Annotated in this window: 43 protein-coding genes and 1 pseudogene (1 of these 44 running past the window's edge); 29 read left to right on the forward strand and 15 right to left on the reverse strand. The window is 36.7% G+C overall.

The annotated features are described in order from the left end of the window. The first annotated feature begins 176 nt into the window (after window positions 1-176). From ACFSAH_RS01020 to lpdA, 6 genes are all read left to right on the forward strand, one after another. Window positions 177-2,408, forward strand: coding sequence for an Ig-like domain-containing protein (locus ACFSAH_RS01020; protein ID WP_379660823.1), 2,232 nt, complete (start codon window positions 177-179; stop codon window positions 2,406-2,408). Between the two features lie 191 nt (window positions 2,409-2,599). Then, the gene (gene gnd / locus ACFSAH_RS01025; protein ID WP_379660824.1) at window positions 2,600-4,057 is read left to right on the forward strand and encodes a decarboxylating NADP(+)-dependent phosphogluconate dehydrogenase; all 1,458 of its coding nucleotides are present in this window, start codon (window positions 2,600-2,602) and stop codon (window positions 4,055-4,057) included. A gap of 170 nt (window positions 4,058-4,227) precedes the next feature. After that, on the forward strand, window positions 4,228-6,687 hold the full coding sequence (locus ACFSAH_RS01030; RefSeq protein ID WP_379660825.1) for a helix-turn-helix domain-containing protein: 2,460 nt from the start codon (window positions 4,228-4,230) through the stop codon (window positions 6,685-6,687). Between the two features lie 147 nt (window positions 6,688-6,834). Next, the gene (locus tag ACFSAH_RS01035; protein ID WP_379660826.1) at window positions 6,835-7,131 is read left to right on the forward strand and encodes an ORF6N domain-containing protein; all 297 of its coding nucleotides are present in this window, start codon (window positions 6,835-6,837) and stop codon (window positions 7,129-7,131) included. A 71-nt stretch (window positions 7,132-7,202) separates the two neighbouring features. Next, on the forward strand, window positions 7,203-7,376 hold the full coding sequence (locus tag ACFSAH_RS01040) for a hypothetical protein (protein ID WP_379660827.1): 174 nt from the start codon (window positions 7,203-7,205) through the stop codon (window positions 7,374-7,376). A 90-nt stretch (window positions 7,377-7,466) separates the two neighbouring features. After that, on the forward strand, window positions 7,467-8,873 hold the full coding sequence (lpdA, locus tag ACFSAH_RS01045; protein WP_379660828.1) for a dihydrolipoyl dehydrogenase: 1,407 nt from the start codon (window positions 7,467-7,469) through the stop codon (window positions 8,871-8,873). 64 nt (window positions 8,874-8,937) lie between these two features. Here lpdA and ACFSAH_RS01050 read toward each other — a convergent pair whose 3' ends face one another. From ACFSAH_RS01050 to ACFSAH_RS01070, 5 genes are read right to left on the reverse strand one after another with little or no spacing between them, the layout of a single operon-like run. Then, window positions 8,938-9,753, reverse strand: coding sequence for a universal stress protein (locus tag ACFSAH_RS01050; RefSeq protein ID WP_379660829.1), 816 nt, complete (start codon window positions 9,751-9,753; stop codon window positions 8,938-8,940). Window positions 9,754-9,812: 59 nt separating this feature from the next. After that, window positions 9,813-12,971, reverse strand: a complete 3,159-nt coding sequence (locus ACFSAH_RS01055; protein WP_379660830.1) for an efflux RND transporter permease subunit — start codon at window positions 12,969-12,971, stop codon at window positions 9,813-9,815. A gap of 45 nt (window positions 12,972-13,016) precedes the next feature. Then, window positions 13,017-14,075 (reverse strand): efflux RND transporter periplasmic adaptor subunit, encoded by a 1,059-nt coding sequence (locus ACFSAH_RS01060; protein ID WP_379660831.1) that lies wholly within the window; start codon window positions 14,073-14,075, stop codon window positions 13,017-13,019. A gap of 2 nt (window positions 14,076-14,077) precedes the next feature. Continuing rightward, the gene (locus tag ACFSAH_RS01065) at window positions 14,078-15,403 is read right to left on the reverse strand and encodes a TolC family protein (RefSeq protein WP_379660832.1); all 1,326 of its coding nucleotides are present in this window, start codon (window positions 15,401-15,403) and stop codon (window positions 14,078-14,080) included. 15 nt (window positions 15,404-15,418) lie between these two features. After that, window positions 15,419-16,036 (reverse strand): TetR/AcrR family transcriptional regulator, encoded by a 618-nt coding sequence (locus tag ACFSAH_RS01070; RefSeq protein ID WP_379660833.1) that lies wholly within the window; start codon window positions 16,034-16,036, stop codon window positions 15,419-15,421. Between the two features lie 225 nt (window positions 16,037-16,261). Between ACFSAH_RS01070 and murB the strand changes: the two genes are divergently transcribed. From murB to ACFSAH_RS01085, 3 genes are all read left to right on the forward strand, one after another. After that, on the forward strand, window positions 16,262-17,281 hold the full coding sequence (murB, locus tag ACFSAH_RS01075; protein WP_379660834.1) for a UDP-N-acetylmuramate dehydrogenase: 1,020 nt from the start codon (window positions 16,262-16,264) through the stop codon (window positions 17,279-17,281). 174 nt (window positions 17,282-17,455) lie between these two features. Then, window positions 17,456-17,983, forward strand: a complete 528-nt coding sequence (locus tag ACFSAH_RS01080) for an RNA polymerase sigma factor (protein ID WP_379660835.1) — start codon at window positions 17,456-17,458, stop codon at window positions 17,981-17,983. Between the two features lie 222 nt (window positions 17,984-18,205). Then, window positions 18,206-18,457, forward strand: a complete 252-nt coding sequence (locus ACFSAH_RS01085) for a cytochrome b5 domain-containing protein (protein ID WP_379660836.1) — start codon at window positions 18,206-18,208, stop codon at window positions 18,455-18,457. Window positions 18,458-18,463: 6 nt separating this feature from the next. On the opposite strand, the gene ACFSAH_RS01090 is transcribed toward ACFSAH_RS01085, so the two are convergent. Next, on the reverse strand, window positions 18,464-21,565 hold the full coding sequence (locus tag ACFSAH_RS01090; RefSeq protein ID WP_379660837.1) for an AsmA family protein: 3,102 nt from the start codon (window positions 21,563-21,565) through the stop codon (window positions 18,464-18,466). 167 nt (window positions 21,566-21,732) lie between these two features. Continuing rightward, complete coding sequence (gene rlmH, locus ACFSAH_RS01095; protein ID WP_379660838.1) at window positions 21,733-22,206, reverse strand: 23S rRNA (pseudouridine(1915)-N(3))-methyltransferase RlmH; 474 nt, start codon at window positions 22,204-22,206, stop codon at window positions 21,733-21,735. 92 nt (window positions 22,207-22,298) lie between these two features. Between rlmH and ACFSAH_RS01100 the strand changes: the two genes are divergently transcribed. Next, on the forward strand, window positions 22,299-24,107 hold the full coding sequence (locus ACFSAH_RS01100) for a MutS-related protein (protein ID WP_379660839.1): 1,809 nt from the start codon (window positions 22,299-22,301) through the stop codon (window positions 24,105-24,107). Window positions 24,108-24,199: 92 nt separating this feature from the next. On the opposite strand, the gene ACFSAH_RS01105 is transcribed toward ACFSAH_RS01100, so the two are convergent. Together ACFSAH_RS01105 and ACFSAH_RS01110 are read right to left on the reverse strand one after the other, a co-directional pair. Beyond that, window positions 24,200-25,096, reverse strand: a complete 897-nt coding sequence (locus ACFSAH_RS01105) for a hypothetical protein (RefSeq protein ID WP_379660840.1) — start codon at window positions 25,094-25,096, stop codon at window positions 24,200-24,202. An 85-nt stretch (window positions 25,097-25,181) separates the two neighbouring features. Beyond that, window positions 25,182-27,452: an aconitate hydratase gene (locus ACFSAH_RS01110; protein WP_379660841.1), complete on the reverse strand. Its 2,271-nt coding sequence runs from the start codon at window positions 27,450-27,452 to the stop codon at window positions 25,182-25,184. A gap of 227 nt (window positions 27,453-27,679) precedes the next feature. Here ACFSAH_RS01110 and ACFSAH_RS01115 point away from each other — a divergent pair, with 227 nt between their 5' ends. Then, window positions 27,680-29,461 (forward strand): OmpA family protein, encoded by a 1,782-nt coding sequence (locus ACFSAH_RS01115; RefSeq protein WP_379660842.1) that lies wholly within the window; start codon window positions 27,680-27,682, stop codon window positions 29,459-29,461. A gap of 104 nt (window positions 29,462-29,565) precedes the next feature. Here the strand turns inward: ACFSAH_RS01115 and ACFSAH_RS01120 are convergent, their stop codons facing one another. Continuing rightward, window positions 29,566-30,192, reverse strand: a complete 627-nt coding sequence (locus ACFSAH_RS01120; protein WP_379660843.1) for a polysaccharide deacetylase family protein — start codon at window positions 30,190-30,192, stop codon at window positions 29,566-29,568. Window positions 30,193-30,206: 14 nt separating this feature from the next. On the opposite strand from ACFSAH_RS01120, the gene ACFSAH_RS01125 reads away from it, so the two are divergent. The 6 genes from ACFSAH_RS01125 (at window position 30,207) to ACFSAH_RS01150 (ending at window position 36,235) form a co-directional block, all read left to right on the forward strand. After that, the gene (locus ACFSAH_RS01125; RefSeq protein ID WP_379660844.1) at window positions 30,207-31,592 is read left to right on the forward strand and encodes a TolC family protein; all 1,386 of its coding nucleotides are present in this window, start codon (window positions 30,207-30,209) and stop codon (window positions 31,590-31,592) included. 7 nt (window positions 31,593-31,599) lie between these two features. Further along, complete coding sequence (locus ACFSAH_RS01130; RefSeq protein WP_379660845.1) at window positions 31,600-32,925, forward strand: efflux RND transporter periplasmic adaptor subunit; 1,326 nt, start codon at window positions 31,600-31,602, stop codon at window positions 32,923-32,925. A 202-nt stretch (window positions 32,926-33,127) separates the two neighbouring features. Continuing rightward, complete coding sequence (locus tag ACFSAH_RS01135; RefSeq protein ID WP_379660846.1) at window positions 33,128-34,135, forward strand: NAD(P)H-dependent glycerol-3-phosphate dehydrogenase; 1,008 nt, start codon at window positions 33,128-33,130, stop codon at window positions 34,133-34,135. Between the two features lie 83 nt (window positions 34,136-34,218). After that, window positions 34,219-34,422, forward strand: coding sequence for a DUF2683 family protein (locus tag ACFSAH_RS01140; RefSeq protein ID WP_379660847.1), 204 nt, complete (start codon window positions 34,219-34,221; stop codon window positions 34,420-34,422). Between the two features lie 92 nt (window positions 34,423-34,514). Next, window positions 34,515-34,595, forward strand: a complete 81-nt coding sequence (locus tag ACFSAH_RS01145; protein WP_379661034.1) for a type II toxin-antitoxin system YoeB family toxin — start codon at window positions 34,515-34,517, stop codon at window positions 34,593-34,595. Window positions 34,596-34,843: 248 nt separating this feature from the next. After that, entirely contained in the window at window positions 34,844-36,235 is a 1,392-nt protein-coding gene (locus ACFSAH_RS01150; protein WP_379660848.1) for a sialate O-acetylesterase, read from the forward strand. Window positions 36,236-36,426: 191 nt separating this feature from the next. Here the strand turns inward: ACFSAH_RS01150 and ACFSAH_RS01155 are convergent, their stop codons facing one another. Together ACFSAH_RS01155 and ACFSAH_RS01160 are read right to left on the reverse strand one after the other, a co-directional pair. Next, the gene (locus ACFSAH_RS01155; RefSeq protein WP_379661035.1) at window positions 36,427-36,978 is read right to left on the reverse strand and encodes a PDDEXK nuclease domain-containing protein; all 552 of its coding nucleotides are present in this window, start codon (window positions 36,976-36,978) and stop codon (window positions 36,427-36,429) included. Between the two features lie 18 nt (window positions 36,979-36,996). Beyond that, a pseudogene (locus tag ACFSAH_RS01160) lies at window positions 36,997-37,467 on the reverse strand (DUF1016 N-terminal domain-containing protein); the annotation flags it as partial. Window positions 37,468-37,704: 237 nt separating this feature from the next. Between ACFSAH_RS01160 and ACFSAH_RS01165 the strand changes: the two are divergent. The 12 genes from ACFSAH_RS01165 (at window position 37,705) to ACFSAH_RS01220 (ending at window position 56,376) form a co-directional block, all read left to right on the forward strand. After that, the gene (locus tag ACFSAH_RS01165) at window positions 37,705-38,271 is read left to right on the forward strand and encodes an RNA polymerase sigma-70 factor (protein ID WP_379660849.1); all 567 of its coding nucleotides are present in this window, start codon (window positions 37,705-37,707) and stop codon (window positions 38,269-38,271) included. A gap of 72 nt (window positions 38,272-38,343) precedes the next feature. Continuing rightward, window positions 38,344-39,471 carry a FecR family protein gene (locus tag ACFSAH_RS01170; protein WP_379660850.1) on the forward strand — a complete coding sequence of 376 codons (1,128 nt, stop codon included), beginning with the start codon at window positions 38,344-38,346 and terminating at the stop codon, window positions 39,469-39,471. Window positions 39,472-39,677: 206 nt separating this feature from the next. Next, window positions 39,678-43,046 (forward strand): TonB-dependent receptor, encoded by a 3,369-nt coding sequence (locus ACFSAH_RS01175; RefSeq protein ID WP_379660851.1) that lies wholly within the window; start codon window positions 39,678-39,680, stop codon window positions 43,044-43,046. 4 nt (window positions 43,047-43,050) lie between these two features. Next, window positions 43,051-44,883 (forward strand): RagB/SusD family nutrient uptake outer membrane protein, encoded by a 1,833-nt coding sequence (locus ACFSAH_RS01180; protein WP_379660852.1) that lies wholly within the window; start codon window positions 43,051-43,053, stop codon window positions 44,881-44,883. A gap of 15 nt (window positions 44,884-44,898) precedes the next feature. Beyond that, window positions 44,899-45,855: a DUF5017 domain-containing protein gene (locus ACFSAH_RS01185; protein WP_379660853.1), complete on the forward strand. Its 957-nt coding sequence runs from the start codon at window positions 44,899-44,901 to the stop codon at window positions 45,853-45,855. 26 nt (window positions 45,856-45,881) lie between these two features. Beyond that, a complete protein-coding gene (locus tag ACFSAH_RS01190; protein WP_379660854.1) occupies window positions 45,882-47,069 on the forward strand; it encodes an exo-alpha-sialidase in 1,188 nt (395 codons plus the stop codon). Between the two features lie 9 nt (window positions 47,070-47,078). Then, a complete protein-coding gene (locus tag ACFSAH_RS01195) occupies window positions 47,079-49,484 on the forward strand; it encodes a hypothetical protein (protein WP_379660855.1) in 2,406 nt (801 codons plus the stop codon). Between the two features lie 12 nt (window positions 49,485-49,496). Next, window positions 49,497-51,560: a beta-N-acetylhexosaminidase gene (locus ACFSAH_RS01200; protein WP_379660856.1), complete on the forward strand. Its 2,064-nt coding sequence runs from the start codon at window positions 49,497-49,499 to the stop codon at window positions 51,558-51,560. Beyond that, a complete protein-coding gene (locus ACFSAH_RS01205) occupies window positions 51,547-52,776 on the forward strand; it encodes a sialidase family protein (RefSeq protein ID WP_379660857.1) in 1,230 nt (409 codons plus the stop codon). Before ACFSAH_RS01200 ends, ACFSAH_RS01205 begins: the two co-directional genes overlap by 14 nt. A 1-nt stretch (window position 52,777) precedes the next feature. Further along, window positions 52,778-53,581 (forward strand): fibrobacter succinogenes major paralogous domain-containing protein, encoded by an 804-nt coding sequence (locus tag ACFSAH_RS01210; RefSeq protein WP_379660858.1) that lies wholly within the window; start codon window positions 52,778-52,780, stop codon window positions 53,579-53,581. A 7-nt stretch (window positions 53,582-53,588) separates the two neighbouring features. Further along, a complete protein-coding gene (locus ACFSAH_RS01215) occupies window positions 53,589-54,986 on the forward strand; it encodes a sialate O-acetylesterase (RefSeq protein ID WP_379660859.1) in 1,398 nt (465 codons plus the stop codon). Window positions 54,987-55,062: 76 nt separating this feature from the next. Further along, a complete protein-coding gene (locus ACFSAH_RS01220; protein ID WP_379660860.1) occupies window positions 55,063-56,376 on the forward strand; it encodes a T9SS type A sorting domain-containing protein in 1,314 nt (437 codons plus the stop codon). A 115-nt stretch (window positions 56,377-56,491) separates the two neighbouring features. Here ACFSAH_RS01220 and ACFSAH_RS01225 read toward each other — a convergent pair whose 3' ends face one another. The 3 genes from ACFSAH_RS01225 to ACFSAH_RS01235 form a co-directional block, all read right to left on the reverse strand. Then, entirely contained in the window at window positions 56,492-56,914 is a 423-nt protein-coding gene (locus tag ACFSAH_RS01225) for a septal ring lytic transglycosylase RlpA family protein (protein ID WP_379660861.1), read from the reverse strand. 76 nt (window positions 56,915-56,990) lie between these two features. Next, the gene (locus ACFSAH_RS01230) at window positions 56,991-57,356 is read right to left on the reverse strand and encodes a methionine-R-sulfoxide reductase (protein ID WP_379660862.1); all 366 of its coding nucleotides are present in this window, start codon (window positions 57,354-57,356) and stop codon (window positions 56,991-56,993) included. Between the two features lie 115 nt (window positions 57,357-57,471). Beyond that, window positions 57,472-57,671: the 3' portion of a cysteine-rich CWC family protein gene (locus ACFSAH_RS01235; RefSeq protein WP_379660863.1), read on the reverse strand. The gene runs 16 nt beyond the window's last position; 200 of the gene's 216 nt are visible here — the last part of the coding sequence; its start codon lies off the right edge, out of view — the gene reads right to left on this strand; it ends in the stop codon at window positions 57,472-57,474.

Raw genomic sequence — 57,671 nt, forward strand, 5'->3', positions numbered from 1 at the left:
AGGTATGAGACCTCTGCTCAAAACTGGATGTCAATGCATTGGATGGCTTTTTGTGCCTTGTTCCTCAGAAAAATTAAGAAAATCAATAAAGTTTAAACAAGTTCATTAAGTATAACTTTTAGGTGAAAAAATACGTATAAAAATTGTTTGGATTGTTATTGAGCATAAGGTTTTATATGAGATTTTTTTTTACGTTTATTATTCTTGTTTCTGTATTTAGGGTAGGATTTTCCCAAACAAAATTGGTAGCAGCTTACTACGGAGAAAATATACCATTTTTAACCAGTTTAAGCAAACCTGAAGATGCAACGTCACTCGACAATAATTATGCAACTATTGGAAGTGGAGCCACTTTACAACTTAAATTCTCTGTCGTTATTCCTGCCAATCAATCCGTATATGTAAAAGCAGATGGAAATGGTAACACTACGGTTGCGCTGTATAAAAATGCAAATACAGGAACAACAGATGTAGACGGTACCTCAATAGGAGGGACGGTTAATTTTTCCTCTGATATTTTTAGTATAAAAGCGGGACAGGAATCAAATGCAGTAGCTATTAAGCAGGGTGGAACATTGCAATATAGAAAGGTTTATTATGCTTATATCTTACCTATAGAGTCCCCGCTGGAGTTTAAGGAGAATACTATTGTAGCCTGCGGTAGTTATAATCTCATAGAAAATTTAAAATATTCCTACCCACAGCTAAAGTATGAAGTATTAAAAAATGGAGAGAAAATTTCTTCAAGTCCTAATATAGTACAAAGCGGTACTTATAGCATTCGGGCCATAGATCCGGATAACAATCAACAGGTTGTTGCAACATCCACGGTAAATGTTACCATTAATCCTGAACCTAATTATACTTTGTCTACTACTTATCTGATTGTGGGTAAGGGGAACTCCGTTGCTTTACCTCAGGTGCAAGCAGGTGCAGACGCAGGTAGTCTTACCAGTGTGTTTAGAGATAATAACGGTAATGTTATTCATTCAATAGTTATTCCGGCAACTACACCAACAGGTTTTTATACCTATACTGTAACAGTTAATAATACTTATAGCTGTTCAGATACAAGAAGTTTTATTGTATATGTCTCAGACTCGTCCAATCCCTGTCCCTTAGAAGAGCGGGTTTATGCTTCCACCCAGTCCTCATCTGTGCCACTTTTATTGGTTTTGCCGGTAGGAAGTGTGCTGGATGCAAATAATGCGGTGGATGCCAATCTGAAAACCCGAAGTAATATGTTTAGCCTGTTGAATTTGTTAGGGATAACTACTTTTTACCAGGAATTAAAGTGGTCTGCTAAAATACCTAAGGGAAGTACGGTAACTGTAAAATTGAGTTCAAGTTCATCCATAGCAAATGTTTTGGGAGGTATTTCTATCAGGCAGCGTAAAAATGGCGCCGATGTAGGGAGTTTAATTCCTGTCAGAGGTGGACTTATTGATTTGCTTGCTGCAGATAACGAAACGTATTTTTCTTTTACAGCTACTGATGATATAGATGCAGTACGTTTAATTTATGGAGGTGTTTTAGGTGTAGGTACCAGTGTTTATATTTATGATGCGTGGTATACCCGAACAAAAGCGAACGGACTTTTGGATAATTGTAACGGAAATGATGTGATAGATGTGCTATCTGGAGCAGGCGAGTATTTGAAAGGTGTTCTCAATGCGGCTTCTTTAACCTCATTTGTTTCTAATCAATGGGACATTGCAGATGATGATATCAATACATTTGCAACAATGAATTCTATTGCTCAGGTAGGTACTTATATACAAACTACTGCGGTGTTTAAGACTTTAACCATGCCTTTAGATACAACCCTGATTGTTCTGGAAACAAATTATAATACACTTAATCTTTTAGGAGATTTTTTATATATCCAACGATTTTTGGGCGATGTAAAAGTTGGAGCTCCTATTTATTTGAATAATCCGACTCTAATAACATTGCTCAACAACTTTCAGGGAACTAAGCAGGCGATATTGTTGCATACCAACGATATGCCTTATGATAAAGTTGCGATAACACTTGGAGGTGCAGTAAGTGTGCTTAATGTGAATACAAAATTGTATGAGATTTACAGGAAACCTTATATTCCACCTATGTTGGCCAATAATGAAAAAGATCTGATTGGCTATTGCTCGGGAGATTTGGGTAATTTAACGCTGCAAAATGTTCCTTGTACCACATTCAAATGGTATGAGCAAGAAAAAGGAGGAATAGAACTTAATCCGGTAAATATTGTAAGCACAATTAAAAATACTCCAGGCAAATACACCTACTATATACAGGGAATACGGTATGGGTGTACTTTTGGAAAGAGGGTGAAACTTACAATAGATGTTTATCAGAAACCCGATTCTCCCCATCTAAATATTCAGCAGGGAGTTACTTCTTTTTAACTTAATAAATAGGTGGTATGAGGCCAAATAATGATAACAAATTTGCTTTTGTAGTCAAAAATTGAAATAAATTAACTTTTTGTCTGTTTGGCGTGTGAAATTTGTAATAACAAATTGGTTTTAAGAGTTGGTCGTACTATATTTGAAAACTTTTAGAGATAAAAATTAATCTATATACTAATCACTTAATTATGAAAGAAGTATCCGATATAGGGGTAATTGGCTTGGCGGTAATGGGCGAAAACTTAATCCTTAACATGGAAAGCAAAGGTTTTCACGTTACAGCCTATAACCGTTCGGTAGACAAAGTAGAAAACTTTGTAAATGGCAGGGCAAAAGGTAAAAATATTTACGGAGCAAAATCTATAGAAGATTTAGTAGGTTCTCTTAAATCACCTAGAAAAATCATGTTAATGGTTAAAGCAGGTAAGCCTGTTGATGATTTTATCGATTTGTTAATTCCACATTTAGATAAAGGAGATATCATTATTGATGGTGGTAACTCTCATTTTCCAGATACAGAGCGTCGTGTAAAATACGTAGAAAGTAAAGGTCTGTATTTTATTGGTTCTGGTGTTTCTGGTGGTGAAGAGGGAGCTTTATTAGGCCCTTCAATCATGCCGGGAGGATCTAAAGCAGCATGGACAGCGGTGAAACCTATTTTTCAGGGTATAGCAGCAAAAGTAGATGATGGTTCTCCTTGTTGCGACTGGGTAGGTGACGGCGGTGCTGGTCACTTCGTAAAAATGGTACACAATGGTATTGAATACGGTGATATGCAATTAATCAATGAAGTATACCACATCATGAAAGATGTTTTAGGTATGACTACAGATGAAATGCATGAAGTTTTTAAAGAGTGGAATGAAGGTGAGTTAGATAGCTACTTAGTAGAAATTACCCGTGATATCCTAGCATATAAAGAGGAAGACGGTACACCTATTATCGATAAAATTTTAGATACAGCAGGTCAAAAGGGTACTGGTAAATGGACAGGTACAGTAGCATTGGAGTTAGGTATTCCTTTAACTTTAATTACAGAGTCTGTATTCTCCAGATGTTTGTCAGCAATGAAAGACGAGCGTGTTATTGCATCTAAAGTATTAACAGCTGGCCCTAAAGCTTCTTTCAATGGCGATAAGCAAGAAATGATCAATAACTTAAGAGATGCATTATATGCTGCAAAAGTAATTTCTTATGCGCAAGGTTATCAAATGATGAGAGCCGCAGCTAAAGAATACGGTTGGGAATTAAGTTACGGAAATATCGCATTAATGTGGAGAGGTGGCTGTATCATTCGTTCTCGTTTCTTAGGAAACATCAAAGAAGCTTTTGATAAAAATCCAGAATTGTCTAACTTACTATTAGATGATTATTTTGCTGAAAAAATTCAGGCTTGTCAAAATGGATTGAGACAAGTTGTAGCTACAGCAACTTTAAATGGTATCCCAACACCTTGTTTAGGTGCAGGTCTTAACTATTACGATGGTTACAGATGCGAAAGATTACCAGCAAACTTGTTGCAAGCACAACGTGACTATTTCGGAGCACATACTTACGAAAGAATAGACAAACCAAGAGGTCAGTTCTTCCATACAAACTGGACTGGTAGAGGTGGAGACACTGCTTCTACTACTTATGATGTATAAGGAGAATTCTTATTGAAATAGCAGAGCCCTTCCAGTTTGGAGGGGCTTTTTTATTTTGATGGGGTTTGTTGTTTGAGTTTGAATAGGTGATTTGATAGAAGTCCCCTGTTATGATGAAGTTTTAACCTTACAACACTTCAAATTTTGTTATGTATATTTGAAGTTGACTTATGGCAGAAAATGTACAACTTAAATTAGCAAACGAATTTGTTCAGTTCACCAATAGGAATGTTTTTCTTACAGGAAAAGCCGGGACTGGTAAAACAACTTTTTTGCATAATTTAAGACGTAATTGCCCTAAAAGAATAGTAGTTGTGGCACCAACAGGTGTGGCCGCTATTAATGCAGGGGGAGCAACTATTCATTCATTTTTTCAGCTTCCGTTTGGACCATATGTCCCCAATGAGGAGAAAACAAGTCGGGCCTCATCTTTTAGGATAAGAGGAGAGAAAATTAACCTGATCAAAAGTATAGATCTTCTGGTTATCGATGAGATCAGTATGGTGCGTTCAGATACCTTAGATCATATTGATGAGGTGTTAAAGCGTTATAGAGACAGAACCAAACCTTTTGGAGGTGTACAGTTATTGATGATAGGGGACTTGCATCAATTATCGCCCGTGGTAAAAGAAAATGAATGGACATTATTAAAAGACCATTACGCCAATCCTTACTTTTTTAGCAGTAAAGCATTACAGGAAAGTTATCCCATTTGTATCGAGCTAAAGCATATTTATCGGCAATCCGATGATTTCTTTATAGGCCTCCTCAATAAAGTAAGAGAAAATAACATAGACCTGGAGGTTTTGGAAGCGCTGAACCAGCGGCATATCAAAAACTTTAATCCTTCAGAAGAAGAAGGTTATATCACGTTAACCTCTCATAATCATACTGCCAATAAAATTAACGATGAAAAGTTAGGGCAGTTAGCTGAGAAATCTTATAAGTTTAAGGCAAGTATCTCTGGAGAGTTCCCCGAGATGTCATATCCTAATGCGGAAGAGTTGGAGCTGAAAGTAGGTGCTCAGGTGATGTTTGTGAAAAACGATTCGTCTCGTGATAAACTCTATTATAATGGGAAAATCGGGAAGATTACAAAAATTGACGATGATGTTATCTTTGTGAAATGCCCGCAGGATAATAATGAGATTTTTGTGAGGCAAGCAGAGTGGCAAAACCTGAAATACGAGCTTAATACTGAAAGTAAGGAGATAGAAGAAAAGCAAATTGGTAGTTTTGTTCAGTTTCCGTTACGTACCGCATGGGCTATAACTATCCATAAAAGTCAGGGACTAACCTTTGAAAAAGCCATCATAGATGCTAACGCCGCTTTTGCACACGGTCAAGTTTATGTAGCACTAAGTCGGTGTAAAACTTTTGAGGGAATGGTTCTACGTTCGCCCATTACATTTAACAGTATAAAAACGGATGGTGTAGTAGCACATTATACCAGAGAGGCAGAGGATAATGCACCGAGTGGAGAACATTTACAGCAGGCAAAAGCAACATTTCAGCAAGGATTACTATTTGAATTATTCGACTTTAAAGATGTTAAAGGCAGTCTTTTTAACTGTAAACGGATAGCAGAAGATTATCATCAGGTCATTTCCATTGGTTTTTTGGATGCTCTAAATGTTATTAGAGAAGATGCAGAAAAGAATATTTACAGTGTTTCAGAGTCTTTTAAGAAACACCTGAACCTACAGCTGCAACAAGTGCAATTGCCGGAAGAAAACAACGATTTACAGGAACGAGTTAAAAAGGCATGTCGGTATTTTTTAGATCAGCTGCATGAAGTTATTGTTTCAGGAATGGATAAAGTAAGCTTTGATGCTGATAATAAATCAGTCAAAGAAAACATGAACGAGGCATTAAATAAGTTGAGAAAGGATCTTTTTATAAAAATTTCTGTGCTAAAAGATAGTCTGGAAGGATTTGAAACATTGAGTTATATCAAATGCCGCGCAAACGCCGAGATAGACTTCACAAACAAAGAAAAAGAACAGACAGTAGTTAAGAAAGAAACTAAAGTATCGGCAGCTATTAAAAATCCTGACCTTTATAAACTATTAAAATCATGGCGTGATGATTTGGCAGCAGATAACGATGTTCCCGTTTATATGATTTTACCTCAAAAAGCATTGACTGAAATATGTAGTAAGTTACCGTCTAACTTTGCTGAACTGGAAAGTGTGAAAGGAATAGGGAAAACAAAAATAAAACAGTTTGGTGCAGAAATTCTGGGAATGGTGGCAGAATATTGTGAGAAGAGAAATATCTCTCAGACACCTTTACAACTTCTGGTGAAAGTTAATAAACCTGAAAAAGTGGATACTAAAAAACTTTCTTTGGATGCTTTTAAAGACGGTAAAACAGTAGAAGAGATAGCGTCGGAAAGAGGGCTGACTACAGGTACTGTGGAAAATCATTTGATTCATTTTGTTGGTACCGGAGAGTTGGACATACATCATCTTGTAGAAAAGGACAAAGTTAATCAGATACAGGCCTACGTTGAAGAGTATAAACCTATATCTACCACACAAACAAAAGAAGCCCTGGGTGATGAAATTTCTTACAATGAAATAAGAGCTGTAATGAAATATTTAACGTACCAGGAGTATTTGAGTTAAAATAGAATGTAACCCAGATATAAGGGGGGATTTAACTTAATGAGGATATTTTGTATATATCGTTTCAGATGGAAAAGAAAAGTCATAGAGTTCTACGAATCATATAAATTATTACTTATATTAAATAATATATTTTAGTGTTATAATATGAGTAAAAAGAGCTCAGAAAAAACTATTGTTCCCGATGAGGTAGTATTAAGTAAGATATATCAAATGAGGGGACAAAAAATTATGTTAGATCGTGATCTCTCTGAATTATATGGTGTCAAAGCAATTAGGTTAAGAGAACAGGTAAGGAGGAACAAAAATAGATTCCCTGAAAATTTCATGTTTCAGCTTACAGAAACTGAAGTGGAGAATATGGTATCGCAAAATGCGATACCATCCAAACAAGTATTAGGAGGAGCTTTGCCATATGCGCATTTACAGAACACGGAATATTAATGCTGTCTAATGTTTTAAAAAGCGAGAAAGCTATACATATGAGTATACGTATAATAGAACTTTTTGTAAAATTGAGAGAAGTATTATTATTACATAAAGATGTATCACTATTAGTTGAACAAATTGAAAAACGACTAGGTAAGCAGGATGAAAAAATAGAATTATTATTTGCTTATCTAAGTAAATTTATAGAGAAAGAAGATAGCCCTCGTAATACTATTGGTTATAAGAAATGGGAAGAATAATAACTCATTTCATTTTTACAATAAAAACATAATAAATCTTGGCTTCTCGTTAAGTTAATCCTTATTTTTATAGCAAATTAAACTACTATTATGCAATACGACGTTATCGTTATTGGTTCTGGTCCTGGTGGTTATGTTGCGGCAATTCGTTCGGCACAACTGGGGCTTAAAACTGCCATGATTGAAAAATACGCTACCTTTGGAGGAACTTGTTTAAATGTGGGATGTATTCCATCTAAAGCATTATTAGATTCGTCAGAGCATTTTCATAATGCACAGCACACATTTAAAGAACATGGTATTGATATTAAGGACTTAAAAGTTAATATCAAGCAAATGATTAGCAGAAAGAATGAAGTGATTGCCCAAAATACAGCAGGTATCACATTCTTGATGAAAAAGAACAAAGTAGATACTTACGAAGGAGTAGGATCATTCAAAGATAAAAATACCATAAAAATAAAACTGACTAAAGGTGGCGAGCAAGAAATTACAGGGAAGAATGTAATCATTGCAACCGGATCTAAACCTACGGCTTTACCTTTTTTACCTGTTGATAAGAAAAGAATAATTACCTCTACAGAAGCTTTAAATTTAACAGAAGTACCAAAAACCTTAACGGTTATTGGTGGGGGAGTAATTGGTTTAGAATTAGGTTCGGTTTATGCTCGTTTGGGAACTAAAGTTACCGTAGTGGAGTTTGCCGACTCTATTATAGCTACTATGGACGGTTCTTTAGGAAAAGAATTACAAAGAGTTCTTAAAAAAACGTTGGGAATGGAGTTCTTGTTGGGACATAAAGTTACCGGAGCAAAAAACAATGGTAAATCTACTACAGTAGAAGCTGTGGATCCGAAAGGAAACACGGTGAAAGTAGAAGGTGATTATTGTATTGTTGCAGTAGGGAGAACAGCTTATACAGAAGGTTTAGGTTTAGAGAACATCGGAATTAAATTAGAAGAAAGAGGGAAGAAAATTCCAGTAAATGCTCATCTGGAGACACAGGTTAAAGGGGTGTATGCTATTGGCGATGTAATTACCGGAGCCATGTTGGCGCATAAAGCGGAAGAGGAAGGTGTTTTTGTAACAGAAACAATTGCTGGTCAGAAACCGCATATTAATTATAATCTGATTCCGGGAGTAGTTTATACCTGGCCAGAGGTAGCTTCTGTTGGTTTTACAGAAGAGCAGTTAAAAGCCGATGGTAAGAAGTATAAAACAGGCTCTTTTCCATTTAAAGCTAGTGGAAGAGCGAAGGCAAGTATGGATACAGACGGTTTTGTAAAAGTGCTAGCAGATGCTGCAACTGACGAAATATTAGGCGTTCATATGATTGGGCCACGTGTTGCTGATATGATTGCAGAAGCTGTAGTAGCAATGGAATTTAGAGCGAGTGCAGAAGACATTGCAAGAATATGTCATGCACACCCAACTTATACAGAAGCATTTAAAGAGGCGGCTTTAGCAGCTACAGATAATAGAGCTATACATATATAAAAGTTAATGCAAACACAGGAAGAGTAACGATAATCTATCCCTTCCTGTGTTTAATTTTTGAAACCTACTTAATAACAGGAATAGATAGTAGAGGCACTTCTGAATTAGAAGCCATAATACGTGTTTTGCTGGCATGTACTATAGACGACCAGAAACCATATTGATAAGGCACCATAATCAATAAATCTGCACCAATTTCCTTGATTTCGTTTTCTATTTCCTTAATTACTGTATTAGATTCTACCTCTTTATAAGAGTGGTGAATGTTTTTAAGCTTTACATCTATTTTCTTTTTAGTGTACGAGTCTTCAATTAACCCAGTTTGTTTATGAACATGGAATATTTCGATTTCGGCTCCCATTTTTTCTGCAAAAATCTTTATTCTATCCAGAATATAAGAGTGAACACCTCTTAAAATATCACAGGCAAATAAAATCTTTTTAATGCCTTTGTATTTTGCATGCATGGGAATTGCGAGTACAGGTACTTTTAGCTTGGCAATTGCTGTGGTTGTGGTGTTGCCAAAAATATCTTGCATGACAGATTTCTGAGCAGTTCCCATTACAATCATATCTGCTTCATGTTGTTTGATGATATTCTCAAGTTCTTCTTCCATATTTAAGAAAGAAGTGAGACATAAAGTTTCTACACCATATTTAGTGTTTATTTTATCGGCTCTTTCTTTAAGTGAAGCTATGTTTAATGTTTTGATTTCATCCAGTGCGGACGAAGGGAATAACGTATTTGCATAATGCGTTGGAAGCATAAAAGAATTAAACAAGATAACTTTTGCATTTAGATTTCTTGCTGCTTCGGCAGCATATTCCAATGCATTTTCGGCCTCTGCCGAAAAATCTGTAGCTACAATAATAGTTTTCATATCTGGGCTCCTATCTATAAAATAAAAACAGCCCGGTTAAGGGCTGTTTTTGATGTTAATTAATATTCATGAACGTCTACGTGGTCGTAATTTTCAACCATCAATTCCTCAATTGATTTTTGACCTTTGTTTTTGTTGAATCTGTTAATTATCCTATCAAAAATCTCGTACATAACCGGAACGATGATTAAAGTTAAGAATAAAGAACTTAACAAACCACCAATAATTACCCAGGCCAGACCATTTTTCCATTCAGCACCTGCACCACTTGCTATCGCAATAGGAAGCATACCTATAACCATCGCAATAGTTGTCATCAGGATTGGACGGAGACGGGCATGGTTTGCTAGAATAAGTGCTTCTCTGGTAGATTTACCTTCAGCTTTCATGTGGTTGGTAAAGTCAACAAGGATAATTGCATTTTTAGCTACTAGACCAATCAACATAATAATACCTAAAATGGTGAATATGTTTAAGGAATTATTTGTTAAACCCAGAGCAAGTAAAGCACCTATCATAGATAACGGAATGGAGAACATTACCACAAATGGATAGATGAAACTATCGTAAAGGGCAACCATAATAAAGTATACCAATAGAATAGAAGCCAGTAAGGCAATTCCTAAGGTACCGAAACCTTCTGATTGGTTTTCCATATTACCACCCCATACATAAGATACACCGGTTGGTTTGGTTAATTTATCTAGTTTAGCTCCAAACTCGTTGGCAACAGTACCTGTTGGACGACCAACTACTTGAGATTGTACGGTTACAGAAGTTGATTTATCTCTTCTTTCCAGCTGACTTGGGCCCGAGCTTTGTGTGATATCAGCAAATTGAGATAATTTCACCTGTTTACCGTTTTTGTTAACAAACATCAGGTTACTTACATCATCTATGTTTCTTCTGTTGAAATCCTGATAGCGTATATTAATGTCGTATTCGTACTCTCCCTGACGGAATTTTCCATCTGTATTACCACTAAATGCGGTTTGCATTGTTCCACCAACAGTAGACAAATCTAAGCCTAATGCAGCCATTTTATCGCGATCAACCTGAACGTTGATCTCTGGATTTCCGGCTTCTACCGTTAATTTAACTTCAGATGCACCAGGAACAGATTTTAATTCTTCGCCTGCAACTTCTGCAAATTTTAATACGCTATCTAAATCAGAACCAACAACAATTAATTGAATTGGAGCGTTTTCTGCAGTACCCAATATACTAACGGGAACACTTTTTACCTTTGCACCTACTAATATTTTAGCCAGTTCGCGACTCACTTTTGCTGCATATATATTAGAGTCGTCTTTTCTGTCTTTCTTCTCGACCAGTTTGACGTTGATTTCTGCTTTATAAGCAGTGGCCTGCGTACCGCCCATTCCTTCACTGGACTGACCCACCATGGTGATTAGTGCAGTAACTTCTGGTTTTGTAGATAAAAACTCCTCAGCTTTTTGAGCCATTTGGTTGGTTTGCTCTATAGAGGCATCTTTCGGCATTTCTATCTGAACAAGAAATTCACCCCTATCACTTTGAGGGAAGAAATCTGTACCTATATATCCAGTTCCTAGTAAGGCAAATGACAGCATTAACAATCCAAAGGTTAAACCTAATGTGGTTTTTTTATGCCCTAAACACCATTTAAGGATACGGGTCACCCAGTTGGTGAAAGCTTTTAATCCTGCTTCGAACTTAACAATGATTTTTCCGAACAGATTACTTCCGGTTATTTTCTCCAGCTTACCAAATCTGGATGATAATAAAGGAACTACAGTAAATGAAACAAACAAGGACAAAAGTGTAGATATAATTACCACCACACAGAATTGTCTTAAAATGTCTGATACCAAACCTGTACTGATAGCAATAGGGAAGAACACTACAACGATAACGAAAGTGATAGATACAACCGTAAAACCAATTTCTTTAGTAGCATCCATAGATGCTCTTACCCGGTTTTTTCCCATTTCCATGTGTCTGTAAATGTTTTCGAGTACAACAATAGCATCGTCCACAAGAATACCTACCACTAATGAAAGTCCTAACAATGACATCAGGTTAAGGGAGAAGTTCATGATGCTCATTCCAATAAACGTTGTAATCAATGCCAATGGAATTGAAATCATAACGAATACGGCATTTCTTAAGCTGTGTAAGAAAAATAACATCACAAATGCAACAAGGATAACAGCTAAAAGTAAATCGTGTACAACAGCATTTGCAGAATCTAATGTAAATACCGAGCTGTCGTTAGCAACGTCTATTTTTAGTCCTACATCTTGATAATCTTTCTCTACTCTCTCGATAATTTTATAGATACCACGACTCACTTCAACGGCATTGGCATCAGATTGTTTTAATACCTGTAAAGCAATCGCACCTTTTCTGTCAACCCTTGCTATTTTTTCTACATCTTTCTGAGCGTCCTGAACATCTGCAATGTCCAACAGTCTTATTTGAGCACCACTATTTGGATTGGTTGAAATAACCAGGTTTCTGATGTCATTAACAGTTTTGTATTTTCCTGCTAAACGGATTAACACGTCCTGACTCTCTGTTTTTACACTACCAGTAGGGAAATCCAGATTAGAGTTTAATATGGCTTGTTGAACTTGTAATAAAGAAAGGTTATAGCCTTCTAGTTTATTTGCATCTATGCTTACCTGTATCTCACGTTCTTCGCCACCAATTAAGTTTACCTGAGCAACACCCGTTACACGAGACAAAATAGGAGCTATACGTTTATCCATCAGGTCATAAAACTCTGCATCACTTAGCTTCGCAGAGGCAGACATTGTCATAATAGGCAAGTCATCCAAAGAGAATTTATTTAGTGCTGGTGTTTTGACGTCGTCCGGAAGTGTACTCAATATAGCATTGATTTTTCTTTGGGCATCGTTAAGCGCAATATCTACGTTAGTACCATTGTTCAATGTAATAACTACAACAGATAAGCTTTCGTAAGATTTAGATTCAATCTTTTTGATGTTCTCCATGGAAGATATCGCATCCTCTATCTTCTTGGTTACCGTATTTTCTACCTCGCTTGGAGATGCACCCGGGTAAATAGTACTTACTGATACTACAGAAGGAGAGAATTTTGGCAATAACTCATAATTTAATGAGAAATAGCTTAATAATCCTAACAATGTAAGTACAGTAAAAACTACTATTACCAGCGACGGTCTTTTTATAGATATTTCTGTAATTTTCATTCTAAATATTTTGGTTGTTTTCTCCTGTTATTCCGAAAAGAGAAATTATTTAATAGCACTAATTTGTGTTCCGTCTACCAGATTAATCTGACCACTTACGATTACGATTTCACCTTCCTGTAAGCCGCTTAAAATCTCTACCTGATCTCCTAATATTCTACCGGCAACAACTTGACGTTCTTTTGCATGATCGCCATTAGCAATAAAAACTTTATTGCTGCTTACACTTCCAACAAATGCGGTACGTGGGATAATAACAACAGGAGCTTGTTTCGCAAATTCAAAAACTGCAGTTCCGTACATTCCGGCTCTGATATCATTATTCTGATTGTTTGATAATTCAATCTCAATAGGAAAGTTTAAAGAGTTATCCGCCTTTGGGGCAATAAACGATACTTTTCCGTTGAAAGATTTATCAGGATAAACATTCGTTGTTATTTTTACGTTGTCTCCAATTTTTAAGGCTGCTACCTGAGACTCTGTTACGGTGGTAGACAACTTTAATTTAGAAACATCTACAATCTCGAATAATTGGGTACCAGGAGAAACGTATGTACCTACCTCAATTAATTTTTTATTCACTATGCCGTTGATAGGAGCTTTAATGTTTGCGTCGCTCAGTTTTCTGTTAGATTCCTTCAGCGTAGCTAAAGCTCTTTCAACGTTTAATCTTTGCGCATCTAATTGTTGTTGAGTGACACCACCTGTTTTAAATGAACTTTCGAAACGTTCAAGATCTTTTTTTGCATTGTCGTAAGTAGCTTGTGCATTTGAAGATGTTACATTCAATAGTTCAGAATCAAGGTAAGCGATTATTTGCCCTTTATTTACTTTTGAACCTACATCTACCAAAATTCTGGTGATTCTACCTGAGTTTTCAGCAGAGAAAGTAAGATCCTGAGAAGGAAGAAAGTTACCATTTACGCTGAAATCTAAATCCAGAGGTTGTTTGGTAACCGAACTGGTACGAACTGTTACCGCTCCTGAGCCTTGAGCAACAATTGCTGTCTTCTCCTCGTTTTTCTTTTTATTGTTCGATAGTATCCATCCTATTCCCCCAATTACGACAATAAGGATAATTACTGTTGTTAATACTTTTTTCATGATTAGTTTAATAATGTTTTGATGTTACCTTGAGATTTTATAAGTTGTATTTCAGCAATTTTATAATTTAATAAAGCTTGGTTGTAGCTGTTTTGAGCTTGGGTTAAAGCGTTCTCTGTATCTAATAGATCTGTAAGAGAAGCTAAACCGTTATTATAGTTATTTTGAGTACTGTTATATATCTCTTGTGCCAGTTTTACGTTTTTTCTTTGAGATTGTATAGTACTAAAACTGTTTTTTAACTGTATTTTGGCATTTTCATAAGAAGCATTTAATGCATTGGTAGTAGCCTTAGTGTCTTCTTCTGCTTTTAAAATGTCTATTTCAGCCTGTTTTACTTTTGATCTGGTACGCAGGCCACTAAAAATAGGAACCCTTAGAGAAAGACCAATTGCTGAAGCATCGTAACCAACAGAACCTTTGTCCATAGATTTAGTTTTAAAGGGATCAAATGTGCTGGTCATGGTCGTGTAATTGTAAGATCCGGACAGTGCCAATGTAGGATAATATTCAGATACGTAAGCTTTTCGTTGCAGGTCCAGTAAAGTTCTTTGTACATCCATTAACTGTAGCTCGGTTCTGCTATTTACGTTGATATCGCTTTCTAAAAGCGGTAATGAATTAACATTTTTCAATTCAGCTGGATGTAAAGAAATCTTCGTATTTACAGGCATTCCCATAGCCAGTTTTAATTGTATTTCCAGTTGTTCAACAGCATTTACAAGTTGTTCCCGTTGAGTTTCTAAATTTGTTAGGTTTACTTTTATCCTGTCAACATCAATTTTTTTAGCCAACCCGTTATTGTACTGATTAGTAATCATTTTATCTATAACTTTAATGTTCTTGATGTTTGTGTCAATAACAGATAGCTGTTGTTTATTAACCAATATTTGGTAATAGCTGTTTGCAGTTTGTTCAATTACCTGCTCTTCAGTTAATGTGGCGTTTAAACTATAGTAGTCTTCACTTACTTTAGCTGCTTTTAGTCCGGTAAATACTTGCTGGTTAAAAAGTTGTTGGTCAACTTGTATACCTGCGCCGGAATTCCACGCTCTTCCCATTTTAAATGCACCCATATCGGTTACCAGTTGGCCAATTATTGGGTTATAGGCTAGATTTGCACTTCCATTTACTTGTGGTAATGCAGCGGCTCTAACCTCGTTGGTTTTTTGTTTTCCGCCTTCAATATCCAATCTGCTCTTTTTAGCATTTTGGTTGTTGTCTATCGCATATTTTAAGGCTTCTTTTAATGTCAGCGTTTGCTGCGCAAAACCTTGCGAGAACGATAGCAGGCCTATGAGGGTTATTACTAGCTTAATCGATTTCATGTGTTTTGTTTGTGTTTATTGTTTTTTTAGTCCTCTGTATAAAAGTGCTATAATGTCTTTCATTTTTTCTCTGAAACCGTTCATCAGTTCCGTAGAGAGTAGTATGGATGCAGGGTCAGAACAAAAATGGAGTTCAGCCATGCCAACTCCCATAATAATATTGTTAATGGTGTCTGCTGCTTTTTCGGTGTCAATTTCATCTATTTCACCCTTTTCTATTCTGGAATCCAGAAAATTTTCAACAATAATATTCTCTTTCTCTTTGATCTTTTGTCTTAGTTCTGCAAACCTGCTGTCTTTATAGAAATAGTCGATTTGCAAATCCTGTATTTTCATGATATGAAATTGCTCCGAAAAAGAGAGTCTGGCATCAATCATTTTCATTAAACCGTCAGGGATGCTTTCTGCATCAGTTAACGCCTTGTATTGTTTTTCAAGCTGTTCGGCCAAAATAGTACTCGCTACTTCTAAAAAAAGTGAGTTTTTGTCGGGGAAATAATAATAAAGTGCGGCTTTAGAGATATTCAGGTCATCGGCAATCTCGTTCATAGTCGTTTTCGAAATACCAAAATGAGAAAATCTTTTAAGGGCTGCCTCTATAATTCTTTCCTTCTTTCCATCTGATTCCACCATAATTCTAACTTTTTTACTTTCTGACTTTTTGAATTGAATAGTCAAAAGTACGACAAAATATTTTATCTGACATATTTAAAAGAATTTTTATTTTCAAATGACAAAATATCCGCTCATTTTTCTTGGTCTATATTTTCTAATAAGTGTTCATTATTTTATATCATAAATATCGTGAGGCGTTAATAAATTCTAACTTTGCGATTAAGAAAGTCCATAACATATATCATGCTAAATATTCAAAGAAATATTTCTTTAAAACCCTATAACACATTTGGGATAGATGTAAAAGCGGCCTATTTAGTAGAAATTACTAAAAAAGAAGACCTGCAAACATTATTTTCTGATAGCGAATTGATGAAGTTAAATCGATTGGTGATTGGTGGAGGAAGTAATGTTCTTTTTACTCAGGATTTTGAAGGTCTTATTATTAAAATGGGTATTAATTTTATACAGCAGCATGAAGTTGATGCTACAGAAGTGTTGGTACAGGCCGGAGCAGGGGTGGTGTGGAACGATTTAGTGAAATATTGTGTAGCCAATGGTTTTACTGGTATAGAAAACCTGAGTCTTATACCGGGTTCTGTAGGTGCTTCTCCAGTCCAAAATATAGGTGCATATGGGGTAGAAATAAAAGATGTTTTTGAAAGTTGTGAGGCCTTTGATATAGCTACTGGTACATTCAAGATTTTTACTAAGGAAGATTGCGAGTTTGGATATAGAGATAGTATATTTAAACAACGTTTAAAAAACAAATATATCATTACATCGGTAAGTTATAAATTGTCTCATCAGCCCAATATAAATACTTCTTATGGAGCCATAGAGGCAGAATTAAAGACAAGAGGTATAGTTAATCCTACTATTAAAGACGTATCGGATGTAGTGTCTACCATTAGGGTTTCAAAACTTCCCGATCCTTCAACAATAGGAAATGCAGGCTCCTTTTTCAAAAACCCAATAGTAAAAAAAGAAAAGGTAGAAGAGCTGTTGGTCAAATTCCCGGATTTAGTACACTATAACGTGGATAAAAAGAATGTTAAACTGGCCGCAGGGTGGTTGATAGAACAATGTGGATGGAAAGGAAAAGTAGTAGGTAATACGGGTACCTGGAAGAATCAGGCTCTGGTATTGGTTAATCATGGGGGAGCAACTGGGGAAGAAGTTTTTAATTTTTCTGACCTAATAATCAGTTCAGTAGCTAATAAATTTGATGTCTTTTTAGAACGGGAAGTGAACGTTATTTAATACACAAGGAATTTAATTACCTGCTATAATCATTAATTGAAAGAAAAATATTTTTGGCTTAGGTTTTGTGATAAATAAAAAGAGAATAATCTTTTGGATTAAATGTCCTTTTATTATTCGGGAATATTTAATTACGGGGTTTCATCTATTTATCTACTTATAAAACAAAACAGAATGACAAAAATTGAATTCAATTCCCTTGTGATGCATCAGGCAGCTTCTCTTAGAATGCATGCGTTACATTTCACACATGATTCTGATGATGCAAACGACTTAGTACAGGATACTATGTTAAAAGCTATTACTTATTACAATAAGTTTAAAGAAGGAACTAACCTCAAAGGGTGGTTGTATACTATTATGAAGAATACCTTCATTAACAATTACCGCCGTTTTGTTAAAATCAATTCATTTGTCACCATGACGGATGAAATAACATCCGCCCAATTATCATTTTCCTCAACTTCCAATAATGGAGAACACAAGTTTGTAATGGAAGATATTAAAAAAGCTTTGGGTAAACTACAGGAGGATTATTATGTGCCATTTATTATGCATTTCGAAGGGTTTAAATATCACGAGATTGCTGAATATTTAGAAATTCCGATCGGAACAGTTAAAACAAGGATACACGTGGCAAGAAAGCTCCTTAAAAAGAACCTTAAGGCATATGATTATACACTTAACGAGACTGCAGCATAAATAAGAACCCTTAAAAATTGATTTAATATTGTTAGTTTATACTTTTTTAGACAGATTGATGGTTTTTTGGATTGTGTTTTTTACTAAAAAACATGATTATTAGTAAGGGAGAATGTCTTGTTTTATTTAAAAGCTATAAATGGCTTTATTATTTCAATGATATGGTTTATGGGATTTTAATGTTCAATTAATTTTAATCAATATTGCAGTTGATTATTAATAATGGAAGATTACCCTATTTATACCAGGTTTCAGCTTGCTTTAAGAAATGGAAATGATAAACCCGCAATTTGGGTTGCCTTTGAAGGTAAGATTTATGATGTTTCTGAAAGCAGGTTATGGAAAAATGGAAAGCACTACGAGCATTGGGCAGGGCAGGATTTAACAGAGGAATTGAAAGATGCTCCGCATACCAGCAAAGTTTTTGAAAAATTCAAGGTTGTTGGATATTTAAAATCAGAAGAAAAGGAATGATTCTTATCATTCCTTTTCTTCTTCTAGTTCGTCTTCTTTAGATTGTCTTCCAACTTTTATGATTGGATTTTCCTGCGTTCCGGTTACTTTTATCGGTATACCAATAATACCCAAAGGGGGTAATCCAAGTCGAAATCCCATATTCAGTTTTCCGTCCAGGCTAACTTGTCCCTCGAAACGAGGTCTAAATCCTGCAATCTTCATTTTAGTTCTTTCAATAGTCATAATGTTGTTCTTAATATTGGATTTAATCACAACTTTATTGACTTCCGGATCTTTTAATTCACCATGGGAAGTTTTTGAAGCAATCCCATCCATGAGCTTAAAGCCTTTAAACTTTATCTTTTCCAAACTTAATGTACCTTCGCCTACAATAGATTTCAATACTGGAGACATGTTCTGATCTAATGCTCCTGCTAGTTTATAGTCAAGAGAAACAATGCCGTAGGCACTTTTTGCAGACGAAGCCATTTCCCTAAACAAGGCAACTTCATGGTATGCCCGTTGGATATCAAAATTCTCTGCTTTTATAGCATATTCAAAATTCGCTCTTTTAGGGTTTATAGGATTATAGTTGGCATCCATACTTACTTTAGTCCCAGCTAAATCAAAACTGGTTTCCTGCAAGGTAACAGCTCCTTTGTCGGTAGCAACCTTTCCACTAAAATTATTAATAATTAAATCATCATATTTTACTTTGTCCACTTTTGCAGAAAAATCTATAGATAAATCTTGTGGGACAAGTATAACGCCTGTAGCGGCAGAAGTAGAAGTATTGGAAGTGGAATTGTCTGCATAGGCCATAAATTCATTGGCATTAATGTATTTACTGTTAAGATCAAATTTACCGGATAATGTGCTCCGGGAGTTTACAATATAATTGACTACATTTTCTAAATGACCATTGACTGTGAATTTACTGTCGCCATAAGACCCGGTGAAAGTTTTGAATAGCATTTTTTCTTTAAAGAACGCAAACCTTCCGGTATGGATGTAGAAGTCTTTAGGAAATAGATCGGTATTAATTCTAATGTTGTCTATTTCTAAAAAGCCATTATTTCTCAATTTATCGAAGTTGCCGGCAAGGGCGTCTTTCTGAGATCCTTGTAAATTAAAGTTGGTTTTGATGAAGCCGTTTACGTCATAACCTTTTACGGCAAATATCTTGTAGATAGCTCCCAAATCAATTTCTCCCTTAGAGTTTATCCGGTAATTGACATTGTCAAAGTTATGGAGGTTAGCTTTTAATTCAAAAGGTTTGCCTGCAATCTGGAATTTAATGGGTAACACCTCTACTTTCAAATCCTTGAAAGAACCTTTACTACTGCTTACACGGGTTACAATGGAGATGTTTTCTACTGGAATAGGGTAAGCTAAAACTTTGATGTAACCGTCTTTAATTGCTACTTGGGTATTTGTAACTGGGAAAATGCGTTTAGCAGGAAGGTAATTTCCATCTACAAAGGCATCAATCAATAACTTGCCTTTAATTATAACACTATCCAATGGATAAAATTTAGGAATATCTGCCAGATCGAAACGACTTTTAACCTCTCCTTTAACCAGAAAACGGTTGAAATCGCTAATGGTCAGATGTCCTTTTAAATAATTATCCAGTACATTCATATTCAGTTCAGTCAACCCAATTTTTACGTTGCTTAACAAGCTGTCTTTGGTAGAAGCGTTAATTTTAAAACTAACGTTTTGTACTGCTTCTGGTAGGTCTTTAAATTTGAGATAGCCATTTTGCAGTTCAGCATTTAAATTGAACACAGGAATGCTGGTAATAACAGTATCCACTTTTCTGACACCAGAACGTTTTATTCCTTTAGCGTATTTCCCGTCAACTATAAAATCTAAATTGAATTTTCCTTTAAAGTTGATATTGTCTATTCCTAAAGCATCATTAAATTTCTCCAGGTCAATATTAGCCAAGGCCTTAGCCTTTATAGAAGAGGGCTCCAACCCATCCAGACTGAGATTAGCTGCAAAATAATCCTTTTCAAGGTTAAAACTCAAAGTATCTAACTGGAGTTTAATCTTTTCCGGAGCACAATTTGGTAATGTTACATGACTTCTCAGTATGAGGTTAGACAAAGGTGTTTTTGCATTTTGGTAGGCAATTTGACCGTTGTCAATGTTTAAATTTAAAGAGAAGTCAGGCATTTTATTTTCTTCAGCGATATACTGCCCAATTAATGACATCTCAATATCTGTGATTCCGCTGAGTTTTGTTTGGGAGGCCCATTTTACATATTCCGGAGGCAGAACAGAGAGTAATTGCTCTAATTGACTTTGTTTGCTGTTGACTTTAAAATTAATATCGTAACCATTATTAATGAATGCGAACTTACCGGTAAACGTGATGGGGAGTTTGTTTATTTTAAGATCATTACGCTCAAATACAAAGGCTAATGAACTGGTATTTACTTGTGTAAGTAGTTTAGCGTCTATTTGCTTGTCAATCAGGTAGTTATGACCATCGTAATTGAAATTTAATGAGTCTATTTGTGCATGTGTGGCTAGTGCAAAAACAGATTCGGCTAAATTTCCTTTTCCTTTATAATTAAATCCCTTGGCATCAATGAGCATGGGTAAAGACCGATCGTTATAGACCAAATGACTATTGTTGATTTGTATCAGATCTATTTTTAGTGATGTTTCGGAAGAAGTTTCCTGCTCTGGCGTTTGGGTGGTGTCAGATTTATAAATATTATAGTTTGCTATGCCCAGACTGTCTGTTTGTATATTGATAAGCGCATGGTCAAGATAAAACTTATTGATAGAAAGGGTTTCCGCAAATACCGAAGCGACATTTACACCCAAAGAAAGTTCTTTTGTTTTTAAGAGTGTTTCTTCTTTAAATGGCGCAGAACCATTAATGTCTACATCATAAATGGTGACGGTTAAATAAGGAAAGTGCTTGAAAAATGAGAGACTGATGTCGCTAAAAGCTACCTTGGCATCTATATTCTCATTTGCCCATTCTTTTACTTTGGTATTAATGGTATTGGCAAAGAAGAAAGGAAGTATTGCCAATAAAGCAACGAAAGAAGCTAAAACAACGCCTGTTATCTTAGCGAATTTTATCAAAAATTCTTTTTTCACAAATGAGTTCAAATAAAAGTACAAAGGAACAACTTTCTAGGTGAATATGTGTCAATAAATAGAAATTAAAAAATAAATTTAGGAAGTGGAAATCAAAGGATTAAGATTTGAAAAGTAATCTAATTAAAAACGGGTTGTCCTCCTTTGTATTTATGTTGCATAGACTCTTATTCATGATGGTATGGCTCGCCTTTTAGAATGGTAAAGGCTCTGTACACCTGTTCCGTAAAAAACAACCTGACCATTTGGTGAGAGAAAGTCATTTTAGATAAAGAAATTTTATCATTAGCTCTCTGGTATATAGTCTGATCAAATCCGTAAGGACCACCAATCACAAAAATAAGATGTTGTGTGGCAGCAATCATTTTTTTGTTTAGAAAATCTGCAAATTGAATAGAGGTGTAGTTGCTGCCTTTTTCATCTAATAATACTACAAAATCGGTGCTGGAAATATGTTTGAATAATAATTCAGCTTCCTTTGCCTTTTGTTGCTCTTGTGTCAGATGCTTGGTGTTTTTGAGTTCAGGTAATTCCTTAATTTCAAATTTTATATAATGTTTCAGGCGTTTCAGGTATTTTTCTATACCATCTATCAGGTATTTATCCTCAGTTTTACCAACTGTAAGCAAAGAGATTTTCATTTTAATTGTCAGGAAATTCTAAAAATGTAAAATTAAAAAAAGAAAATTGTAAATATTAGTAATATATTTCTCCATTGAGGGTCTAAACTATTATGAAACATATTCCAGAAGCATACCAAATTCAGGCAAAACAACTAGAAATAGTTATCGGTAATTTAAAACGAAAAGTAAATCAATATTCATTTGCAAGATTATTGGTGTTTTTAGTGGCAATATTAGCGGTGTATATCTTTTTTGGGTATGGGATAAAAGCCTTGGTATTAATTGCAATAACGGCTATCGCTGTCTTTCTTTTTTTAGTAAAAAAACAAGTGCAGGAAGAAGTGTTGTTACAATTTAGTAAAGATAAACTGAGATTATTAGAAAATGAGGTTAACGTTCTTGAATACAGAGAGAATTTGTATGATAACGGAAATCAGTTTTCCGATGCGAAACATGCCTATACAGATGACCTGGATATTTTTGGGCCAAACTCGGTATATGCCTATATAAACCGTTGTTCTAGTCAGAAAGCAAGACGAATTTTAGCCAGCTATTTTAAAGAACCGGCAAATCGTAGTGAAATATTAAAAAGGCAGGAAGCCATTGTTGAGTTGGGTCAATTTTCATCTGACACCTTAGATTATCGTACTCGTTTGCTTTCGCTTCCATCCAGAGATATTGATGTGCTTGAAGTTTTTTTTACCGATAAGCTAGCTAAGGCTATGGGTTTTATTCAAAACACAAAGCTAAAAGCTTATGCGGTGGCAGTTCCATTTTTAAGTATTGCTCTTTTAGTTTTAACAGTTTTTTGGGGAGGTCTGTGGTTTAATATTTTGGGACTTTTTCTGCTGCTAAATTTTATTGTTTATTTCTTTTATAAAGCGAGGATAGATTTTGTACATGAGGGAATTGGGAAAAGCTCCGCTATTTTTAAAAATTACGCTTCTAATCTGAAATGGATTGAAAATCAGGAATGGAAGGCAGATTTATTAAAAGATAAGACGTCAACAGGAGGTAAAAGAAAAGAAGTTTACAGGCAATTTCTTGAATTAGATAAAATTTTAACCAACCTAAACTACAGATTCAATATAATTGTAGCTATTTTTCTTAACCTCTTTTTTCAATGGGATTTAAGGCAGCTTAGAAAACTTTATGCCTGGCATTTAAAAAGTGAAAGCGATATTGTAGACGGTTTTGATACTATAGCCCAATTTGAGGTATTGATTAGTCTGAGTGTTTTAGATAATAATCATCCGGAGTGGACTTACCCGAAAATAGAAGAAGGTTTCGGTTTCGAATCTAAAGAACTGGGCCATCCATTGATTGAAGAATCCAAACGGGTAAATAATGATTTTTCTTTGGGAGAGAGACCTACAGCTGATGTGATTACCGGATCCAATATGGCCGGAAAATCTACCTTCCTGCGAACTGTAGGAGTAAATATGGTTCTCGCTTTTTTGGGAGCTAAAACCTGTTCAAAAGCTTTTAAATCATCAGTTTTTAATCTCTATTCTTTTATGAGAATAAAAGATTCTTTAGCGGAAAGTACTTCCACTTTTAAAGCAGAAATAGATAGACTGAAAATGATTTTGGAAGAAACAGCCAAAGATGAAACAGCTTTTGTTTTAATAGATGAAATGCTGCGAGGAACAAATAGTAAAGATAAATATTTGGGTTCTAAAGCATTTATAGAACGGATGATCCAGCAAAAAACACCTGGTTTTATTGCTACACATGATTTGCAAATAGCAGATTTGGAAAAAGACTATCCATCATCGGTGCGAAACTATCACTTTGATATTTCTGTTAAAGATGAAGAGATGTTTTTTGACTATAAAATTAAAAATGGTGAATGTAAGACTTTTAATGCCTCTATATTGCTGAAAGCAATAGGTTTAGATGTTACAAATGGTGAGTGAAATTAGTGGTGGATTGTAAAAAATAAAACTGCCGACTGGATATTATTTCAGTCGGCAGTTTTGTTATAACTTAAAAGAAGCTCTGAATAACACTAAAAAACAAAGCCAAATACATAATAATGCTCAAAGAATGTGATTTTTTGTTTAGCATTATCATAAGCATTTCTGCCTGTGGTACGTATTTTAGTCAAATCGGTGAATCCGGTTTTAAAAGTACCTTGTAAGAAGAAATGTTTAGTTAGAAACATTTTTGCACCTACCTTTGCTGATGCACCCCATCCCGCTACATTCCAATAATGATTTGCGCCAACACCAAAAAATCTTGCATCCGTTCTTGGTACCAGTAAACCAGCGTCTATTCCTGTTTCCATGGTTAGGTACTGCTTTTTGTTACGGGCAACCCAAATGTCGTCATATCTTTCTATTGCTACCGTAGCAAAGTTATAACCGTCAGTATGTTCAAAGGTTAAGAACTCATCTTTAATCTCAAAATCATTATTATCATAAGTTCCAGCATAAGAACCTGTCTGAATAGGATTAGCCGGATCTGAGATTTGTGGATCAATATATCCCGATATTTTAACGGTTTGAGGAGTATTCATGACATATTTCATGTGGTCCCACCCTAAAGAAATTGTATAATTATCTTTAATATAATACCCAAAGTGGAAGTTGAATTGAGGTATACTGATTTCGGCAGGATTAATATAATCCCAGCTTAATTTACTAGGTCTGTCCGTTGCGTGTACTTTGTACAATGTAAAGTCATAACCGGGACCTTTAAAGTGGATATCACTTTTAGAGTAAGAAGAAAAGTTATAACCCCAATGAATATAAAACTTCCCTTTATTACTGTAATCTCTGGAGTTTTTGGGTTTGAAGATACTTTTAGACGAATAATTTAAGGAGTCAGTATCCATTGCAGCAGTACTTATTTGTGTTAAAGCAAGTACCATAAAAAATGTCAAAGCATTTTTTTTGAAATTCATAAATAACATATCAATGTACAATAAAGTAACCCATTAAAAAACCCGAAAATTACTTCGGGTTTTTTAATGGGTAATAATAAAGTTTTTATCCTTTTGCGGCGTTTTTACGGATAATATTCAGTGCGCCACCAGCTTTAAACCACTCTATTTGTTGGGCGTTGTAGCTGTGGTTTACTAAAATTTCGTCTTTAGAACCGTCTTTATGGTGTAGTACGATAGTCAATGGAGTATTAGGTGCAAATGATGTCAAACCTAATATATCTATTGTATCGTCTTCCAGAATTTTGTTGTAATCCTCTTTATTAGCAAAAGTCAATCCCAGCATCCCTTGTTTTTTCAGGTTTGTCTCGTGAATACGAGCAAAAGATTTTACAAGAACTGCTCTAACTCCTAAATGACGAGGTTCCATGGCAGCATGCTCTCTGGAAGAACCTTCTCCATAGTTTTCATCACCAACTACGATAGAACCAATACCAGCAGCTTTATAAGCTCTTTGAGTAGCAGGTACAGGACCATATTCGCCAGTTAATTGATTTTTAACATCGTCTGTTTTTTCGTTAAAGAAGTTAACAGCACCAATTAACATGTTATTAGAGATGTTATCTAAGTGACCACGGAACTTTAACCATGGACCTGCCATAGAAATATGGTCAGTAGTACATTTTCCTTTGGCTTTGATTAATAGTTTCAAGCCCAAAAGGTCAGTCCCTTCCCATGCAGCGAAAGGCTCTAATAATTGCAGACGATGAGAAGTTGGAGATACAATTACTTCAACGTTGCTACCGTCTTCAGCCGGAGCCTGATATCCTGGATCATCAACAGCAAAACCTTTTTGAGGTAATTCATCACCTGTAGGCGGATCTAATTTTACCTGCTCACCATTTGCATTGGTAAGTGTATCTGTCAACGGATTAAAATCTAAACGACCAGAAATTGCTATGGCAGCAACCATCTCAGGAGAGGCTACAAAAGCAAATGTATTAGGGTTACCGTCTGCTCTTTTTGCAAAGTTTCTGTTGAAAGAGTGAACGATAGTGTTTTTCTCTTGTTTATCTGCACCCACACGGTCCCACATACCAATACATGGACCACACGCATTGGTAAATACAGTAGCGTTAAGATCTTCAAATGTTTTTAAGTAACCATCTCTGTCTGCCGTAAAGCGAACCTGCTCAGAACCAGGATTGATACCAAAATCTGCTTTGGTGCTTAAGCCTTTATCTACAGCTTGTTTAGCAATAGAAGCAGCTCTTGAAAGATCTTCGTAAGAAGAGTTGGTACAAGAACCAATTAAGCCCCATTCAACTTTCATTGGCCAACCATTTTTCTCTGCTTCTTGTTTCATCTGAGAAATAGGAGTAGCCAAATCTGGTGTAAACGGACCATTCAAGTGTGGTTCAAGTTCAGAAAGGTTTATTTCAATAACCTGATCAAAATATTTTTCTGGCTCAGCATAAACTTCCGCGTCAGCAGTTAAATGTGCTTTAATCGCGTTAGCTGCATCAGCAACATCGTCTCTGTTGGTCGCTCTTAAATAGCGTTCCATAGACTCATCGTAACCAAAAGTAGAAGTGGTTGCTCCAATTTCTGCACCCATGTTACAGATGGTACCTTTACCGGTACATGACATTGAAGTAGCACCTTCACCAAAGTATTCAACAATACATCCGGTACCACCTTTTACAGTTAAAATACCCGCAACTTTTAAGATTACATCTTTTGGTGCAGTCCAACCATTTAACTTGCCGGTTAGTTTTACACCAATTAATTTAGGGAATTTTAGTTCCCACGGTAATCCAGCCATTACGTCACAAGCATCAGCACCACCTACACCAATAGCCAGCATACCTAAACCACCAGCATTAACAGTGTGAGAATCGGTACCGATCATCATACCCCCGGGGAAAGCATAATTTTCCAATACCACCTGGTGGATAATACCAGCGCCAGGTTTCCAGAAGCCAATGCCGTATTTATTAGAAACAGAACCCAGGAAATCAAAAACTTCCTTACTCTCTGTATTTGCTCTTTTTAAATCTTCTTCAGCACCAACTTTAGCCTGTATTAAGTGGTCGCAGTGAGCCGTAGAAGGTACAGCAACTTTAGCTCGTCCGGCTTGCATAAATTGCAAAAGAGCCATTTGAGCGGTAGCATCCTGCATCGCAACGCGGTCAGGAGCAAAATCTACATAAGACTCTCCACGGGTATAAGTCTCAGAAGCGTCACCTTGCCATAAGTGAGCATATAATATCTTTTCTGAAAGTGTTAGAGGTTTACCAACTAATTTTCTAGCAGCTTCTATGCGACTAGGGAAATTAGCATAAACTCTCTTAATCATGTCTATATCAAATGCCATGCTATTGAATTGATAATTAGTTTATACGAAATATTTTTTGTGTTACAAATTTAATAAAAATAGACAGGCTTATCTCTATTTTAATGTAAAACAAAGATTATTTAGAAGCATTCTATTTAGATTTCAGAGATAACCCGCAAAAGATCATAAAAGTTTTAAGCGGAAGGGTAACAATTTTAGTCTTTTCCTGATAACCTTATATAAACATCATTTATGGAGGATATTTTATGAGAAAAATATATTTGGTATTGGTTATTCAGTTAATAGCTAATATCGTATGGGGACAGACCATAAAAACAGAGGAAAAAGGACAATGGCAAGGCGGTGTTTTTGGAGGGGTGAATATGCCTATGGGGACATACAAAAGTGATTTAAGCAGGGCGAAAAATGGACCCGTTGGAGGTTTGTTTCTCGATAAATACTTTAAAGGTAACAAATTTGGTATAGGGCTAGATCTGCGATTTTTTCAAAACAATATGGCTTACAATCCCGATACTATACATTTTGATAATGGTTATATAGCGCCTACATTTGTCAACGGCAAAAAATACAATCATTTTTCGGCAATGCTTGGGCCAACCTATAAGGCTTCTATTTCAAAATTAGATATCGAGGCTTTTGTGCGCGGTGGAGTGCTTTTTCAACAATTCCCCGAGTATTATTCTGATCTTACCATTAACAACTTGCCTTTCTTTAGATTAGAAAATACAAACAACCCTAAAAATAATGCGAAAGCATGGGCAGGACTTGGGGGAGTGAGGTTTGCTTACAATATCAACAAATCCATTGCTGTATTTGTACAGGGCGATTACCTGAGTACGTTTAGTTCAAGTTTTGGTAAAGACTCAGGGGAGTTTCACTACCATAAATACGAACCTATAAAACCTATTCAAAAATCAGATGTAGTGGTAATTAATCCGGGGCATCCGTCAGATATTCATACCTATTTTGCAGATGTTCCCAAAGATTATAAAAATTATACCCAAACACTTAATATAACAGCAGGAGTTAAGTTTATACTAGGCAAAGGAAAAAAAGAAACTGTTAAAAAAGAGACACCAAAGGCGGTAGTGGCGCCTGTGCCGCAATCAAAAGACATAGTAGTCGTAGTTAAAGATAAACAGACAGGTATTGCCCTAAGTGGGGTTACAGTAAGTATCAAAAGCGGGATGGAGACTTATACTTCAACAACTAATGCTAACGGAGAGGCCGAAAGATTACAGGATGCAAAAAGAGGTAGTTATGAGATATCTGGAAGTAAAAATGCAATAGCTACCGGTAATGCTAAAATAGTAGATGCAGACTTTAACCAGACCGGAAATACTATCTATAGGGAGGTTTTTCATGATGACCCAAGATTTACGTTGATTGGTGAAACTATATATTTAAAAGATGCTTCTAAGCTGGCAGGAGTAAATACAGTGCTGACAAAAACCGAAGTAAATACCAATATGAATCAGACTTCTGATGCGGAAGGTAAATTTATCTATCAGTTAGATCAGCAGTCAGATTATACGATAGTAGCCAATCAGTCAGGAAGGTTTTCGCAAACAGAAAATGTGACCACAAAAGGGCTCAACAGAAGTCAGACTTTATATGTGATATTAAAATTGGGAGTTGATGATATTGAGTCAGGTAAAACTTTTGTATTGAAAAATATCAATTACGATTTTGATAAAGTAGATATAAGGCCGGACGCTGCAAGAATATTGGATAACCTGGTGAATATCATGAAACAGAATCCATCTTTAAAGATCGAACTTTCTTCTCATACAGATAGTAGGGGTAGCGATGCTTACAACTTAAAATTGTCGCAAAGACGAGCAGATGCTGCGGTTAGGTATTTAGTAGATAAAGGAATTGACAGATCTAGACTGGTAGCTAAAGGTTTTGGAGAAACTAAATTGCTGAATAGATGCGCAAACGGTGTAGAATGTACAGAGGCGGAACACGAAAAAAACAGGAGAACAGAAGTTAAAGTTTTAAAATATGAGGTAGCGCCTAAATAAAAAGCTGGTTTTTAAATTTGTGTGGTTTAGCCGGTAACTTATATAGTTGCCGGCTTTTTTATTATTCCTTACGTTTTTTATGGGTTGTGGTCTATCCGGTAATTTTAAAGCGAAAGGCTTTTAAAAGAATAACCTTGTTTTGTCCATGCTTCCAAAGCTTTTGGTAATACATATTCCAGTCTTTCCTGAGCTTTCAGGCTGTCATGAAATACAATAATACTTCCCGGCTCAGTGTGCTTAAGAACATTTTTTAGACATTTTTCAGGGCTTAAGTTTAGGTCAAAATCGCCACTTAAAACATCCCACATAATAATTTTGAGATCAGGAATAGTTTGTTTTAATAATTTTATTTGTGATTTTCTGATCCGCCCATAAGGAGGTCTGAAGAGATTAGTTTTTGTTAAATCCTGACATTTAAGAGTGTTGGCAACATATATTTCATCATCAGTATCCCATCCCTTTAGATGGTTGAAAGTATGATTACCAATTTTATGTCCTTCTTTTACTACCTGTTCAAAAACATCCGGGTGCTTTTGAATGTTATCACCAATACAAAAAAAAGTGGCCTTCGCAGAAAACTTTTTTAATGTTTCAAGAACAAAAGGTGTAACAATAGGTATAGGTCCGTCGTCAAAGGTTATATAAAGAGATTTCTCTTGCTTAGGCAGATTCCATATCAGGCCATTAGCATAAAATTTTTTTAATAACCATGGAGATTTTACAAGGTACATAAATGAAAATGTTTATGTTTAAAATATTAAACTTAACAAAGATGGGAATAAAAGGCTTTAAATTATTTGGCGGTAAAAACTTTGCTGTCTTCTCAGCCATCTTTTATATAACCATTGCTTTAAGTTTTAAAGGCTTTGCTCAGGAAAGTCGTACAATCGGATTAAGAGAAGCTATAGATATAGCCCTTGCCAACAATTTGCAGGTAAGGCAAAGTGTTTTTCAGGCAGAAATATCCAAAGCAAATTTAAAGCAGTCCAGAATGGAACTATTTCCATCGTTAAATGCCTCCAGTTCGGCTAGCAGACAATTTGGTCTTTTCTTCGATCAAACTTCAGGAATGGTGGTGCAGCAGGCAGATCAGTTAGATGGTAATCTGGGAGCGGCAGTTCCTTTGTTTCAGGGGTTTTTGTTAAGAAACCGCATTTTGCAGAACAAAGCCTCCGTAGCTGCTGATGTTAGTAATTCTGAGAAAATTAAAAACGACCTCTTACTCTCTGTTATTACGACCTACTTGCAGGCATTGGCAAATAGAGATTTGGTACTGGCTAGCGAACAACAATTGCAGTTGTCTAAAGAACAGATGCAGGTGACGCAGAAAAATTTTGATGTAGGAAACAAAACCCTGGCAGACCTGTCCCAATCAAAAGCCCAGCAAGCTAATAGTGAGCTTAGCCTGACCAATGCGCAAAATGCTTACGATCTGGCAATTCTGGAACTTAAACAGCTTATGGAAATAGATCTGCAACAAAATGTCACGCTGGAAACACCACTTGTGCCTTCTTTAACAAAATTGGAGTTGGGTTATACAGCTAGCGATGTGTATAATCAGGCCGTTCAGATATTCCCAGATGTACAGGCAGCAAAACACAGTACCGAAGCGTATAAGTATGCATTGAAATCCGCTAAAGGAGAATTGTATCCCAATTTATCTTTACGTGGAGGACTAGGAACCCGTTACTCCAGTATATTGGCAAATTCGGTAGGTAAGCAATTAGAAGAAAACGTAAATAAGTACGTGGGTGTACAATTGAACATCCTTATTTTTAATAATTACCGTTCACGTTCGGCAGTTAATATCGCTAAAATAAGGTACGAGAATGCAAAAGTATCTGAGCAGATAGCCCGTAACAGTCTGAACAAAGTAATCAATCAGGCAATTTTAGATCTAAGAGCAGCAGATAAAAAATATTATGCATCAAGAACAGCTTACGAGTCGTCCAAAGATGCATTTGAGGTGATGAAGAAAAGGTATGATGTAGGTTTGGTAAGTACAGTAGAGCTAAATACCTCACAAGTAAACTTCAATAAATCTGAATTTGATTTTATACAATCCAAGTACGATTTGTTGTTTAGAAGTAAAGTGGTCGATTTTTATTTAGGAAACCCAATAAATCTATAAATAGAGCATGAATAAACGGTTAAAAAAAGTTTTAATAATTGTTGTTGTCCTTATGGTATTGGTGGCAATAGCAGGTAAATTGGGATGGATAGGGAAACCTAAAAAACTAAAAGTAGCAGTAGCTAAGGTAGAAGAAAAAGAAGTAGTAGAAACAGTATCTGCAAGTGGAAAAATACAACCAGAAGTGCAGGTGAAACTAAGTCCTGAGGTTTCGGGGGAAATTGTGGAGCTGAATGTCAAAGAAGGTGATATAGTTAAAAAAGGTCAGTTGCTTTGTAAAATAAAGCCCGACATCTTAATTTCAGGATACGATCGTAGTGTAGCATCATACAATGCTCAAAAAGCTTCTGTAGGAAGTGCACAGCAGCAAATTGTACAAGCCGAAGCTAATTTTAAAAATGTAGAATCGAGATATAAAAGAAATGAAACTTTGTTTAAAGAAAAAGTAATATCAGCATCAGAATTTGATGCGGTAAAGGCAGAATATCTGACAGCAAAGGCTAATCTCGAATCTGCAAAACAGAATCTGATCGCTTCTAAATTTAATCTGGACCAGACAGGGGCCGCAGTAAAAGAAGCCAGTGACAATTTAGCCAGAACAAATATCTATGCTCCGGTAGATGGAGTCGTATCAAAACTTTCTGTAGAAAAGGGAGAACGTGTAGTGGGAACGGCTCAGATGAGTGGAACCGAGATTATGACTATCGCTAACCTGAATAGTATGGAGGTAAATGTTGATGTGAATGAAAACGATATCAACAGGCTTTCTTTGGGCGATACCGCTATTATTGAGGTTGATGCTTTTTTAGGTAAGAAATTTAAAGGTGTGGTAACAGAAATTGCCAGCTCGGCAAAAACAACAGGCGAAAGTGTAGATCAGGTAACTAATTTTACCGTGAAGGTGAAAATACTACCAGAGTCTTATGCTAATTTGCAAAAGTCGTCACTCCCTTCACCGTTCAGGCCTGGATTATCGGCAACAGTAGATATTCAGACAGCAAAAAGTAAAGGAATGGTGGTGCCTATCCAGGCGGTTACAGTAAGAGATCAGGAAAACAAAGGGGAAGAGCAGGTGAATAAAGACAAAGTTGAAACCAAAAGCTCAAATGTAAATAAAGCCAATGAATTTGTCTTTGTTGTAGAGGGCGGGAAGGTGAAACAAGTTTCCGTAAAGACCGGAATTCAGGATAATCAAAATATAATAGTTACAGGGTTAAAGGCAGGACAACAAGTAGTCTCTGCGCCGTATAGTGCTATATCTAAAGATCTTAAAGCTGATGATGAAGTAGAAGTGGTAGATAAATCCAAGCTGTTTGCAGAAGTAAAGAAATAGGCTCCTGATACTAAATTGTCTATTAATAAAAAGAAATTCTTTAATTTGGGGGCTGTATCAAAAGAACTTTGTCATCCCGGTCGCAGTTGGGGGGATCTGTATCAGGAGTACTTGGGAATAAGATTTCTCTTCGTTGTACTCTTCGAAATGACGATATTTTTACTTTTGATACAACCCCTTATTTTTTGAGTTATTGAAGTACATGGATTATTTTTCGGATAAGATAGGAGTTATTGGAGGCGGTAGTTGGGCAACAGCAATGGTTAAGATGTTGGGTGATAATGAAGTGGGAAAAGAGATTTTTTGGGGAATGCGTAACCAATCAGCCATAGAACATATTAAACAGTATAAGCATAATCCGCAATACATCTCTTCGGCAGAACTTAAACTTAATCCTGAAAATGTTACGTCAGATATTCGAAAGGTATTTGCATGTTCAGGCGTAATTATCCTTAATGTACCTGCGGCCTTTTTAAAAGATTCTCTGAGGGATGTTTCTCCGGAAGATTTCAAAGGCAAAAAAATTGTTTCGGCAATAAAAGGGATTGTTCCGCAGGAAAATCAGATTGTCGGCGATTTTATACATCAAACCTATGGTGTGCCATTTGAAGATATTGTGGTAATCAGTGGGCCTTGTCATGCCGAAGAAGTAGCCTTAGAAAAACTTTCTTACCTTACTATAGCCTCCTTAGATACAGATTTAGCTCAACATGTAGCCGGATTGTTGGCTACCCGATATATCAAAACCAATGTTTCCGATGATATATTTGGAACAGAATACGCTGCGGTATTAAAAAATATTTATGCGCTTGCCTGTGGTATTTGTCATGGACTAGGATATGGTGATAATTATCAGGCTGTTTTTATTTCCAACGCTTTGCGTGAAATGAAACGTTTTGTAGATATTATTCATCCTATCCATCGGGATATCAAAGAATCAGCTTATCTGGGCGATTTATTGGTTACCTGTTACTCACAATTTAGCAGAAACAGAACCTTCGGTAATATGATAGGCAAAGGTTATACCGTTCGTTCTGCGCAGTTAGAAATGAATATGGTGGCAGAAGGGTATTATGCTACAGACTGTATATTTCAGATTAATAAAAAGTATCAAGTAGATATGCCCATACTGAATGCGGTATACAACATCCTTTATCAGCAATACCCACCAGTATTAGCCATGCAAAAACTTAGTGAGGGATTAATCTAATTGTTATTAGATTAAGTGGAATTCCATCAGGTATTTTAAATTGCCTATACAAATTGTTATATTTGAGTTGTAAAATATTAGCTATGAGACTTATACTTGAGAACGTAGATGAAAAACACTATCGTCTTTTAAAAGAGATGGCTAAATCCCTCAATTTTACACTTAAAAGTGAAGAGGAAGAAGAGAGAGAGTATTCAAAAGATTTTCGTGATAAGATAGATAGGGGACTCAAATCAGACGTTGAAGGTAATGGAGTGAGAATTGCCCTTGATGATCTATGGAAATAGAATTTCATGCGGATGCCCTGTCTGATAGGGAATACTGGATGAGATCAGGAAATAAGCTTATTTAAAAGAAAATAAGAGAGCTTATAATAGCCATTGGTAAAGATCCGTTTAATGGAATCGGCAAGCCGGAACCTCTTAAATACCAATATGCGGGGTTATGGTCCAGACTATAAACAAAGAACATCGTTTAATCTATAAAGTAGAAGAAAACCTGATAAAGATATATTCGATGAAAGGTCATTACTACTAACGGACTCAATACTTTGTCTCAAATTTTTACCAATATCTGTATGCAATAGTTAAGTGGAACTTTAATCTAATGGTATTTCAAGAGCTTTTGTAGGTTTAAAACCGTTTTCATATCTTGTTGAACGATTTTTATAGTCGAAAAACATAAATCTAAAAACAGTTATAACAAGGTATGAAACATATTTTCTCAATTTTACTACTCTTTTTTGCTGCGCCTTTATTTGCGCAAATTAACCTGCCTTCATTTTTCTCAGACAATATGGTATTGCAAAGAAATGCCGAAGTTAATTTTTGGGGTTGGGGAAATAGGGGAGGTCAGGTACTTATTATTCCATCCTGGTCAAAAGACACCGTTAAGGTGAAGGCAACAGGTTATGCCCGGTTTGATGCCAAACTAAAAACCCCTGAAGCTGGCGGACCTTATGAGATTACAGTAGTAAGTGGCAGAAATAGAAAAGTTCTTAAAAACATTCTGATAGGAGAAGTGTGGTTGTGTTCAGGGCAATCTAATATGCAATGGAGTTCTTACAATAAACTACAGGAAATGATAGATGAATTACCTAACGTCAATAATCCTAACATAAGGTTGTTGCAGGTCAGCAATATTGCAACAACAGCCCCGCAAGAAAATATCTACGATTCTTGGCAGGAATGTACATCTCAAACGGCCAATGGTTTTAGTGCAATAGGCTATTTTATAGCGAAACAATTAAGTAAAGATTTAAATGTGCCCATTGGGATTATTAATTCCAGTTGGGGCGGTACGCCTGCAGAATTTTGGACACCGGCAAAATATATAGAAAATGATCCGGAATTGTTGAAAAATGCAAAAGTACATAAACCTGCGGCTGGAAAACCACATGAATATGCCACACTGTGGAATGCTATGGTTCATCCTTTAGCGGGTTATAATATTGCAGGAGCATTTTGGTACCAGGGAGAAAGTAATGTGGGAACTTACAGTGGGTATAATAAACTGTTTTCAACAATGATAAAAAGCTGGAGAGAAGCGTGGAAATCTGATTTTCCTTTTTATTACGTTCAGATAGCACCTTACGACTATAAATCTCCGGCAAACGAACAAAAAGGCGCTTTGTTGAGAGAACAACAAGCACAAACTTTAGATGTTCCTAAAACAGCAATGGCCGTAATTACTGATTTGGTACCCGATGTTAAAAACATACACCCAACCCGAAAAAAAGAAGTAGCAGAAAGATTGTCAAATATTGCCTTGGCCGAAGTGTACAACAAAAAAGCAATAGATTATAAATCTCCGGTTTATAAAAGCTATAAAGTTGACGGAAATAAAATAATTATAGACTTTAATTATCTGGAAGGTAAACTACAGGTAAAAGGTAAGGATATTACAGACCTTTATATTGCCGATGATTCCAAAAACTTTGTACCTGCCAATTACAAAATCGACAAAAATAAATTGATAGTATTTAGCAAAGAGATTAAAAAACCTGTAGCAGTTAGATTTGGATTTACCGATGTGGCTATGCCTAATCTATTTAATGATAGGGGTTTGCCAGTTTCTCCCTTTAGAACAGATAATTGGTAAGCGGCTACAAGAGTTATTTATGGGGGTGTATCAAAAGGACCTTGTCCCGAGCGCAGTCGAGAGATCTCTTTCAGAAGTACTTAAGGAAGAGATTTCTCTTCGCTGTCCTCATCGATGACAACGTTTTTATTTTTGAGACAGCTCCAATGTCTTAAAATATAGAATTTTAATGTTCAGGTCATTATCACGTGCTAAGATTTACTCTCACTCTCAATGAGTTTTATCAGTGTTTCTTTGCTAGGTAATACAGTTAAATACTTACTTGCAAAGATCTGTGTGTTATTCTCAGGGAGTGTAAATTCAACAACAGCCTCACTTTTATTTTGACAAAGTATGATACCGATTGTTTTATGCTCGTCATCAAGTTTTATTTTCCTGTCGTAGTAGTTTACATACATCTGCATTTGTCCAATGTCCTGATGTTTTAATTCGCCTACCTTTAAATCAATCAGTACAAAACATTTTAAGATTCGATTGTAAAAAACCAAGTCAATTCTAAAATGCTTATCATCAAAACTTATTCTATTTTGTCTGGCAACAAATGTAAAACCTGTTCCAAGTTCCAGCAGAAAATGCTCGAGTTTATCAATCAGCTTTTGTTCTAACTCACTTTCAGAATAAATATTATGTTCAGGAAGCCCAATAAATTCCAGAATATAGGGATCTTTTATTGCATCTTGTGGTTTTTGAATTACCTGACCCTGTTCGGCAAGTTGCAGAATTTCATTTTTATCTTTACTCAAAGAGAGTCTGGTAAATAGTGCGGAATCATATTGACGATTTAGTTCTCTTAAGCTCCAATTATTTTTAAAAGCTTCAGTTTCATAGAATCTTCTTTCCAGTTCGTTATCAATTCTCATTAGTTTTAAATAATGGGACCAACTCAATTTAAGCTCCCCAGATAAAGTTTTATTGTTCTTGGAGCTTGAGAATTTCGCAGACACTGTCTGCGCTTTTGAGTAAACAAGATAAAACTGTCTCATCTGCTCTAAATTTCTTTGAGAAAACCCTTTTCCAAATTCTGTTGTCAGGTTTTTTGAAAGGTTTTTTAATAACTACTTCCCATAATCAGCTCTTTCTTTTCCGCTTTGTTCTTCCTCAATAATCATGCGTCCGATTTCGAAATAGGTCAAAACCATGGTCTGATTTATTGTCTGAAAGACTTTCTTCCGAGCTTCATTTAGTAAAGTTGAGATCTTGTTTGATAAATCGCTGAGAGAAATATTTGTCATTTACTTCAGATTAGAGCTTATAATACGAATATACTTTTTTTAACATTAACCGTATTTGAAATCAAACAATATTAAATACTAATGAACATGCGTGGTTTAAACTCCCTTAGCCAGCATCGAGAGATAGATTTTATGTTAAAATTTCATATAGGCTGGATAATATCAGCAAGTGTAGTGCTCAAATAAAAATAATATCTTAGCTTTGGATAAGCCTGTACACCTTTAAATTAGCTCTCTATGTCTATAGACTTATTAAGCGATGAAGAATTGCTTTCTCAGTTAAAGCAGGGAAAAAGGAACGCTTTTAATCAGATTTATGAGCGGTATTATGCCGTGCTTTATGCCCACGCCTATAGAAAACTTCAGAATAAAGAAGAAGTAAGAGATATTCTCCAAAACCTGTTTGTCTATATCTGGAACAATAAAGAAAATCTTAACGTAAATTCGAGTCTGTCCGCTTATCTGTATACCTCTGTAAGAAATAGAATATTGAATTTTATTAGGGATACTAAGGTGAGAGCACAATACACAACATCTTTACAGGAATTTGCAGAAAAAGGAGAAAATCTGGTAGAAAATCAATTGCAGGAAAAAGAGCTTATTAGAATTGTGGAACAGGAAATAGCGCAGTTACCACCCCAAATGCGTTTAATTTTTGAAATGAGCAGAAATTTAGAAATGTCCCATCAGGAAATAGCAGACGAGCTCAATATCAGTCCGCTAACGGTGCGCACTCAGGTCAGAAATGCATTAAGAATTCTGAGAGTAAAGCTCGGAACCTATACTTTTACAATTTTTTTTTAATTCCCAATACCCCCTCCGCTTTTCTGCCGTGTCTTAGTATTATAAACGCCCCAATAGGCCTAAATAAATTCGATGAAACGGAAAGAAGATTTACTGGATAGGTACTTTTCAGGTCATGTCAGTGCTGAAGAAAAAGCATTGGTAGAATCTTGGTATTTAGATCTGAACAAAGATAAGGGAAACCTTAATCAACAGGAGCTGGAAGATGAGTTTTATCTGGGATTTAAAAATATCAATAAGGCAATAGAACGGCAAAAACGTATGTTCTATTTAAGACTTTCTGCAGCTGCTGCGGTTGTTTTTATAGTATTGGGTAGCCTGTTTTTTATAAATGGTAATGAGGAGTTATTGTCTCAAAAAGAAGAGCCTCAACACATACATCAGGAAAACTTAAAAGACAAGGTAGTTCTTACGCTTTCAGACGGAAGAAAAATCAATTTAGAAGATCTGGAGTCAGGAGCTGCTATAGACGAAGAAGGAGCCGTTTTATCAAAATCATCGGGAGCAGAATTATCCTATTCTTCCTCCGAATCAAAAAGTATAAACTCTTTTAATACCGTAGAAACTCCAATAGGTTTAAGTTTCCGTATTAATTTACCAGACGGTAGTAAAGTATGGGTTAACTCCATGTCTAAATTAAAATATCCTCTGCGTTTTAAAGAAGACGAACGTGTGGTGGAGTTAGATGGTGAGGCCTATTTTGAAATAGCAAAAAACAATCAGCCTAACGGAGACCGGAAACCATTTAAAGTAGTAACCAAAAACCAAACGGTTGAGGTTCTGGGAACCCATTTTAATATACGTTCCTATGAAGATGAAAGCTTGGTGAAAACGACTTTGCTGGAAGGTTCCGTAAGAGTGCATTATCAGGCTTTGGCCAAAATGCTGAAACCGGGAGAACAGGCCGCTTATTCAAAACCAGAAAATACAGTGTCAGTTTCAGAAGTTAATCCAGAAGATGTGATTGCCTGGAAAGAAGGATATTTTAGTTTTAAAGATATAGATATAGTCACCTTTATGAACGACCTGAAACGCTGGTATGATATAGACGTACAATATTTAGGAGAAATTAAATCGAAGAAAATTAGCGGCACTTTCTCCAGAACTAAAAAATTACCGGAATTATTACTATCTGTGGAAGACCTGGGAGATTATAGATTTAAAGTAGAAGGAAGGAGGGTCGTGGTAATGTCAAATTAAATACAGTTGAGATTACTTGAAAGAGAACCTGAGGCACTGCGAATGCCCCGGGTTCAGAAGCTGTAAAGCTCAATTAGGTAAATCTCATAATTGCTTGCTGATACAATTATTTTAATAAATAAGCCTAATCATATCAAATGTATAAAAAAAATATCGTAATGCTATCCGGGTCGGATAGTAGTATGTCTTATCGAATTTTGCTGAGGATGAAACTGATATTTCTTTTCCTTTCCCTGATGATATTTCAGGTCAATGCTGCGGTATATGCGCAAAAAGTAGACATCAATGTCAGAAACGCAAAACTGAAGGATGTTTTCAGTATCATCAGAAAACAAACCGGTTACGACTTTGTGTATAAGTTAGAGGATTTGAACCAGGCAAAGCTGGTGAATATTAATGCCAAAAATGAACCTATCCAACAGGTTTTAGAAAAATGCTTTGTCAATCAACCGCTCACTTATAAAATAAATGCAACCACAGTTTCCGTTAGAAAAAAAGCTGCAGAAAATCAGCCACCTAAAACAGTAGGGGTTGTAGGTAAAATAACCGATGAAAAAGGAGAGCCTTTGGCAGGAGTAAGCGTGAGGGTTAAAGGCGGAGCTACAGGCACCATTTCTGATCATAATGGTAATTACAAACTAAATGTGGCTTCACAGAATACTATTTTGGTTTTTACCTATATAGGTTTTGCTACTCAGGAAAAAGAAATAGGCGCAAATGCAGTGCTTAACATTTCTTTAAAGCCAGAAGCATCCAGCTTAAACCAGGTAGTAGTTATTGGGTATGGAGAAGTGAAGAGGGGAGATGTAACCGGGGCGGTAGCTGAGGTAAAACTCGAAGATTTACAAAAAGCTCCCGTACTGTCTGTAGATCAGGCTTTGGCCGGAAGAATTGCAGGTGTTCAGGTAACTTCCAATGATGGACAACCAGGCTCAGAAATGAATATTGTGATCCGGGGAGGAAATTCTTTAACCCAAAGCAATGCGCCCTTGTATGTAATAGATGGTTTTCCGTTGGAAGATGCCAGTTTAATGAGTATCAATCCTGAAGATATCAAGTCTATGACCGTATTGAAAGATGCCTCTGCTACGGCTATTTACGGCTCTAGAGGGGCAAATGGGGTTATTGTTATTGAAACCAAGCAAAGTGAAGGAGATAATAAGACAAATGTTTCCTTTGGTAGTAATATTGGTTTTCAACGGGTAACCAATCGTCTTGATTTGATGGAACCTTACGAATTTGTTAAATATCAATATGAAGCTAACTCGCAGGCAGCAGATATTTTTTATTTAGCAAATAAAGGCAAAACAATTGATGATTATTTGGGTGTGAAAGGTATAGATTGGCAAGACCACTTATTTAGAGATGGCTTTTACCATAACCATTCATTAAGCTTATCTGGTGGAGGGAAAACCAGATTTATGGGGTCATTTTCCTATGCCAATCAGCAAGGACCTATTATTAAAACTGGTTACGACAGACTTCAGGGAAGATTAAACCTGAACCACGATACCAAAAACGCAAAATATTTTCTGGGAATAAATTATACCCAGGATAAAGATTTTGGAGATGTATCATCATCTCCCGAAACAGCAACATATAGCAGTTATACTTTATTCAGAGCCTGGGCTTTCAGACCCACATCCGGCGGAAACGATGATATGTTTTTTGATGAAATCATAGATCCGGAATCTGCATTAACCACCACAAACCCGATTATAGATCTTAATAATATTTTTAGAGAAAACAGGAAAAGCAACCTGTTTATAAATGCCTCAGCCACTTTTAAAATTACCAATAATTTGGAATTCAGAGCCAGAGGAGGAGCTTCTAAAAGAACCTATCGTGAGTCTGCATTCTATAATTCGCTCACTTCCAGAGGAACATCCCTATTACCCGGTAGTGTGAAAGGAGTAAATGGACTGGTGAATTTTGTGCAGATGGGAAACTGGCTAAATGAAAATACCCTCACCTACCGTAAAAAAGTTCAGCACCATTCCTTTACAGGTTTATTAGGCTTTACATTACAACAAAATGACTATAGTAAATTTGGGTTAGCAGGAGAACAGTTACCTAACCAAGATTTGGGGTTAAGCGGAATAGATCAGGGAACAGTGAGTGCAAATACAGCTCTAATCAATAAAAACTTTCTAATGTCCTATCTGGGAAGAGCAGATTATAATTACAAAAGTAAATACCTGCTTACATTGACCTTTAGGGCAGATGGTTCCAGTAAATTTGCCAAAGGCAATCAATGGGCCTATTTTCCTTCAGCAGCATTTGCCTGGAAACTTAAAAACGAAGACTTTTTACAGCATATAAATGTATTAACGGATGCTAAGCTAAGAACAAGTTATGGATATACAGGGAATAACAGAATTGGTGATTTTACCCGTTATTCACAAATAACTATGCCTTACAGCTCGCATTATTCATTTCAAAACCAAAACCCTACTTTGGCAGCCATTCCGAGTGTCTACGGTAACGCTGATTTGAAGTGGGAAACAACCCGTCAGTTTGATTTGGGAATAGACCTTGCATTTCTAAAAAACAGAATCAGGTTTACAGCAGATGTTTACGATAAAGTTACCAATGACTTATTATTGAGTGCACCAGTACCCTATACAACAGGTTTTTCAAGTATTTATAAAAATATAGGAAGTATTAACAACCGTGGATTAGAACTTTCATTATCTACAGATAATATTAAAACCAAAAACTTTTCATGGGGATCAGACTTTAATATCAGCTTCAACAAAAACAAAATATTGTCTCTAACAGATGAAGCCAACAGGTTACTAACACCATTAGGTTGGTCAAGTAATTTCAATACAGTAAATCTTTATCTGGCACAGGTAGGTGGGCCTTCAGCTATGTTCTACGGTTTAGTTTGGGAAGGTGTTTATACGTATGACGACTTTGATCTTGTTGGCGGCGATTATGTGTTAAAACAAAATGTTCCCACTAACGGAGCTTCAAGAAATGCTATTCAACCTGGTGATGTAAAATACAGAGATATCAATGGTGACGGTATAATTAATATTAACGATAATACGGTTATAGGCAGAGCCTTACCTATACATGCAGGTGGTTTCAATAATAATTTCAGGTATAAAAACTTTGGTTTAAATGTGTTTTTCCAATGGTCATACGGGAATGATGTCATGAATGCCAATAGAATGTATCTGGAAGGTAATGTCAATAATAGTATGGGGATGAATCAGCTAAGGACTTATGAAAACAGATGGACACCTGATAATCCAACCAGTAATATTTACAGGGTGGGCGGACAAGGTCCTGGAGGTTATTATAGTAATCGCACCTTAGAAGATGGCTCTTTCCTACGTTTGAAAACAGTTAATCTTTCCTATTCATTACCACGTTTGTGGCTAAAACGTATGAATTTGAAAACATTTGAATTAAATGTAGCAGCTCAGAACCTGTACACATGGACCAATTATTCAGGTATGGATCCCGAAGTATCCTTAAGGAATTCGGCACTTACCCCAGGGTTTGACTTCTCTGTGTATCCCACAGCTAAAACATTAGTATTTGGAATAAAAACTAACTTCTAAAGAGATGAAAAAAATTAGTCTATTCATATTGGTTTTAAGTTTTTCTTTTTTCTCCTGTGAGAAAGCGTTAGAACTAAAACCTTACGATTTTCCGCTACCAGAAGATTATTATAGCACCAAAGATGAAATGAATTATTCCTTAACCGGAGTTTATTCAGTATTAAAAGACCATGCCTTATATGCCAATAATATGTTGGGACGTATGGGGTTAGATGCAGATCAGGCCTATAATAGAAACTCTAACGATGCAAATTCAATCGGAGACTATTCCGTTTCCACAGCAGATATAAAAGTTCAGAGTTTTTGGCGTGTGCTTTATGCCGGTATCAATCGCGCAAACATGATCCTGAAGAATATAGATAAACCCAAGGATATGAAAGCCTCAGAAAGAGAAGTTCTGGAAGGAGAAACACTTTTTTTAAGAAGCTATTTTTATTTTTTACTGGTAACAAATTTTGGAGACGTTCCTTTAATTCTGGATCCCATCAATACAGCATCTGCACAAGCACATCAGGCAGCAAGAACTCCTAAAGCAAAAGTTTATGCGCAAATAATAAATGATCTGGAGAAAGCCGCAGATCAGGTTTTGCCTATAGAAACAGTAGGTTTTGGAGGCAGAGTTAGTAAATCAGCAGTTTGGGGTATTTTGGCAAGGGTAAATTTACATATGGCGGGTTACCCGTTAAAAGATGAAACCAGATATACCGAAGCCAGAAAATGGGCAAAGATGGTGATGGATCAGAGTGTGCATAAACTCAACCCAAGCTTCCAGAATGTATTTGAAAAATTGGCGAGAGACCAATATGATATCGGCGAAAATATTCTGGAGGTAGAATTTTACGGAAACGGAACAGGAATTTATGCAACACTGGGTGGTTATGTAGGTGTAAATAATGGCATCTATAATCAACAAGATTTAGATATAGGTTATGGCTACTCTTACATTAATACCACTACCTATACTTATGACACTTATGAGGCTGCAGATATGCGTAGAGATTGGACAATAGCTCCTTTTTACTATGCGTTTACTAACAAAGTTGGCCGAGAGGTGATGAGGGCTTCAAATGAGATTATGGTTAGAAATTGTGGAAAATTCAGAAGAACATCTGAAATTTTAAAGCCAAAGCATAAGAGCTTAACTCCTCAAAACTTTCCTCTGCTCAGATTTTCAGATGTATTGCTAATGTTTGCTGAAGCCGAAAATGCTATCCATAATGGGCCAACACAGGATGCAATAGATGCCGTAAATTTAGTGAGAAGAAGAGGGTTTGGAAAACTGCTTCCTTATGAGATGGTAAAGAGCATTACGGTAACCAATGCAGGTAGCGGTTATACCACTGCTCCAACCGTAAATATTACCGGTGGCGGCGGATCAGGAGCAACTGCAAGCGCTACAATTTCAGGAGGAAAAATAACAGCTATAACTATTACCAATGCCGGAGGTAATTATACCTCGGCGCCAACAATTAGTTTTATTGGAGGCGGAGGTAGTGGAGCTGTTGCTACAAGTACAATCACCAGTATAGGAGCAACTACTCCGGATTTAACTACGGCAAATACAGCATCGTATGACTTATTTCTGAAAACAATTCAGAATGAACGTACCCGGGAACTGGCTTTCGAATGTCTAAGAAAAGGAGATTTGGTAAGATGGGGCATATTCCTGACCAATATGAAAGATAGATTGAATGATGTGAATAATCATATCAATTTCTATGATTTGAGGTTTGCGAGAGCAACCTTCACCAATGTGTCTTCCAGAGATGTGGTATGGCCAATTCCAAGTTATGAATTGGGAGTAAATTATGAATTAGTACAAAATGTTGGATGGTAAATTAATCTTATAGACATGAAAACAAGATATTTAGGATTAATGGTAATGGTATCAGCAATGTTTTTTCAGTCCTGTGATAAACTGGAAGAAATTGATACACCAAAATTTGAGGCCTACGTAGACAAGCATACCTATACGGAAGGCGATACAGTCAGAATCAATTTTGTGGGTGATGTAGATTACATTACACTGTACACCGGTAAACCGGGTAACGACTTCCAATTTAAAGATAAGGACAGATATGGCGAAATACCTTATTATTTGGATTTTAATACCCATGCCCGTGATGGAGCGCAGCAAAATCAAATGTCAGTGCTGGTATCCAGAGACTTTAATGGCGTTTACAACTACAACAATATTGTAGCCTCTAATTGGATAGATATTACAGCCCGTTTTAAAATGGCACCTGCAGGCTATAGAGATTATATGTCCAGTGGAGTGAAAGATGTAAAAGATGCAATATTTTCCGGCACAGAAGATACCGCCCATGTTTATTTCGCCATCAGGCAAATTACAAAACCTCAAAATGTGAATGGTACAGGTAATCTTAACAGAGTCCAGAATTTCAGGATAAGGACCCAGGCCGATATCAATGCAGATTTTAAAGATTTTTATCCTTACACTTCCTTCAAATTTAATCAAAAAGGCATATTCTCTTCACCCAATAAACAAGCAGATAGAGCCGGTTTCGAAGGAACAAATATTATTGTAATGCGGAATAATACCACCAATCCCAATGTAGAAACACAAGACTGGACAGTAAGCGAAAAAATGGCTTTTCCAAGATCTGTAAATATTGGGCCAGATTGGGGACTGCCTGTTAAAAGTATCAACGATCGAAGGTTAGATTACTATCAGGTAGCGTATAACGAACCCGGCGATTACCGCATTGTCATTTTAGCATTCAATGCTAATTCAGTAAACAGAAAAGAAGTCGTAAAAGAAATAGAAATCAAGGTATTACCTAAGTAAGCTAAATGAAATATAAGAGAATTTTAATGTCGATACTTGTATCGATAGGGGGGGCTTTGTCTGTATTTTCCCAATCTGCAGATTATAAAAACGTACCGGGAACAGTAATAGCCTATAGGGAAGCAGATGGAGGTCAATATATCGGATCTCCAGGAATCTGCATTCTGCCCAATGGAAATTACATAGCCACACATGATCTTTTCGGTAAACAATCCACAGAGTTCACATCAGCTATATCCAAAGTATACCTTTCTGTTAACAAAGGAAAAAGCTGGAAAGAAGTAGCCACTTTAGAGGGACAATTCTGGTCTAAACCATTTGTACATAAAGGGGCACTTTATATTTTGGGTACAGATAAACATCACGGTAATGTAGTCATCAAAAAATCAACAGACGGGGGTTATAACTGGACAAAACCAACAGACGCTAAATCAGGTCTATTGATGGAGGGTGAATTTCACTGTGCACCAATGCCTCTGGTGTCACACAATGGTTATTTGTGGAGAGCAATGGAAAGAGCGGATGGCGAAATCAAGAAATGGGGGCTTAGGTACGGTACATTCATGATGTCCGTTAAAGAAGACGCAGATTTGTTAGATGCAGCCAGTTGGAGACATACCAACAACCTTCCTTATGATTCAACCTATCTGAACGGAGATTTTGGAGCATGGATAGAGGGCAATGCGGTATTAACCCCGGAAAGGAAAATTGTTAATCTGTTGCGGGTGCATAATCCAAAAGATAGAGAGAATGAATATGCCGCTATAGTAAACATATCTGAGGATGGTTTAACCTCAAGCTTTGACAAAGAGACCGGATTTATCAAATTTCCCGGAGGAGGGAAGAAGTTTACTATTCATTTTGATAAAAAATCAAAACGCTATTTGGCCATTGTAAACTATGTGCCGGCAGAATTCAGAGGTAAAGTACAGTTAGATAGAATTAGAAATACACAGGCATTGGTCTCCTCCCCTGATCTGAAAAATTGGACAGTCCATCAGGTTTTATTACAACATCAGGATACAAAAAAGCATGGTTTTAATTATGTAGACTGGGAATTTCAGGGAAAAGATATTGTCTTTGTTTCCAGAACAGCTTATGATTTTGGAAATAAAAGTGCTAAAAACTATCACGATGCTAATTTTCTGACATTTCACAGGTTGAAAAACTATCAGAAAACCCTGAAAAAAACTATCGATTCTATTTCCCAATAAAAAACGGTTATGAAAAAATACATCAGTTTCATTATCCTGCTGTTGTGTATTACAAACAGGTTGCAGGCACAAACCAGTCCTTTGTGGATAAGCGAGGTAAATTACCAATCCCCATCTGCCGGAGCAATATATCTGGGAAGTCCCAGTTTATTGAAACTCCCGGATGGAAGTATTTTGGCCTCCCATGATTATTTTGGAAGCAGTACCTCATCAAATGAAACTGCCGTATTTAAATCTACCGATAACGGAAACACCTGGACATTGCAGAAAAAGCTTACAGGAATATTTTGGGCAAGTCTTTTTTATCATAAAAATAATGTTTACCTGTTGGGTACATCAGCAGGAGTAACCTACAGAAGTATAGTTATACTAAAATCAGCTGACGGGGGTGCTAATTGGACCACGCCAACAAGTACCACAAGTGGTATTTTGTTTGATAAAATAGGCACATCAAATCCAACCTATCATTGCGCGCCTACAACGGTAATTGTCCATAACGGAAGAATTTACAGAGGTTTTGAAAGACTGGTAAATGCCAGTCAGAGTTTTCGGGGGTATTCAGCCTTTGTAATATCTGTAGACGAAAATGAAACAGATTTGTTGAATGCAGCCAATTGGCGTAAAAGCACAGAAGTACCTTATGATACCTCATCAGACCTAGCCGGATCGGTTTGGAATACCGGCTGGATAGAAGGAAACGTAGTAGAAGCACCAGATGGAAGTTTGGTCAATATTATGCGTGTACATTCTGCACCCTATGTAGACAAGGGCGCCATCATTAATATTTCCAATGATGGTAATACGGCTACCTTTTCTTCATCAGATTTTATCAGGCTGCCTGGAGGAATGAGCAAATTTGCTATACGCAGAGATCCTGTATCTAAAGTTTATTTCCTTTTTACAAACAATAATACAGATCCCAATTATCCCGAACAAAGAAATATACTCTCTATGTATATTTCTACCAATTTGCGGGACTGGTATCATGCAAAAACGTTGATGGAAGATAATCAGGGGTTAACCCATGAACAATCTATAGCCAAAACAGGATTTCAATATCCCGATTTTCAGTTTGATGGTAACGATATTATCTATCTGGTAAGAACAGCTTATAACGGAGCAAACAATTACCATAATTCCAATAGAATCACTTTTGGTAGGGTAGAAAATTTCAGACAATACCTATCAGAAAAACAACCATTGGCACAAGGAGAAACCGGGCATGTTTTAATAACAGATTATGACGGAAATCCACAACTGCTAAAAACAGTGATGGCTAGCGATAGCAATATCTGGTTACAACAAAATGTAGGTGCTGTAAGGGCTGCCGAATCCAGTACCGATACCCAATCTTACGGAGACTTGTTTGCATGGGGCCGTTGGAATGATGGGCATCAGCTAAGGAACAATGCAACATTAACAAACGGAATATTAAGTCCAAACAACCCATCGGCATTAAGTAAAACCTCTGCCAATCCCTTTTATTATTACGCAACAGCCTCAGGCTACTTTTGGTCGGGTGGGGCGGTAACAGATAAATTAAGTGCTAACCTTAGTGATGTAAATGCAAGCATTGGTTGCGATCCATGTGCTAAAATGCTGGGAAGCGACTGGAGTCTGCCAACAGCCACCGAATGGCAAAATGTATTAACACAGGAGGGAATAAGCAATTCTGCCACCGCATATCAATCTAATTTGAAAATTTCTTTAGGAGGAATGCGTAATGTAGGCAACGGAACCTTCGGAAGTGTAGGTACGCTGGCTCGTTTCTGGACAGCCACTGCACAATCAGGCGGGCAGGCAAGCATTGTTAATATTAATGCGACCACAGCAAATACCATGTCAGTTAGCAGAGGAGGAGGGATTAATATCCGTTGTGTAAGATTGCAAAAAACACTGTCTGCCAAACCGTTCAATCTTAAAGGAAGCTTTAGAAATAACTATGTTGATTTAATCTGGTCATCCAAAGGAACCGAAAACGATACCTATGCGTTACTAAAATCAGAAGATGGAAAAAGTTTCTCGGTATTACACCAGATAAATGGAAGGCAATCAACCCAATTTATAGATCAGAACCCTACACAAGGCTATAATTATTATAAACTTTCCCAGATCAGTCCGTCAGGCTCAACCAAAGACTTAGATGTAATAGCTGTATATGCAGGTAAAGCAGCGGATGGTTTAGAACTGGTGAAAAATGGAAATATACTAGCCTTATCTATTGCCCATCCTTCTAGTAAAAAGGCCGAGTTCCGTTTACAATCAATAGATGGGAAAACAATACTGGTACAATCAATCAATGTAACCCATGCGACCCATACTTTCCAATGGTCGGTCAACCTGACTGCGGGAGTGTATTTAGTGAATGTACTGTTCGATAATGGAGAAATAAAAACTAAGAAGGTAATATTTTAATACGTCAATAACATGAAGATCAGATTATTATTAGGAGTGTTTTTGTTATTCGGTTTTACAAGTGTAGCCCAGTCACAAAAAACACTCAATTTAATGCCGGTACCTCAAAAAATGGATATAAAGGAAGGCAAACTTTATATTGATAGTACCTTTAGGTTAGCTATACAAGGAAAGCCAGACCAGCGCATCTATTCTGCGGCAACAAGATTCCTACGTCGTTTAGACGAGCAGACTATCTTGTGGTTCAAACAAGATCAGGTAAACCATACAGATAGAGATTCAAAAGCGCTGTTGCAAATTAATGTACAAAAACCAGGAAAGATTCAGTTAAAAGAAGATGAGTCTTATCAACTGGAAATCGGCACAGATAAAATTCAGCTGAATGCGGCAACAGAAATTGGGGCAATGTACGGTATGGAAACACTGTTGCAACTACTGGAAGCAGATGAAAAAGGTTTTTATTTTCCACAGGTATCCATCAAAGACAATCCCAGATTTGCATGGAGAGGATTGATGATAGATGTTGTACGTCACTGGATTCCGTATGAAGTAATCATCAGAAATATAGATGCTATGCTTGCGGTTAAAATGAACGTATTGCATTTGCACCTGACAGATGATCAGGGTTTCAGGGTAGAAAGCAAGGTATATCCTAAATTACATGAAAAAGGTTCCAACGGAAAATACCTGACACAAGAACAGCTTAAAGATATTGTAAAATATGCGGCAGACCGGGGCATTAGGGTAGTGCCCGAATTTGATATGCCGGGACACGCATCCAGTTGGTTCCCAGGTTATCCGGAATATGCAAGTGCACCCGGTACCTATCAGGTAGAAACCAAATACAGCCATTTTGAACCTGCCCCAACAATGGACCCAACAAACGAAGCTCTGTATCCATTTATAGATGCTTTTATTCAGGAGATGACTCATATCTTTCCTGACGAGTATATCCATATTGGAGGCGATGAAAACAGGGGGCTGCAATGGGATGCCAATCCGAAAATACAGGAATTTAAGAAAAAGAATAACCTCCATTCCAATATGGAGCTACAAACCTATTTCAACGGAAAGCTACAAAAGATTCTGGCGAAATACGGAAAGAAAATGATGGGATGGGACGAAATCCTGGAACCAGGTATTTCCAAAGATATCATGATTCATTCCTGGAGAGGAAAGCATTCGTTAACCGAAGCAGCTCAAAAAGGATATCCGGTAATTATTTCGTCAGGTTATTATGTTGACTTGCTTTTTGATGTAAAAGACTACTATCTGAACGAACCTCTGGAAGAAAGCCATGATTTGACACCTGAGCAGTTGGCTAATGTGTATGGAGGAGAATCTGCCATGTGGGGCGAGATTGTTTCGGCAGAAACTATCGACTCCAGAGCCTGGCCAGCTACCGCTGCAATTGCCGAAAGACTATGGTCTCCAAAAGAGATAAGAGACGTAAAAGATATGTACAGAAGATTGGAAATTACCAGCAACCGTCTGGAGTTTCTGGGGCTAACTCATAATAAAAACTACGAAGTTATGCTGAAAAGGCTCACCAATGGAGCCGATATAACTGCGTTGAAAACCTTTGTAGATGTGGTAGAGCCCATGAAAGAACTTTCCAGAAGAAAACAGGGAATTACCTATTATACCTATACGCCATTAACTATGGTGGTAGATGCCGCAAGACCTGATAGTAAGGTAGCCAGAGAATTTACCTGGTTGGTTGAAGATTTTATTCAGAAGCCAACGCAAGAACTGGGCAATCAAATCAAAGAACATTATCATCTGTGGTCAGAAAATCATTTCAAACTACAGGAAACTATGAAAGTAGCCCCGGCTATAAGAGAGATAGAACCAGTTTCGGCAAATCTGGCAAGATTATCTGTGATAGGGAGTCAACTGGTAGATTATATTCTGGCTAAATCAGCAGGTAAACTAAAACCTAAGAATAGAATGGATTATGACAAAGCAGATAAACTGACCGATGAAATGAGGTTTATGGTAAAACCACGAGGAAATGTGGAGTTTATAAAAATCATCGATTCTACAAAAAAACTCTTAACCTATGCAGTGGATTAACAAAGAAAAAATAGCTTTTATTTTTCTGGGTCTGTTCCTTTGCTTATCCATAGAGGTGCGGTCGCAGATACCAGGTGAGCAGGTAGATACTAAAATATGGATAAGTCAGGTAAAGTGGATGGATCCATCAACCAGTACCTATTTAGGAAGTCCAAGTATTGTAAAGCTCCAGAATGGCGACCTTTTAGCTTCTTTCGATTATTTTGGAAAGTTTGTAGGGTCAGACGATACATTTATTTACGTTTCTAAAGATAAAGGTAAAAGCTGGTCACCTCTGGCAGAACTTAAAGGAATGTTTTGGGGCAATCTGTTCCAGCATAAAAATGCCGTATACCTCTTGGGCGTATCGGCAGGCGTAGGAACCAGAAACATTGTTATTATGAAGTCTCAGGACAATGGAAAAACATGGACCAATCCCACCAATTCAAAAAACGGGCTTTTGTTTACTGATGCTGTAAAGGGCGCTGCCAAATATCATGGGGCACCTGTCCCCGTAGTTTATCATCAGGGCAGAATTTACAGAGCCTTTGAAAACCTTACAGATTTTCTGCCCGGAATGAGGGGCTATAAAGCTTTTGCCATATCAGCAAATGAAAATACAGATCTGTTAAATGCCGACAGCTGGATTAAAAGTACAGAAGTCGCTTACGACAGCTCAAAAGATCCAGAAGGGTCTAAAAATACAACCGGATGGATAGAAGGTAATATGGTAGCAGGACCAGAAGGCCGACTTTGGAACATCTTAAGAGTAAACTCAACCCCTTTTGTAGACAGAGGAGCTATGGTCGAAATTCTGAATGATGGAAAAACAGCCACCTTTAATGCCAATGATTTTATCACCCTGCCCGGAGGGATGAGCAAATTCGTAATCCGTAAAGATCCCGATAAACCAATCTATTGGATGCTATCCAATAACAATACTAACCCAGGTTTTCCGGCCCAAAGAAATGTATTGTCTCTGTTTGCATCAAAAGATTTACGCCATTGGTATCATGCAACAACTTTAATGCAGGACGATCAGGATTTAAGTGAAACAGAATCCATTAAGAGAACAGGTTTCCAGTACCCGGATTGGGTGTTCGATGGAAAAGACATTATTTATTTAAGCAGAACCTCCTATGGGGGATCCAGAAACTATCATGATTCTAACCGGATCACTTTTGGACGATTAGAAGATTTTAGAAATTATTTACCAGCAAATTTAAAAACAGAATAATATGAAGTACTCAATTGTTTATGTATTAGCAGTATCCCTAACCCTGTCCATAGGGTGTACGGCAAAGAAAGTAACCCAGCAAACAGCAAGTAATGCCAACGAAGTTGTGCCGGCAAAAGAAATAGGAGCGTCAGGCTCTGTTACCGTATCTGTAGGAGAAGATAAGGTAGATTATAAAACCGTAAGAGCCGCAGACGGGAAAATTTGGTTACAGCAGAATTTAGGAGCATTAAGACCAGCTGCCAATATTGCCGATAAAAATGCCTATGGATACTATATCCAATGGGGAAGAGGATTAGATGGTCATGAGGGAGCAGATAGTAAAATAGAAATGAGCGTGGCGTCGCCAAATAATCCGAGAGGATTATCCAAAACAGAAAAAAATCCTTTCTATACCTCAGAGAAAAATACAGGTTTCTGGTGGAAAGGTGGCGATCAGTACGATACCTGGGAAGCCAATGAGCAGGCAAAGATTAATGAGATTAACGGATGCGACCCATGTAAACAATTATTAGGTAGAGAATGGCGTGTTCCAACTATACAGGAGTGGAAAGACGTATTGACTGCCGAAAAAGTAACCAGTCTGCTAACAGCTTATTCTTCTAACCTAAAACTAGTAGCTGCCGGTATGCGTAACGCAAACAACGGAAAAGTAGGAAATCAGACAGGAATGTTAAGAATATGGTCATCATCAGCTGCAGCTACAGGTAATTCTTACCTGGTTAACTTTAGTAATAAAGGATTAGAATATCCTGCTTTCAGCAGAGGCGGTGGTTTATCTGTAAGATGTATCAGAAGTAAATAGTAACAGGATGAGAAATATTTTAGTTATACTTCTGGTATTGCTGTCAGGGCAATTGTTAGCCCAGGTTAATCTTCCCTCATTCTTTTCAGATAATATGGTTTTGCAACGCAATGCAGAAGTTAATTTTTGGGGCTGGGGAAACAGAGGGAGTGAAGTTACCATTACCCCTTCCTGGTCTAATCAACCCGTTAAGGTAAAAGCCTCAGGTCATGCCCGTTTCGAAACCAAATTAAAAACACCGGAAGCAGGTGGGCCATACGAAATTACAGTTGAAAGCGGAACCTATAAAAAGGTTCTCAAAAACATTTTGATAGGTGAGGTTTGGTTGTGTTCAGGACAATCGAATATGCAATGGAATGCCAATAACAGATTAAAAGAAATGCTGGATGAGTTGCCCACAGCCAATCATCCAAATATCAGATTATTGAATGTAAGTAATGTAGCATCATTAACCCCTCAGGACAATATCTTCGATGCATGGACACCTTGTACTTCCGAGACTGTCAGAAACTTTAGTGCTATAGGCTATTTTATAGCTAAACAACTTCAGGCAGATTTGAAAGTGCCAATCGGTATTATAAACTCCAGTTGGGGAGGAACAGCAGCAGAATTCTGGACACCGGAAAATGTAATTCTGGCAGATACTGAATTGCTTCAAAATTCTAAAAAGCAAAGACCAGCCCCGTCAAAACCTCATGAACCGGGTAGCCTGTGGAATTCCATGATTGGTCCATTTGTGGGTTATAGCATAGCCGGTACATTCTGGTATCAGGGCGAATCTAACATTGTTTCTTACGATGGATATAATAAATTGTTTGAAACCATGATAAAATCATGGAGAGATGCATGGGGATCTGAATTTCCTTTCTATTATGTACAGATAGCACCTTATGATTACAAGTCAAAACCAGAAGAGCAACGAGGGGCATTGTTAAGAGAGCAACAGGTAAAAACACTCCATCTTCCTAAAACAGCTATGGCGGTAGTGACAGATTTAGTGCCGGATGTAACCAATATTCACCCAACACAAAAGAAAGAAGTTGCTCAAAGACTATCTGAACTAGCTTTGGTAGAAACTTACGGTAAAAAATCAGAAGATTATAAATCTCCGGTTTATAAATCTCATCGGGTAGAAGGAGATAAAATTATTATTGAATTTGATTATCTGAAAGGTAGTCTGAAAGTAAATGGCCCGCATATTATAGACTTATTGATTGCCGATGGTTCTCAAAAGTTTATACCTGCAGATTATAAGGTATCAGGAAATAAACTGATTGTTTATAATAAAGCTATTAAAAACCCGGTGGCAGTGAGATTCGGTTTTTCAGATATCTCTATGCCAAACCTTTTTAACAGTAAGGGTTTACCTGTATCTCCTTTCAGAACCGATGATTGGAAAATCTAAAAAGAAATTAATAAAAAGACGAGGGGGAAATTCCTTTTTCTCCTCGTCAAATCTATAACCAAATAAATTTAATGTTATGAAAAAAGTGTACATGTTTTTAATCACATTGTTTTTGTACAATGGAGCATCATTTGCTCAAAATTTGTTTAATCAGGATTTTTCTACTTCAAACACAGTAACGGATTATTTTTCTAGCAGCTCGCCAACAGCTAATCTATTAAATAGTATCTCAGCATTTGGGACTACCCAGCCAAGTATAAATAATAATGCATTGAAATGGGAAAAAACAAATGGTACCACAGGAGGATCTTCCGCTTTACTCATTAGAAATACACCAATTTCTTCTGATAATATTAGCTTCCTGAAGTTTCAGTTCAAGGTTAAGTTATCTTACCTGAATAATAATGCCGGTACAGTAGGGTTTAATGTTTATATAGGTAATGGAGCAACCAGCACAGGGTGGACTAATCTATCCTCAACAGCAGCACCTACAGATAATGAGCTATTTACCAAATTTGATTTTGTTGTAGAAACAAAAGATGCACCAGATAATACGGTTAGATACAGAATAGGTAGCTCTTCACCGGAGGTGTGGAGTGGGCTCAATGATTGGGGAGAAGTAACTATTTTTTGTAATAAGTCCAGCGCAGCGGTAAATTATATGGGCATGAATGGTAGTTCAACCAACTTAAATGCAAATGCAATAGATGTTTGGTTCGGAACCACGAGAGTCAGAGCCGGTGTTGGGGCAACTACCAGTACAGTTAATCCCAGTATGTTCAAAATGGTCTTTCCTTCCCAAATGCATAGTATGAACATCGAGGTGGATCATATTAAAATATGGGATCAATCGGTACTTCCTGTTTCGTTAACAGGTTTTTCAGGGAAAGTTTATGGAGATGCAGTAAAACTACAGTGGCAAACCGCATCAGAGAAAAACAACAGTCATTTTGAAGTATTAAGATCTAGTGATGGAAAATCTTTTCAAAGTATCACTACAGTTAAAGGACACGGAGATTCCAATCAACTGATAGATTATCAATATATAGACAATAGTCCCGTTAGTGGTACCAATTACTATAAATTAAAACAATATGATAATGATGGGAAATGGGAAGAATTTACTCAGGTCCTTGTCGTAAATTATAATCTGAACGCCAATAAATTGATAGCCTCTTATGCAAATGGCATACTTAAACTAAATTATCAGTCTACAGGACAACAGTTGAAATTAACCTTGACAGATATTACCGGAAAGATAGTTTTAAACCGGAAGCTAAATGTTACAGGTAATGATTCTGAAGTGCCCGTTAACTTACAAAAAGGAGTTTATGTGGTAACAGTAGAAGATGGGAGTCAACAAAGCTCATCAGTTAAACTGTTGAATTAAGCAATACTTTGGCAGAATAAAAGGCGATTAGCAATATTTTGCTGTCTAACCGAAATAAAAAGAAGAAAGAAAAGAGTTTGTCTTGATTCAGAAATGAGAGAGAGACAGACTCTTTTTAGATATCAGAGTCCTCTTTAGCCTTATTTTTATTAGCCAGTTTATTGCCTGGTAATTCATAAGTCATTTCAACCGAAGCAATCCCTGCACCCAAAATGCCAATCTCCTTAGCGGCAGACTGCGAAAGGTCAATCATAAGAAATTTACTGAAAGGTCCGCGATCATTAATCACTACTGTAACAGATTTTCCGTTTTTTGGATTGGTTACCGTTACCTCGGTTCCAAAAGGAAGAGTTTTGTGTGCTGCGGTAAGTTTCTCATGTCTATACACCTCGCCACTGGTGGTTTTCCGACCTACAAACTTACTATGGTAGTAAGTCGCTTTGCCCTTTTTTAGAACTATATTTTCATCGTTTTCCTGCGCATTTACATTCGAAAAACCGAATGTAAAAACTGCTGCTAAAAGCAATAATATTTTCATTCTTCTTGATTTACAAGGTGATGCCACAATTGGCAAAGCTTCGAAGATAAAATAAAAAATTAAAAAATTAAAATTCTTAGGATGTTGCCGGGATAAATTTCATGCTCAGCGAGTTTACACAATGGCGTGTATTTTTGGCTGTAAACCGCTCTCCCTCGAATACATGCCCTAAATGTCCACCACAATTAGCACATACAATTTCTATTCTTTTTCCATCAGCATCTATATGTCTTTTTACCGCTCCGGGAATCTCATCATCAAAACTTGGCCAACCGCAATGCGATTCAAATTTATCTTCCGATCTGTAAAGAGGGGCATTGCACTGTTTGCAAATATAGGTTCCGGCGGCTTTGAGATTGGTGTATTCTCCGGTAAACGGATATTCAGTTCCCTTATGTAAAATAATATATTCTTCTTCAGGGGTAAGCTTGTTATAGGCCATAATATATTTTTATATAAAAACTGTTAATGGATGGTATACAGGTGCAGCATGATCATGTTTTTGTGTAAGCCACTATATAAGATTCTAACGCTTAATTTAATAAGAAATTATACTGTTAAACCAGAGCATTAAAATCAGCCTTAAGTTCGTTGAGGCAGCGGGCACATAAGCAACCATCATAAAACAGCTCGCTAATGTACTGTATCTCATCTTTGTTAAGCTCTACGGTATTGCATTCGCAATTCCAGGGAGAGTTGGCTTTACACTGCAAGCTGTTACCGCATCTGCTACAGCTAATTACCTCGTGTTTTTCAT

Origin of the sequence: Pseudopedobacter beijingensis, from assembly GCF_042678145.1 — a bacterium.
GTDB classification, from domain to species: domain Bacteria; phylum Bacteroidota; class Bacteroidia; order Sphingobacteriales; family Sphingobacteriaceae; genus Pseudopedobacter; species Pseudopedobacter beijingensis.

Excerpts from the sequence above, each read along its gene's own strand:
- ACFSAH_RS01020 (WP_379660823.1), top strand. The coding sequence starts at position 177 with ATGAGATTTTTTTTTACGTTTATTATTCTTGTTTCTGTATTTAGGGTA.
- gnd (WP_379660824.1), top strand. The coding sequence starts at position 2,600 with ATGAAAGAAGTATCCGATATAGGGGTAATTGGCTTGGCGGTAATGGGC.
- ACFSAH_RS01030 (WP_379660825.1), top strand. The coding sequence starts at position 4,228 with ATGGCAGAAAATGTACAACTTAAATTAGCAAACGAATTTGTTCAGTTC.
- ACFSAH_RS01035 (WP_379660826.1), top strand. The coding sequence starts at position 6,835 with ATGAGTAAAAAGAGCTCAGAAAAAACTATTGTTCCCGATGAGGTAGTA.
- lpdA (WP_379660828.1), top strand. The coding sequence starts at position 7,467 with ATGCAATACGACGTTATCGTTATTGGTTCTGGTCCTGGTGGTTATGTT.
- ACFSAH_RS01050 (WP_379660829.1), bottom strand. The coding sequence starts at position 9,753 with ATGAAAACTATTATTGTAGCTACAGATTTTTCGGCAGAGGCCGAAAAT.
- ACFSAH_RS01055 (WP_379660830.1), bottom strand. The coding sequence starts at position 12,971 with ATGAAAATTACAGAAATATCTATAAAAAGACCGTCGCTGGTAATAGTA.
- ACFSAH_RS01060 (WP_379660831.1), bottom strand. The coding sequence starts at position 14,075 with ATGAAAAAAGTATTAACAACAGTAATTATCCTTATTGTCGTAATTGGG.
- ACFSAH_RS01065 (WP_379660832.1), bottom strand. The coding sequence starts at position 15,403 with ATGAAATCGATTAAGCTAGTAATAACCCTCATAGGCCTGCTATCGTTC.
- ACFSAH_RS01070 (WP_379660833.1), bottom strand. The coding sequence starts at position 16,036 with ATGGTGGAATCAGATGGAAAGAAGGAAAGAATTATAGAGGCAGCCCTT.
- murB (WP_379660834.1), top strand. The coding sequence starts at position 16,262 with ATGCTAAATATTCAAAGAAATATTTCTTTAAAACCCTATAACACATTT.
- ACFSAH_RS01080 (WP_379660835.1), top strand. The coding sequence starts at position 17,456 with ATGACAAAAATTGAATTCAATTCCCTTGTGATGCATCAGGCAGCTTCT.
- ACFSAH_RS01085 (WP_379660836.1), top strand. The coding sequence starts at position 18,206 with ATGGAAGATTACCCTATTTATACCAGGTTTCAGCTTGCTTTAAGAAAT.
- rlmH (WP_379660838.1), bottom strand. The coding sequence starts at position 22,206 with ATGAAAATCTCTTTGCTTACAGTTGGTAAAACTGAGGATAAATACCTG.
- ACFSAH_RS01100 (WP_379660839.1), top strand. The coding sequence starts at position 22,299 with ATGAAACATATTCCAGAAGCATACCAAATTCAGGCAAAACAACTAGAA.
- ACFSAH_RS01105 (WP_379660840.1), bottom strand. The coding sequence starts at position 25,096 with ATGAATTTCAAAAAAAATGCTTTGACATTTTTTATGGTACTTGCTTTA.
- ACFSAH_RS01110 (WP_379660841.1), bottom strand. The coding sequence starts at position 27,452 with ATGGCATTTGATATAGACATGATTAAGAGAGTTTATGCTAATTTCCCT.
- ACFSAH_RS01115 (WP_379660842.1), top strand. The coding sequence starts at position 27,680 with ATGAGAAAAATATATTTGGTATTGGTTATTCAGTTAATAGCTAATATC.
- ACFSAH_RS01120 (WP_379660843.1), bottom strand. The coding sequence starts at position 30,192 with ATGTACCTTGTAAAATCTCCATGGTTATTAAAAAAATTTTATGCTAAT.
- ACFSAH_RS01125 (WP_379660844.1), top strand. The coding sequence starts at position 30,207 with ATGTTTAAAATATTAAACTTAACAAAGATGGGAATAAAAGGCTTTAAA.
- ACFSAH_RS01130 (WP_379660845.1), top strand. The coding sequence starts at position 31,600 with ATGAATAAACGGTTAAAAAAAGTTTTAATAATTGTTGTTGTCCTTATG.
- ACFSAH_RS01135 (WP_379660846.1), top strand. The coding sequence starts at position 33,128 with ATGGATTATTTTTCGGATAAGATAGGAGTTATTGGAGGCGGTAGTTGG.
- ACFSAH_RS01140 (WP_379660847.1), top strand. The coding sequence starts at position 34,219 with ATGAGACTTATACTTGAGAACGTAGATGAAAAACACTATCGTCTTTTA.
- ACFSAH_RS01150 (WP_379660848.1), top strand. The coding sequence starts at position 34,844 with ATGAAACATATTTTCTCAATTTTACTACTCTTTTTTGCTGCGCCTTTA.
- ACFSAH_RS01165 (WP_379660849.1), top strand. The coding sequence starts at position 37,705 with ATGTCTATAGACTTATTAAGCGATGAAGAATTGCTTTCTCAGTTAAAG.
- ACFSAH_RS01170 (WP_379660850.1), top strand. The coding sequence starts at position 38,344 with ATGAAACGGAAAGAAGATTTACTGGATAGGTACTTTTCAGGTCATGTC.
- ACFSAH_RS01175 (WP_379660851.1), top strand. The coding sequence starts at position 39,678 with ATGAAACTGATATTTCTTTTCCTTTCCCTGATGATATTTCAGGTCAAT.
- ACFSAH_RS01180 (WP_379660852.1), top strand. The coding sequence starts at position 43,051 with ATGAAAAAAATTAGTCTATTCATATTGGTTTTAAGTTTTTCTTTTTTC.
- ACFSAH_RS01185 (WP_379660853.1), top strand. The coding sequence starts at position 44,899 with ATGAAAACAAGATATTTAGGATTAATGGTAATGGTATCAGCAATGTTT.
- ACFSAH_RS01190 (WP_379660854.1), top strand. The coding sequence starts at position 45,882 with ATGTCGATACTTGTATCGATAGGGGGGGCTTTGTCTGTATTTTCCCAA.
- ACFSAH_RS01195 (WP_379660855.1), top strand. The coding sequence starts at position 47,079 with ATGAAAAAATACATCAGTTTCATTATCCTGCTGTTGTGTATTACAAAC.
- ACFSAH_RS01200 (WP_379660856.1), top strand. The coding sequence starts at position 49,497 with ATGAAGATCAGATTATTATTAGGAGTGTTTTTGTTATTCGGTTTTACA.
- ACFSAH_RS01205 (WP_379660857.1), top strand. The coding sequence starts at position 51,547 with ATGCAGTGGATTAACAAAGAAAAAATAGCTTTTATTTTTCTGGGTCTG.
- ACFSAH_RS01210 (WP_379660858.1), top strand. The coding sequence starts at position 52,778 with ATGAAGTACTCAATTGTTTATGTATTAGCAGTATCCCTAACCCTGTCC.
- ACFSAH_RS01215 (WP_379660859.1), top strand. The coding sequence starts at position 53,589 with ATGAGAAATATTTTAGTTATACTTCTGGTATTGCTGTCAGGGCAATTG.
- ACFSAH_RS01220 (WP_379660860.1), top strand. The coding sequence starts at position 55,063 with ATGAAAAAAGTGTACATGTTTTTAATCACATTGTTTTTGTACAATGGA.
- ACFSAH_RS01225 (WP_379660861.1), bottom strand. The coding sequence starts at position 56,914 with ATGAAAATATTATTGCTTTTAGCAGCAGTTTTTACATTCGGTTTTTCG.
- ACFSAH_RS01230 (WP_379660862.1), bottom strand. The coding sequence starts at position 57,356 with ATGGCCTATAACAAGCTTACCCCTGAAGAAGAATATATTATTTTACAT.